Origin of the sequence: Endozoicomonas numazuensis (assembly GCF_000722635.1) — a bacterium.
Classification (GTDB): domain Bacteria; phylum Pseudomonadota; class Gammaproteobacteria; order Pseudomonadales; family Endozoicomonadaceae; genus Endozoicomonas_A; species Endozoicomonas_A numazuensis.
The window spans coordinates 540,093-597,763 of record NZ_JOKH01000003.1 but is presented as its reverse complement, the minus strand read 5'-3'; the positions used below and the strand labels follow the sequence as shown (position 1 = coordinate 597,763).

Annotated in this window: 42 protein-coding genes; 20 read left to right on the top strand and 22 right to left on the bottom strand. The window is 47.8% G+C overall.

Going from position 1 to position 57,671, the window contains the following annotated elements; all coding sequences use genetic code 11:
- Positions 1 to 92 precede the first annotated feature (92 nt).
- Positions 93 to 1,895 carry a long-chain-acyl-CoA synthetase gene (locus GZ78_RS15335; protein WP_034837692.1) on the bottom strand — a complete coding sequence of 601 codons (1,803 nt, stop codon included), beginning with the start codon at positions 1,893 to 1,895 and terminating at the stop codon, positions 93 to 95.
- A gap of 232 nt (positions 1,896 to 2,127) precedes the next feature.
- Here GZ78_RS15335 and GZ78_RS27575 point away from each other — a divergent pair, with 232 nt between their 5' ends.
- Both GZ78_RS27575 and GZ78_RS15325 read left to right on the top strand, forming a co-directional pair.
- Positions 2,128 to 3,156, top strand: a complete 1,029-nt coding sequence (locus GZ78_RS27575) for a helix-turn-helix domain-containing protein (RefSeq protein WP_161787402.1) — start codon at positions 2,128 to 2,130, stop codon at positions 3,154 to 3,156.
- Positions 3,080 to 5,083, top strand: a complete 2,004-nt coding sequence (locus GZ78_RS15325; protein ID WP_161787401.1) for a patatin-like phospholipase domain-containing protein — start codon at positions 3,080 to 3,082, stop codon at positions 5,081 to 5,083. Before GZ78_RS27575 ends, GZ78_RS15325 begins: the two co-directional genes overlap by 77 nt.
- On the opposite strand, the gene GZ78_RS15320 is transcribed toward GZ78_RS15325, so the two are convergent.
- The 5 genes from GZ78_RS15320 to fba (GZ78_RS15300) all read right to left on the bottom strand — a co-directional run bounded on the left by GZ78_RS15320 (position 5,080) and on the right by fba (GZ78_RS15300) (position 10,543).
- Positions 5,080 to 5,952: a hypothetical protein gene (locus GZ78_RS15320; RefSeq protein ID WP_152558761.1), complete on the bottom strand. Its 873-nt coding sequence runs from the start codon at positions 5,950 to 5,952 to the stop codon at positions 5,080 to 5,082. The genes GZ78_RS15325 and GZ78_RS15320 overlap by 4 nt on opposite strands.
- Before the next feature lie 385 nt (positions 5,953 to 6,337).
- A complete protein-coding gene (locus GZ78_RS15315; protein ID WP_034837685.1) occupies positions 6,338 to 7,243 on the bottom strand; it encodes an ROK family protein in 906 nt (301 codons plus the stop codon).
- Between the two features lie 225 nt (positions 7,244 to 7,468).
- A complete protein-coding gene (gene fba, locus GZ78_RS15310) occupies positions 7,469 to 8,533 on the bottom strand; it encodes a class II fructose-bisphosphate aldolase (protein WP_034837681.1) in 1,065 nt (354 codons plus the stop codon).
- Positions 8,534 to 8,592: 59 nt separating this feature from the next.
- Positions 8,593 to 9,474 carry a hypothetical protein gene (locus GZ78_RS15305; RefSeq protein WP_152558760.1) on the bottom strand — a complete coding sequence of 294 codons (882 nt, stop codon included), beginning with the start codon at positions 9,472 to 9,474 and terminating at the stop codon, positions 8,593 to 8,595.
- A gap of 211 nt (positions 9,475 to 9,685) precedes the next feature.
- Positions 9,686 to 10,543: a class II fructose-1,6-bisphosphate aldolase gene (fba, locus tag GZ78_RS15300; RefSeq protein ID WP_034837676.1), complete on the bottom strand. Its 858-nt coding sequence runs from the start codon at positions 10,541 to 10,543 to the stop codon at positions 9,686 to 9,688.
- Positions 10,544 to 11,438: 895 nt separating this feature from the next.
- Here fba (GZ78_RS15300) and ptsI point away from each other — a divergent pair.
- The 10 genes from ptsI to GZ78_RS15245 all read left to right on the top strand — a co-directional run bounded on the left by ptsI (position 11,439) and on the right by GZ78_RS15245 (position 25,687).
- A complete protein-coding gene (gene ptsI, locus GZ78_RS15295) occupies positions 11,439 to 13,148 on the top strand; it encodes a phosphoenolpyruvate-protein phosphotransferase PtsI (protein ID WP_034837673.1) in 1,710 nt (569 codons plus the stop codon).
- A gap of 183 nt (positions 13,149 to 13,331) precedes the next feature.
- Positions 13,332 to 15,950, top strand: coding sequence for a bifunctional acetaldehyde-CoA/alcohol dehydrogenase (gene adhE / locus GZ78_RS15290; protein ID WP_034837671.1), 2,619 nt, complete (start codon positions 13,332 to 13,334; stop codon positions 15,948 to 15,950).
- Between the two features lie 440 nt (positions 15,951 to 16,390).
- Positions 16,391 to 17,773 carry an N-acetylglucosamine-specific PTS transporter subunit IIBC gene (nagE, locus tag GZ78_RS15285; protein WP_169741423.1) on the top strand — a complete coding sequence of 461 codons (1,383 nt, stop codon included), beginning with the start codon at positions 16,391 to 16,393 and terminating at the stop codon, positions 17,771 to 17,773.
- A 358-nt stretch (positions 17,774 to 18,131) separates the two neighbouring features.
- Positions 18,132 to 18,389 (top strand): HPr family phosphocarrier protein, encoded by a 258-nt coding sequence (locus GZ78_RS15275; protein ID WP_034837665.1) that lies wholly within the window; start codon positions 18,132 to 18,134, stop codon positions 18,387 to 18,389.
- Between the two features lie 602 nt (positions 18,390 to 18,991).
- Entirely contained in the window at positions 18,992 to 19,999 is a 1,008-nt protein-coding gene (gene gap / locus GZ78_RS15270; protein ID WP_034837662.1) for a type I glyceraldehyde-3-phosphate dehydrogenase, read from the top strand.
- Positions 20,000 to 20,412: 413 nt separating this feature from the next.
- On the top strand, positions 20,413 to 21,849 hold the full coding sequence (gene pyk, locus GZ78_RS15265) for a pyruvate kinase (RefSeq protein WP_034837659.1): 1,437 nt from the start codon (positions 20,413 to 20,415) through the stop codon (positions 21,847 to 21,849).
- Positions 21,850 to 22,021: 172 nt separating this feature from the next.
- A complete protein-coding gene (gene pfkA, locus GZ78_RS15260) occupies positions 22,022 to 23,002 on the top strand; it encodes a 6-phosphofructokinase (RefSeq protein WP_034837656.1) in 981 nt (326 codons plus the stop codon).
- 134 nt (positions 23,003 to 23,136) lie between these two features.
- Positions 23,137 to 23,643 carry a PTS glucose transporter subunit IIA gene (crr, locus tag GZ78_RS15255; protein WP_034837653.1) on the top strand — a complete coding sequence of 169 codons (507 nt, stop codon included), beginning with the start codon at positions 23,137 to 23,139 and terminating at the stop codon, positions 23,641 to 23,643.
- A 301-nt stretch (positions 23,644 to 23,944) separates the two neighbouring features.
- A complete protein-coding gene (locus GZ78_RS15250; RefSeq protein WP_152558759.1) occupies positions 23,945 to 24,646 on the top strand; it encodes a hypothetical protein in 702 nt (233 codons plus the stop codon).
- A gap of 303 nt (positions 24,647 to 24,949) precedes the next feature.
- Positions 24,950 to 25,687, top strand: a complete 738-nt coding sequence (locus GZ78_RS15245) for a copper homeostasis protein CutC (RefSeq protein WP_051786220.1) — start codon at positions 24,950 to 24,952, stop codon at positions 25,685 to 25,687.
- A 173-nt stretch (positions 25,688 to 25,860) separates the two neighbouring features.
- Here GZ78_RS15245 and ptsG read toward each other — a convergent pair whose 3' ends face one another.
- Entirely contained in the window at positions 25,861 to 27,294 is a 1,434-nt protein-coding gene (gene ptsG / locus GZ78_RS15240; protein WP_034837647.1) for a PTS glucose transporter subunit IIBC, read from the bottom strand.
- Positions 27,295 to 27,916: 622 nt separating this feature from the next.
- Between ptsG and GZ78_RS15235 the strand changes: the two genes are divergently transcribed.
- Complete coding sequence (locus GZ78_RS15235) at positions 27,917 to 28,252, top strand: hypothetical protein (protein WP_034837644.1); 336 nt, start codon at positions 27,917 to 27,919, stop codon at positions 28,250 to 28,252.
- Positions 28,253 to 28,323: 71 nt separating this feature from the next.
- Here GZ78_RS15235 and GZ78_RS15230 read toward each other — a convergent pair whose 3' ends face one another.
- The 5 genes from GZ78_RS15230 to GZ78_RS15210 all read right to left on the bottom strand — a co-directional run bounded on the left by GZ78_RS15230 (position 28,324) and on the right by GZ78_RS15210 (position 34,179).
- On the bottom strand, positions 28,324 to 29,691 hold the full coding sequence (locus GZ78_RS15230) for an OprD family porin (RefSeq protein WP_034837642.1): 1,368 nt from the start codon (positions 29,689 to 29,691) through the stop codon (positions 28,324 to 28,326).
- 466 nt (positions 29,692 to 30,157) lie between these two features.
- Positions 30,158 to 30,916 (bottom strand): chitin disaccharide deacetylase, encoded by a 759-nt coding sequence (chbG, locus tag GZ78_RS15225; protein WP_034837640.1) that lies wholly within the window; start codon positions 30,914 to 30,916, stop codon positions 30,158 to 30,160.
- 106 nt (positions 30,917 to 31,022) lie between these two features.
- Positions 31,023 to 32,336, bottom strand: a complete 1,314-nt coding sequence (locus GZ78_RS15220; RefSeq protein ID WP_034838434.1) for a 6-phospho-beta-glucosidase — start codon at positions 32,334 to 32,336, stop codon at positions 31,023 to 31,025.
- A gap of 291 nt (positions 32,337 to 32,627) precedes the next feature.
- Entirely contained in the window at positions 32,628 to 33,632 is a 1,005-nt protein-coding gene (locus GZ78_RS15215) for a LacI family DNA-binding transcriptional regulator (RefSeq protein WP_034837638.1), read from the bottom strand.
- Between the two features lie 235 nt (positions 33,633 to 33,867).
- Positions 33,868 to 34,179: a PTS lactose/cellobiose transporter subunit IIA gene (locus tag GZ78_RS15210; protein WP_051786219.1), complete on the bottom strand. Its 312-nt coding sequence runs from the start codon at positions 34,177 to 34,179 to the stop codon at positions 33,868 to 33,870.
- An 898-nt stretch (positions 34,180 to 35,077) separates the two neighbouring features.
- Here GZ78_RS15210 and GZ78_RS15200 point away from each other — a divergent pair.
- The 5 genes from GZ78_RS15200 (at position 35,078) to GZ78_RS15180 (ending at position 40,336) form a co-directional block, all read left to right on the top strand.
- Positions 35,078 to 35,983, top strand: a complete 906-nt coding sequence (locus GZ78_RS15200; protein WP_034838431.1) for a TIGR01777 family oxidoreductase — start codon at positions 35,078 to 35,080, stop codon at positions 35,981 to 35,983.
- Positions 35,984 to 36,447: 464 nt separating this feature from the next.
- The gene (locus GZ78_RS15195) at positions 36,448 to 37,410 is read left to right on the top strand and encodes an ABC transporter ATP-binding protein (protein WP_051786275.1); all 963 of its coding nucleotides are present in this window, start codon (positions 36,448 to 36,450) and stop codon (positions 37,408 to 37,410) included.
- Positions 37,407 to 38,186 (top strand): ABC transporter permease, encoded by a 780-nt coding sequence (locus GZ78_RS15190; RefSeq protein ID WP_051786218.1) that lies wholly within the window; start codon positions 37,407 to 37,409, stop codon positions 38,184 to 38,186. The genes GZ78_RS15195 and GZ78_RS15190 overlap by 4 nt, the downstream gene beginning before the upstream one ends.
- Before the next feature lie 294 nt (positions 38,187 to 38,480).
- Positions 38,481 to 39,368, top strand: coding sequence for an NADPH-dependent 7-cyano-7-deazaguanine reductase QueF (gene queF, locus GZ78_RS15185; protein WP_330217614.1), 888 nt, complete (start codon positions 38,481 to 38,483; stop codon positions 39,366 to 39,368).
- 215 nt (positions 39,369 to 39,583) lie between these two features.
- Positions 39,584 to 40,336: a hypothetical protein gene (locus GZ78_RS15180; RefSeq protein ID WP_034837633.1), complete on the top strand. Its 753-nt coding sequence runs from the start codon at positions 39,584 to 39,586 to the stop codon at positions 40,334 to 40,336.
- Here the strand turns inward: GZ78_RS15180 and GZ78_RS15175 are convergent.
- Complete coding sequence (locus GZ78_RS15175; protein WP_051786274.1) at positions 40,286 to 41,680, bottom strand: adenylate/guanylate cyclase domain-containing protein; 1,395 nt, start codon at positions 41,678 to 41,680, stop codon at positions 40,286 to 40,288. The two genes, GZ78_RS15180 and GZ78_RS15175, sit on opposite strands and share 51 nt — an antisense overlap.
- A 417-nt stretch (positions 41,681 to 42,097) precedes the next feature.
- On the opposite strand from GZ78_RS15175, the gene GZ78_RS15170 reads away from it, so the two are divergent.
- A complete protein-coding gene (locus GZ78_RS15170) occupies positions 42,098 to 42,670 on the top strand; it encodes a nitroreductase family protein (RefSeq protein WP_034837631.1) in 573 nt (190 codons plus the stop codon).
- A 21-nt stretch (positions 42,671 to 42,691) separates the two neighbouring features.
- Here GZ78_RS15170 and GZ78_RS15165 read toward each other — a convergent pair whose 3' ends face one another.
- From GZ78_RS15165 to GZ78_RS15140, 6 genes are all read right to left on the bottom strand, one after another.
- Positions 42,692 to 43,141: a YcgN family cysteine cluster protein gene (locus tag GZ78_RS15165; protein ID WP_034837629.1), complete on the bottom strand. Its 450-nt coding sequence runs from the start codon at positions 43,139 to 43,141 to the stop codon at positions 42,692 to 42,694.
- Positions 43,138 to 43,434 (bottom strand): YcgL domain-containing protein, encoded by a 297-nt coding sequence (locus GZ78_RS15160; RefSeq protein ID WP_034837627.1) that lies wholly within the window; start codon positions 43,432 to 43,434, stop codon positions 43,138 to 43,140. The genes GZ78_RS15165 and GZ78_RS15160 overlap by 4 nt, the downstream gene beginning before the upstream one ends.
- A 60-nt stretch (positions 43,435 to 43,494) precedes the next feature.
- Complete coding sequence (gene rnd, locus GZ78_RS15155; protein WP_034837625.1) at positions 43,495 to 44,640, bottom strand: ribonuclease D; 1,146 nt, start codon at positions 44,638 to 44,640, stop codon at positions 43,495 to 43,497.
- A gap of 456 nt (positions 44,641 to 45,096) precedes the next feature.
- The gene (gene htpX, locus GZ78_RS15150) at positions 45,097 to 45,984 is read right to left on the bottom strand and encodes a protease HtpX (RefSeq protein ID WP_034837622.1); all 888 of its coding nucleotides are present in this window, start codon (positions 45,982 to 45,984) and stop codon (positions 45,097 to 45,099) included.
- 101 nt (positions 45,985 to 46,085) lie between these two features.
- Entirely contained in the window at positions 46,086 to 46,514 is a 429-nt protein-coding gene (locus GZ78_RS15145) for a hypothetical protein (protein WP_034837620.1), read from the bottom strand.
- A gap of 242 nt (positions 46,515 to 46,756) precedes the next feature.
- Positions 46,757 to 47,971 (bottom strand): pyridoxal phosphate-dependent aminotransferase, encoded by a 1,215-nt coding sequence (locus tag GZ78_RS15140; protein WP_034837617.1) that lies wholly within the window; start codon positions 47,969 to 47,971, stop codon positions 46,757 to 46,759.
- 480 nt (positions 47,972 to 48,451) lie between these two features.
- On the opposite strand from GZ78_RS15140, the gene msrB reads away from it, so the two are divergent.
- The gene (gene msrB / locus GZ78_RS15135) at positions 48,452 to 48,841 is read left to right on the top strand and encodes a peptide-methionine (R)-S-oxide reductase MsrB (RefSeq protein ID WP_034838419.1); all 390 of its coding nucleotides are present in this window, start codon (positions 48,452 to 48,454) and stop codon (positions 48,839 to 48,841) included.
- Between the two features lie 160 nt (positions 48,842 to 49,001).
- On the opposite strand, the gene GZ78_RS15130 is transcribed toward msrB, so the two are convergent.
- The 3 genes from GZ78_RS15130 to GZ78_RS15120 form a co-directional block, all read right to left on the bottom strand.
- Positions 49,002 to 51,332: a hybrid sensor histidine kinase/response regulator gene (locus tag GZ78_RS15130; protein ID WP_034837614.1), complete on the bottom strand. Its 2,331-nt coding sequence runs from the start codon at positions 51,330 to 51,332 to the stop codon at positions 49,002 to 49,004.
- Positions 51,333 to 51,704: 372 nt separating this feature from the next.
- Positions 51,705 to 52,085, bottom strand: coding sequence for a hypothetical protein (locus tag GZ78_RS15125; protein WP_034837612.1), 381 nt, complete (start codon positions 52,083 to 52,085; stop codon positions 51,705 to 51,707).
- A 543-nt stretch (positions 52,086 to 52,628) separates the two neighbouring features.
- Entirely contained in the window at positions 52,629 to 57,653 is a 5,025-nt protein-coding gene (locus tag GZ78_RS15120; RefSeq protein ID WP_152558758.1) for a hypothetical protein, read from the bottom strand.
- Between the last annotated feature and the right edge of the window lie 18 nt (positions 57,654 to 57,671).

The window sequence follows — 57,671 nt, the reverse complement described above, 5'->3', positions numbered from 1 at the left end:
AGTCCGTTGTGACTGGTTTTTTCGTTTCAGGGTATTTCATCTGTCTGATCGGGAGAGAAGAGCCGGCTTATTGAGCAGGCTTTCACTATTAATCAGGCTTTCTTCTCAAAAGGTTTGATGTTGATTTTCTGCAGTGCATCGGTGCTGTACTTCACATACGTCTTCTCTATAACGTCCTGGACATAAAGCTCATCTTTAAAAGAGTTCGGGCAATATCCCTGTTTCTGAAGATCCACCTTGCGCAGTTTGAATGTTGCGGTCAGGTCAGACTGCTCTGCAATTCTTATAAAAAGAGGCATCGCATAGTGGGGGAGGGCTCTCATGGCTTTGTGATAAAAAGCTTTACCATCGAACTGCTCTCCACTCTTAAGTTGAATGGCTGCCATACCGGCGCGTCCTTCGTGACCAGGTACGGCCACACCGTATATATTGATCAACTCGGCGGGGTCATAGGAAGACAGAGCGTCACTGACTTCGGTGGTGGAAACGTTCTCGCTTTTCCAGCGAAAGGTGTCTCCGATGCGATCGACAAAGTAGTAATAGTCTTCTTCGTCGCGACTCAGCAGGTCGCCTGAGCGGAACCAGGCATCTCCTTCGGTAAAAACGTTACGAAGTATCTTATTCTCAGTCGCTTCAGCGTTGGTGTAACCTTCAAACCGGCCGGCTGCGAGACCGGGTATATTAAGAATCATCCCCAAGGCTTCACCCACATCTCCGGCTTCTGCTTCTACGTGAAATCCGTTCTCATCTTTGACGTGACAGTCATTTTCAAGGTCATATTTAACCAAGCGCAGATTGGACTTATCCTTGAAGGGAATACGACCAACACTTCCTGGTTTGCAGTCCACATTAATGATGCCGCAGTTGGCTTCTGTGGCTCCCCAGCCCTCGTAAATCTCTACATCACCAAAACGTTCCAGAAAGCGCTGCCAGATTTCTGTGCTGACGCCTGCCCCTGTCATGCGTTTGAGAGTGTGCTCTTTATCGTTATCTTGTTCGGGCTGGTTCACAAGGTAGCGACAGATCTCACCAATATACTGCGTGGTAGTCACGTTGTGTTGACGAACATCTTCCCAGAAGCGGGAGGCAGAAAACTTTCTCTTAAGGACAATGCTGGCATTGGAGGACAGTGCATTTGATACCAGAGACATGCCTGCTGCACCGTGGAAAAGGGGGAGAATACAGTAGAAAACATCCTCGTCGGTCATGTGTAACAGTTTTCTCCAGCCATCACCCACGCCCAGCCAGCGCATATGACTGATAATGGCGGCTTTGGGTAAGCCGGTGGTGCCAGAGGTAAAGACATAGAATAAAGGCGTTTCGCCAATAATGTTTTTTCTCAGGCCTTCTGGCAGAACGTTTCTGCTGACTGTTTCCAGGGCGGGCTCTACGGGTTCGGCATTTGCTGGAATGTTCTGTGTTTCGCCGTCCGATACAGACCAGACTCTGATCTCGTTTATCGTATCGGCAACCGAGGTGTACAAGTCTGCACACTCTGCTCCCAGAAACAGGCATTTGGATGAGGTTTCCTGCAAGGCATGGGACAGTGCTGCTCCGCGTGCCTGGGTGTTTATCAGCGCTGCTGTTATGCCTGCTTTCGCCAGGCCCAGCCATGCATAGAAAAACTCGGGACGGTTCTCAATCATGACCGCACCGGTATCACCGGGCTTCAGGCCGCCAGCAAGAGCCAGTTTGCTGTACTGGCTGGCTTTTTTATTGAGTTGAGAAAAAGTAACCGTCTCGTTCTGGTAGATCAGGAAGGTTTTATCCGGATAAACTTCAGCCAGCTCTTCGAAGCGATCACTGACGGTGTAGCTTTGCTCCGGAGTGTGTCGTGTTGCACCTGCACCCTGCAGATTGAGTCGTGCCTGGGTTTCTTCTCTTGAAACAGTCATCGTTCTTGTTCTTCTGTGTTATCAGGGTTTATTGTCTTAACGTTATCTTATAAATAGTGGGTGAAGCTTCAATAGCCAAAAAGATCATGAAGGGTGTTCATATTTATCATTTTTGCTTTAATATGCCTACATTATGGGGCGGTTCTTATGGGGCGGTTCTTTTCCTTTTGGTCATCCTTGATAGCGTCAGTGAAGTAATAATAAGTATGAGTGGTCTATTATGCAGCGGCAGATGCCTTCACGATTTGCACAAACAATACTAAGACTGTTGCAAGATGATTCTCGTCGCATGCAGGCAATGGATCTGTCTGGCGTTAACACTGAAAAGATGGCGGCAGAATGTATTTCTTTGGAGGATTACTGTCGTTTATTTCATGAGGTGGTTTTCCAGATTCAGGCCGAGCTGCATGGTGATGAGGCTGAAAAGGTTCGACGTTTTAGCAGTTATCAGCTGCTTTTGGAGTCCATGACCCAGGCTGAATCACTGCAAGAGGCTTTGGACAAGGCTGACTGCTTCTTCAAGCGTATGAGCTTTGCCAAAGCGGGCATTTCTCTGGAAGATGATACTGACTCTGCACTGTTGACGTTTGAGTTTCCCCAGAGTGAAACCGGCCATTTAGAAGCTTCACATTTTTCTATGGATGGCCTCGGCTGGTTGCCCGGTTTGATAGGCCGTTCTACCGCATTATGGATCTGGTGGAATATTGCCGGTTGGTTGATTGGAGAGTCTATTCCACTTGAGAAGGTGTATTTTGAAGATCCATGGCCTGAGCCGTTAGAAAAGTATGAAGCACTGTTCGATGCCCCTGTCGCCTGTCTTTCCCCTTCTTCATCCTTGCGTTTTGATTCAGCCTATCTGTGTCGGCCAATTATTAAGGATCAAAGGGATGTCCGGCAGTTGATGTTGAACTTTCTTCAGGGGCTATTCGATGTGCGGTACAAGAATCGTTCGCTGGCTGTCAGAATCGAAGAGTATCTGGGAGTGAGTGGGGGTGAAATGCCCACCTTAAAATCGCTGGCAAGTGCATTTAATATGTCGGTGCCCACTTTGCACCGACACCTTCAGAAAGAAGATACCCGTTATCAGGTGCTCAAAAATCATCACCGGCGCAGGCGGGCTGAGCAGATGCTCGCCAAAGGACGTCTATCGATTGGTGAGATTGCAGTGCAGTCTGGTTTCTCTGATGCAGCAGCATTTCATCGCGCCTTCAAGAAATGGACGGGTGTTACCCCGAATCAGTTTCGTCTGGAGGCTGGCTGATGGATTAGGGCAGCCAAACGTTAGTGCTCATACATACTCTGCTCATCCTGAACTTATCGAAGGGTGTTGGTCATGCACTTCGACAGGCTCAGTGCGAACGGTATTGGGTATCACGCCATTGCACTATGGATTAGCATGCTGGCTTAGTCTGGTTTTTGGTCGCCAAAATTCCTTGATTCCTTTTCTGGCGGAAATGATTTTCTGCGTTTATGCCCGCTTTGGCTATATTGACTCTTCTCTTTACTATCAGAAAGAAGAAACTATGTATTGGAGAGCGCTGTTTGTTGTCGGGACTCTGGTCAGTGGTGGGCTGCAGGCCAGCGTGCTGGAGGTCTATTCTCAGCCGGATGCGGTGTTTAAAAGTAATGCTTCAGGGGAAGCTGATTCTGATCGTCTGGACAATGCCGCTTTTTCGAAGGAACTTAATCACCGTGGCAAGGGCAAGTTAGGGGTTTGTATCTCGGGCGGTGGTAGTCGCTCTATGGCTTTGGCCAGAGGGCAGATGGCAGTCATGAGGGAGTATGGCATTGAGGAGCAAATATCCGACTTGTCTCTGGTTTCCGGGGGAGCCTGGTTTGGTGTCAGCTATTACAGCAGTGATATAGAGGATTCACTGATTTTGGGGGAACGGGTCAGCAATCCAGAGGATTTGACTTTGGATTCTGCTGATAGCAAGTGCTCCAATGATGACAGCCGAGATTGTGATGAGGAGGACACTGTTTCTTTAAAAAAGAATCTCCATATCATGACTAATAACAGTTTGGGTCAGACTCATCAGCAGTTTTCCAGCCTTCCAGGCTTTATCGTTTCTTTTGTCGCAGGCACTTTGGCAAGGCGCCTTGATGGCTCTCATGTCTGGAGTGACTTTCTCAACCAGAGTTTAAATGGCCGGTTCAAAGTGCCACTGAGTCATGATTTCTTTATCCGCAAAAGAGTGGACATGAGCATCATTATCAATGCTCTGCTGAAAAATGGAGAGCAGTACTACCCCTTTGAGATATTGCCTGATGAAGTGCGGATTCGTTCTTTTGTCGATGGGTTCCAGGCTCGCTCTTTGAAGCTTTCTGAATTTGGGTTGGTGGGAGAGGATGTTAATGGAAGAGAAAAAATCTCTCCGATGAGGGTTCAGGATGCATTGGCGGCCAGTAGTGCCAACTATGCTAATTTTGTCTGGGAACCTCTCAATTATTTTGTACTTCCTATTTATAAGTTCGCCGAAGATTCCTCGATGCCGAATGGGTGGAAACCAGACTGCCAGCTGATTGACGGTGGTTTTCTGGATTACCTGGGTATCATGCCTCTGCTGGCTAGAAAATCAGAACGCATCATAGCTTTCATTAATACTGGCATTCCTATTCGTTCAAAAGTTCTGGTGAGCGGTGAAGACCTGGTTGGGATGGAGAAGGCATTACCAGCCCTCTTCGGAATTCAACCTGATGAGAGTCTGGAAGAAGACGCCTACCTGTTGCTGAAGAGCTCCAGCAAGAAAGATCGTTACAAAGCGCTGCAATTAAGTCAGGTCTTCGAGTCGACCCACTATGTCAGGCTTGCTGAGCAGTTATTGGCGAAGAAAAAAGCCGGTGATCCTGCGGTGGTTCTTCAGAGAGGCCTCAAGATTTTATCAAACGACTTTCATGGTATTCAGGGTGGTCATACGGTGGATGTGCTCTGGGTCTATAACGAGCTGCCAGAGAGGTGGTGGGCAAGATTGGATCAAAGCATCAAAGATTGTCTCAAGGGTAATCGATTCGGCAACTGGTTCAGAGGTTGTTACACGACAAACACTGAGTTTCCCCATTATAGCGCGGTTGTGGACCTTCATCTGCCAGCCCTTCAGGCCAACCTCCTGTTCTATCTTGCTTCATGGGTATTGGAGGAGGCTGAAAGGACTGATCATGTGTTGAGTCGATTTATGGACTCTTATTAATCATTATCTATAAGTACGAACATTTCTTCTACCTGCTTGGTGCAACTGGCGTTCTTGGGGGCAGAGGCCAGAGCAGGGCAATGTTCATGGTCATGTTCGCCAAAGAAGTAGGGAATCCAGGAGGTTGAGGTCGTGTAGGCGTTCATCCAGATCAGGCCGTAGAAGGCTATTTCTTTGGCTGCATGGAGCTTGTCTCCGAGTGTGGTAGGCCAGGAGCTGATGGCCTCAAGCACATCCGGTGTTTCTAGTTTCAATTCAATAATGGTGCTGACAGCATCTGCCGCAGTTTCTTTGGCGCTGAATTCGTGGTCATGATGAGTGTTACTGGTATGCAGGCCGTGTTTATAGATTTCCAGAGAATTCCAGCTCATACCCAGTGCCATCAATGGTAAAGCATAGAAGTTGTTGGACAGTTGATAGTTTTTCCAGATTTTCAGATAGATCATGCTATGAAAGAAGATCTCAACCAGGTTGCCACCGTTGTACAGAGCATAGGTCATAAGTTCTGATAAGGAATAATCAGGGTGCTGATAGATATCGTTATTGATAAGTACTATTGGGTAGCCTGGTATTTCGATGGCACGGCTACTGGAAGTGGCTTTTTTTGAAAGAGCTTTGCAGTCTGGAAAAGGTGTTTTTGCAGAGGCTTTCTGTGTGGTTTTCTGAGTAGCGTTGTCAGTGCTTTCTTCGGCAGTTGATCGGCATGTATATTCTAATGTGTTAGGGGGAACGAACACTGTCTTTTCGAGAAACGGACCTTCTTTGGTTTCCAGAATAGTTTTGCATTCCAGGTGTTTCGGGAAGTGATAGGGGTCGAAATGATGGCGATCCCGCATGGCCTCATGGCAGCTTTCATGGGCTTTACTCATCTGGATATCTTCATTAGCTTGTACTGACGTATGAAAATAAAAGCTGAGTAATGCAATAAATTGAATCCTGCGTAGGAGGGTGATTCTCACTGAGCGGCTGGCGTTTGAAGATTTTATGTAGCCCGGGTGTCCTGCAAGCCTCTGGGAAGGAATCATTAGTACCTCTTTCTTATTAGATGAAAATGATATGAAAGAAAGCGTAGACCCTTTTTAGATGTTGTAAAAAAGAATGGTTCTTATTTTTATTTTCTTAGAAAGAAAACACGCCTTTAATCGAGACTCTTTTTTAGAGGTCATTGAAGAGCGCTGTGATTTTGATGATTATTTGTTTAAGTTTAAGACGACATAGCTGGTTGATCTTTTCAGTTATATCGCCTTTTCAGGATTATGCGTTCAGCATGGCTGCTCCGCGTACACCACCGGCATCACCAAATTTCGCTTTACGAACTTCTGGCTGTTGTCCCATGTTCAGTGTGTACTTCTGAAGCAGTGGGGGAATCAGCTCATAGAGTTCATCAAAATTCGATAGACCGCCGCCCAAAACAATGACACCTGGGTCCAGAATGTTAATCATGGCGCCCAATCCGGATGCCAGTAATTCACAATATATTTCAACTGCGCGTTCTGCTTGAGTATCGTGGCGACGAAACAGCTGAACTATGTCCATACCTGACCGTACTTCGCCTGAAACATGTTTGTACGATAGCTCCAGACCTCTGCCTGACAGATAGTTGTCCAGGCAACCGTGCATGCCACAGCCACACTGAACAATCGGGAAATCTTCACCAGCCAGTTTGAATACATGGTAGGGCAGCGGGGTATGTCCCCATTCACCGGCCAGGTTGTTCCTGCCATCATGGAGTCTGTTGTTAATGTAAAGGCCGCCACCACAGCCGGTACCAAGAATGACGCCGAAAACGGTAGGAATTTTATCGCCTGCTCCGCCAATGGCTTCTGACAATGTAAAGCAGTTGGCATCGTTTTCAATGTTGATGGGGCGATCTAATAACAGTTCAAGGTCAACCTGAAGGTTCTGGCCATTGGCGCAGGGGACATTGGCACACTGAGCCTTACCGGTGTCGGGATTAACAAACCCCGGAATACCAATACCAACGCTCCCCCGGGTGTTTAACTCACGATCGGTTTCGATAACCAGTTCCCGGATGGCATTTTTAAATGCATCGTAGGAGTCGGTCGGTGTGGGAACGCGTTTGCTGGCGAGTTTGTTGTGCTCATGATCAAAAATCGCCAGCTCCATCTTGGTGCCACCGATATCTAAACCATACAGCATGGCTCACTCCTGAATCTGTTGAAATGTCTGCGATAAAAACAAGCCTGCACAGGTTTTGCAGAGTAATAGAGTGCGGCTCGAATGCGAGAGCAGTATCGCGATAAAAAGGGTGCGGTGTTTTATAACATTATTTATCAGTTGAGTTTAATGATTTAAGGCAGTTTGAGTGTAAAAAAAGCCAACCTCAAAAGAGGTTGGCTTATAGAAGTATATTAAGCTGGAGGTTTAGCGAATTTTCGGGTTCAGTTCGCCTTTACCGTAGCGAATGAACATACCTTCCAGGCTGGTGGTGCTGATTTTTGAGCCCTGACCAGCGGCGCCAAAAGCTTCATAGCGCTGGATGCAGATATCTTTCATGGCTTTAGTGGCCACTGCAAAGTATTTACGAGGATCAAATTCAGAAGGGTTTTCGGTCAGGAAGCGACGAATAGCGCCGGTAGATGCCAGTCGCAGATCGGTATCAATGTTTACCTTGCGGACACCATGACGAATACCTTCCTGAATCTGTTCAACCGGTACGCCGTAGGTTTCAGGGATTTCACCGCCGTTGTCGTTGATGACTTTCAGCCATTCCTGAGGAACGGACGAAGAGCCATGCATAACGAGGTGTGTGTTGGGGATTCGCTGGTGGATCTCGCGAATGCGATCAATCGCCAGAATGTCGCCTGTCGGTGGGCGAGTGAATTTATAAGCACCATGGCTGGTACCACAGGCAATAGCCAGAGCATCAACGTGAGTGGCTTTTACAAATTCTGCAGCTTCATCCGGGTCAGTGAGTAGTTGATCGTGTGACAGGGTACCTTCAGCGCCAACGCCATCTTCTTCACCGGCTTGTCCGGTTTCCAGAGAGCCCAGACAACCCAGTTCGCCTTCTACAGAAACGCCACAGGCATGGGCCATTTCTACGGTGCGGCGAGTCACATCAACGTTGTACTCATAGGTGGAAGGCGTTTTACCATCGTCTTTGAGGGAGCCGTCCATCATTACAGAGCTGAAACCAAGCTGGATAGAGCGCTGGCAAACAGCCGGGCTGGTACCATGATCCTGATGCATAACCACTGGAATGTGAGGGAACTCCTCTGTGGCTGCCAGGATCAGATGCCTTAGAAACGGGGCTCCTGCGTATTTTCGGGCGCCGGCAGAAGCCTGAACGATGACAGGGGAATCTGTCTCGTCGGCAGCTTCCATAATTGCGCGCATCTGTTCAAGGTTGTTGACATTAAATGCGGGAACGCCGTAGTGGTTCTCTGCGGCGTGGTCGAGCATTTCACGCAAGCTGATCAGGGCCATTGCCTGCTCCTGCTAATCAAAAAGGGGGGGTGGTTGAATTCGGACGCTATTATCCCTGTTTATTGTAAGTGGTGCAAAAACTTGTGATGGTTTGAGAGGTTTGGTATGGCACTCGATACGAATAGAGTGAGCAACAGCTGAACGGCTCTTAGTGCCCCGTGGGTATTTGAGAAACTGTATTGGCTGGTGTTCCGCTTCTTTGAGGGTGGGTTTTGATGAACAGGAGATTCAGTAGGTGTTTGAAAACCCTGCTCACCTTCATCTCTGATGACAGTGGCAACCGGTTTTTTCTCTTCCTGGGGCGGCTGATCGTCAACTCTTTGCAGAGTGTATGAGATCTTGCTTGAATCAATGTCGAAGACTATTTTGTCGATCTGTGTACCATCGTCAGATAGATGAATGTTAACGCTGATGTAAGTTGTGCTGGAGCCTGATTTGTGGAAGCGAGCAGAATACACAGGCTGTCTGAAGCCTCTGTCCAGGAAGGCTGAGGTGACGTGATAGGTAAATTGTCTGGTATGAACGGTTTTTGTTGTTTTTTCTCCCAGTGTTTTTACTTCTTCATAAATGATGCGCAGTACCCAGCTCAGCATATTTAAAAAGTTAAACTGTTTGTTTCCACTCCCTGATTGGTTCTGTTGTAATATGAGGTCGCTGCCTCTTTGGGTGAATTGGGTGGTTGAATGATAAGCCGGTGGGGAGGCCGAGGCTTGAGGCTCAGTAACAGTCAGCACCAGCTGCTCGGAAGATGGTTGATGAGCCGTGACTGCTACCACTTGATCAAGCTGAATGTCGTAGGTTGATGATGAGTTTTTCTTGAGTTTCTTTCCGGTGACCTGATAGGTGCCAGAGAGTGCTTTATCATAGTTGGCCTGTACTACTCTCGTTTCAAGAACTGACATCACTAATAAACATGCAGAAATGGCAATACCCTTGAGCATGAGGCTCTCCATGAATGGTTTGGACTAATTGAATACTTGTTCAGATTAGAAAGGGATAAGCAAACTACAAGTTTTAGGTTGTCAGCAGTTTTTTTAATAAGAGTCGTTAGTCTTATAGTTTGTTTTTAAACCGGAGTGGGGCAGTCGGTGAGGGGGGCGGGTGGCTATTGCAGATAAGCAGCCCGGCAGGTTGAACTACCGGGCCAAAAAATCAGGCTTTGCCTTCAGAACCGAACTCACGGATTTTACCCATGACGGTTTCAACAATAGCTTCTTTGCCTGGGCCGATGACTTTACGTGGGTCGTAAACTTCAGCGTCGCTGGCCAGAACCTTGCGAACCATGTTAGTCCAGGCGATCTGGTTTTCTGTGTTCACGTTGATCTTGGCGGTGCCACGGCTGATGGCATTCTGAATATCCGCAGTAGGTATGCCTGTGCCACCGTGCAGAACCAGAGGAACCGCGGTGAGTTCTTTAACCTGCAGCATTTCTTCAAAGCCCAGGTTTGGCAGGCCTTTATAAGGACCGTGTACAGAGCCTAAAGCGGGTGCGAGGCAGTCAACACCCGTGCGCTCAACTAGCTCTTTACATTCCTGCGGGTCTGCATAGATGCAGTTGTCTGCAACTACGTCGTCTTCCTGACCGCCAACAACACCCAGCTCAGCTTCTACAGAAACACCACGAGCATGAGCGTATTCAACAACGGTTTTGGTCATGGCAACATTCTCTTCGAATGGGCCGTGAGAACCGTCGATCATTACGGAAGAGAAGCCTGCTTCGATGGCTTCTTTACACTTTTCAATGCTGGAGCCATGATCCAGGTGGATAGCAACAGGAACAGTGATCTCCATGCTCTCGATGAGGGCGTTGACCATGGCAGTAATGACCTTGAAGCCACTCATGTAACGAGCAGCACCCTCAGACACGCCGAGAATAACAGGAGACTGGGTTTTCTGGGCGGCGGTCAGAATAGCCTGAGTCCATTCCAGGTTATTGATGTTGAACTGGCCAACTGCGTACTTACCTTCCAGGGCTTTCTTCAGCATTTCAGTCATGGGTACCAGTGCCATAAAGGTTTCCTCGATCAGTGGTAGGGGGCTGACTCTGAATCAGATGATGCGTTATTCAGATATTTAACTGGATAACACTTTCTGTTCCGGATCTTACAAACTGAGTTGTTTATACCGTGTCGCAGGTTAATTCAGAGACTAGAAACTTGGCTTGCCTGAAGTCTAACAAAAAAACTTTATCTTTCTCCAGTTATAAAAAAAGACAGTTTTAAGAATTGTTTCAATTTACTGACGACTTAGACATATTCAAGAAGCTTGTCGAAGCAAGAGCCGGGTTCTCTATTCATTAAAATAAGTTTGTCGCCTAATGAAAAGAGGTTTATTAAAAACGGTGATAGCCATCTTTATATTTATTGACGTATGTCGTGCAAAACGCTCATTAATTCCCAGTTTGCAAGGCCTTAGGTAGTAATGCGTATGTTGGCTGGAAGTCAATCCTATTAAGGTGTGAAGCAATTTTTCGTAAGAGTGTAGATGGTTTTTGGTGTTTCCTGAAAGAATGTGTCAAGCATTCTAATTGGGATAGGTGTGCTAATTACGATCACACTTTCTGAAGCAAGCATTGATATTAATGATTGAACTCGTTTGTTAATGAAAAAACATTATATAACAATTGATTTCATATGACGTGAAAGCTTTTGAAAAAGATTGTTGATAATGGTTATTTGAATGGGATTAATTCATTAAACGGCAGGCGGTTAATTAGATGATGCACTATCTTGGAATTGATCTGGTTATAATTGGTGACGCTTTCCATGAACTCCATATTTAAGTGCGCATCATGAAATGATTCGTCGGTCTTTGTCAGAATTTGTGCGATTGATTGCCGGTCGTATCAGGTGGGTTAATAGACTGATGCATCGGCAGCTGAATAACTCTATGAGTGGGTAGGATCATGTTTTCAGGCATCATTGCGTCTTCAGGCGTGGCCATAGGTAACGCCTTTGTACTGAAAGAGGTCGAAATACAGATCAGCGATGGCGTTCTGGATAACTCTGAGGTTGAAGCGGATATTACTCGCTTCAAGCATGCCAGGGATCGCACCGTTGAACAGCTGGAAGCCATTCGCGACAAAACAGCAGGCAAGCTGGGTGAGGAAGAGGCTGAAGTCTTTGAGGGCCATATTCTGGTAGCTACTGACGAAGAGCTGGAAGAAGAGGTTGTTTCTGCTATTCGCGCCTTGAAGCCTGCAGATGCGGCACTGAATGAAGCGATCCAGGCCAATGTTAGCATGTTGGAAGAACTGGACGATCCTTATCTGCGCGAGCGCGTGGCGGATATCAAGGACGTAGGTCGTCGAATGCTGAAAAATCTACTGGGTATTCCCGTGACTTCTCTGGAAGAAGTTGATGAGGGGTCCATAGTGATCGCAGATGATCTGACACCTTCTGATACCTCGCAGATCGACCTCGACAGAGTCTGGGGTTTTGTGACTAATGTTGGGGGGCGTACTTCTCACTCTGCCATCATGGCCCGTTCTCTTGAGTTGCCTGCTATTGTCGGAGCCAAAGTGGCAACGGACAGAATACAGAATGGTGACCGGGTCGTACTGGACGCCATTAATAATAAGGTGCTGATCAACCCTGACGCTTCAGCCCTTGATTATTACAGAACGCTCCAGAAACAGCTGGATGAAGAGCGCAGAGAACTGGCGAAGCTGAAAGATCTCAGCTGCGAAACGCTGGACGGTAAAGCGTTTGAAGTCTGTGCCAACATTGGTACGGTCAAAGATGTTGAGGGTGCAGACCGTCATGGTGCTGAAGGGGTAGGTCTCTATAGAACTGAATTCCTGTTCATGGATCGCACCCATATGCCTACAGAAGAAGAACAATTTGAGGCATACAGGGCTGTGGCTGAAGCCGTGAATGGCAACCCGGTGATTATCCGTACGCTGGATATAGGTGGTGATAAAGAGCTGCCCTATCTGGATTTGCCTCAGGAGTTAAACCCTTTCCTCGGCTGGCGTGCTATTCGCATGTGTTTTGACAAGCCCGAAATTCTTAACACTCAGCTGCGAGCTATTTTCAGAGCGAGTGCCTTTGGTAAGCTGAAAATTATGTTTCCGATGGTGATTTCCGTGGAAGAAGCTCGTCGTCTGAAGGCGATGGTAGGTGCGGTTAAAGCCGAGCTCAGCGGTGAAGGCGTAAGCTTTGATGACAATGTTGAAGTCGGGATTATGGTTGAAACCCCTGCTGCAGTGATGATAGCGGATCTGCTGATTGAAGAAGTGGATTTCTTCAGTATCGGAACTAATGACCTGACCCAGTATGTGCTGGCAGTGGATCGTGGCAATGAAATGATTGCAGATCTCTATGACCCAATGGCTCCAGCCGTTCTGCGTTCTATCAAACGAGTCATTGATTGCTCTCATAAAGCCGGAAAGTGGACCGGCATGTGTGGCGAAATGGCGGGTGATGAGCGTGCGGCGCTTATTCTGGCAGGTTTTGGGTTGGATGAATTCAGCATGAGTGCGACGTCTATTCCCAAGGTCAAAAAAGTGCTCAGAGAGCAACGCTATACAGATCTTCAGGGGCTGGCTGATCAAGTGTTGAGCCAGCTTACTACAGAGGATGTTCAAGCGACTCTGGATGCATTTATCGGATAACAAAAGGGAGCCATTGGCTCCCTTTTGTTTTTTATGCACAAAGCAAGAATGAACAGGTAAGAATGAACAGAATAGACGGGTAAAGCAAAGATCCCGCAAACCCGAAGATTCGGACACAGGGCCGAAGGGTGAAAAGTTTCGAACGAATAATGTTTCAATAAACGACAGTGTGAGGTAATTCTCATGGCAAGTGATAAACCGGTAGCGAAGGCTCAGGAGAAAAAGCAGGGAGGTGTATCCGATGTGGACATGCAGCTCGATACTCTGCTGAAGAGGGCGAAGGGAGCCAGGGACAAGTTTCTGAAGCTAAATCAGGAAGATGTGGACAGAATAACCCGGGCTATGGCTCTGGCAGGTCAGTCTGCTCATATGGAGCTGGCCAGAATGGCCGTTGAGGAGACCGGAAGAGGAATTCTTGAAGATAAGGTGACAAAGAACATCTTTGCCACTGAATATATCTATCACTCTATAAAATACGATAAAACCGTAGGAGTGATCGAGGATAATGAAGAAGAGGATTATATGCTGGTGGCTGAGCCAGTGGGTGTAGTCTGTGGTATCACACCTGTGACCAATCCCACTTCAACCACCATGTTCAAGTCCATCATTTCTGCGAAGACACGAAATCCGATTGTCTTTGCTTTTCATCCTTCTGCTCAACAGTGTTCTAAAGAAGCCGCAAGAATTGTCCGTGATGCTGCCATTGAAGCCGGGGCTCCTGAGGATTGTGTGCTCTGGGTAGAACATCCATCGCTGGAAGCGACTCAGAAACTGATGACTCATCCTGAGATCTCGGTGATTCTTGCAACTGGGGGATCCGGCATGGTGCGTGCCGCTTACTCTTCAGGTAAACCAGCTCTGGGTGTAGGGCCGGGTAATGTACCTTGTGTCATCGACAGGACAGCCAATATCAAGCAGGCAGCTAATGATTTGGTGCTGTCCAAGAGTTTTGACAATGGCATGATTTGCGCTTCTGAGCAGGCCGCTATTGTACACGACGAAGTTTATGCTTCTTTCAAGGAAGAAATGAAGAAGCTTAATGTCTATTTTACATCGCCACAGGAAACCAGCCATCTTGCTGAAGTGGTGATTATTGATGGTCATGTAAACAGTAAAATTGTTGGGATGAAGCCGTCAGACATTGCTGAGATGGCTGGGATCAAAGTGCCGGAACAAACACGGGTTCTGGCAGCTGAAATAGAAGGGGTTGGACCAGATTTTCCCTTATCACGGGAGAAGCTCTCTCCTGTCCTGGGTATTCTTAAAGCCCGAAATACTCAGCATGCTATTGAGCTGGCCGACCAGATGTTGAATTTTGGCGGCTTGGGGCATTCTGCCGTTTTACACTCTCAAAGTGATGAAGTGGTCGATCAGTTTTCTCTGGCTATGAAAGCGGGGCGAATCATTATTAACTCCCCTAGTACTCATGGCGCTATCGGAGATATCTATAACACCAACATGCCTTCCTTGACACTGGGTTGTGGTACTTATGGTGGCAATAGTACGACCTCTAATGTTTCAGCGGTCAACCTGATCAATGTTAAGCGTGTAGCCAAACGCCGAGTGAATATGCAGTGGTTCAAACTACCCAGAAAAATTTACTTCGAAGCGAATTCTTTGCAATACCTTGAGAAAATGCAGGACATCTCTCGTGTGTTTATTGTGACTGACGAAGTGATCCAGAGTCTGGGGTATGTTGAGAAGGTTCGGTATCATCTTGGAAAACGTCAGGTGCCGGTTCAGGTTCGGGTGTTTAACCAGGTTGAGGCTGATCCCAGTCTGGCCACTATTCGGGCTGGAGCGGAGGATATGGCGCGCTTTAATCCGGATGTGGTGATTGCTCTGGGTGGCGGTTCACCGATCGATGCAGCCAAGGGTATGTGGCTGTTCTATGAGCAGCCAGAAGCTGACTTTGCCGGTCTGGCTCAAAAGTTCTTTGATATTCGCAAGCGGGTCTACAAGTTTCCCAAGCTGGGTAAGAAGGCCAAAATGGTGGCTATTCCTACGACCTCTGGAACAGGCTCCGAAGTGACTTCCTTTGCGGTTATCACCGATAAGGAAAAAGGGGTTAAATATCCTCTGGCGGATTATGAGTTGACACCTGATGTGGCGATTCTGGATCCGAACCTGGTGTTGACGGTGCCCAGGAAAGTGACCGCAGATACCGGGTTGGATGTGTTGACCCATGCTTTGGAAGCCTATGTTTCTGTTATGGCGTCAGACTATACCGACGCTCTGGCAATGAAAGCGACTCAGATGGTTTTTGAGTATCTGCCACAGTCCTATGAAGAGGCCGATAAGCGAGCCAGAGAAAAAATGCATAATGCCTCCTGTATTGCGGGAATGGCGTTCGCCAATGCTTTTCTGGGTATAAATCATTCTATGGCGCACAAGTTAGGGCATGAGTTTCATGTTCCCCATGGATTGGCCAACGCCTTGTTGTTGCCTCATGTTATCGAGTACAACGGGTGCCCTAATCCATCCAAGGTGGCTTCTTTTCCCAAATATGATCATTACATAGCTCATGAGAAATACGCAGAGGTGGCCAAGGCGTTAGGGTTACCTTGTGGCACTATTGCAGAAGGGGTGAGCTCCCTTGCTGATGCGGTGCGCCAATTAATGACGCGTGTGGGAATGCCTCTCTCCCTGAAGGAGTTGGGCATTTCTGAAAAAGAGTTCATGGAAAAGGTGAAAATGCTGGCCGATCATGCTTTTGAAGATCAGTGCACAACGGCTAACCCAAGAATGCCTCTGGTTTCCGAACTGGAAGAGCTGTTGAAGAAGGCTTATTACGGTAAGTAACTCTTAGATCCGCTAATAAAATGCGCTGGCAGACCTTGTGTTGTCAGCGCATTTTTGATTTGAAGGTACTGCAGTTTGCCTGCTTGCCTGAGGGTAGCTACTTTTTATTGGGGCAGGATTATTTCTGAGCTGCCTATAGGGAGGTGCATGTGCTCAGTTATAGAGGGCTGGCAGCTTTGTCTATTGGTAGTGGTTGTAATTGCAGAATGGTTGTCAGCTCTGTGTTGTCTTATGAGTGGTTCTGTTTACTTTTTTGCTCTGGGTCAATAACTGATTAATCTCTTTACGAAATCTTCACAATGTGGTTGAACGGGTAACTTGCAACCGGTTACATTCCCACCCAAACCATACACTGCCCATGGAGAGTCTGACGAGCTTAAGTTCGGTAGCTTCTTGATTGCGGTTTGTGGAATGACGTTGATATTAAAGGGGTGACTACTTTGAACATTCTTGGCTATATGCAGAGACTGGGTAAGGCATTGATGCTGCCCATTGCTACTCTGCCTATCGCAGCGTTATTGCTGCGTCTGGGTCAGCCTGACCTGCTCGGTATTCCGTTTGTTGCGGAGGCGGGTAATGCCATTTTCAGCAACTTGCCTCTGCTGTTTGCCATGGGTATTGCAGCAGGTTTGTCTAAAGACGATGCCGGCGCGGCCGTTCTGGCCGGTGCGGTAGGTTATTTTGTCCTGACTGCCGGGGCCAAGACCATTAATGCCGACATTGATATGTCGTTCTTTGGTGGCATTATCGCCGGTATTATTGCCGGACACAGCTATAACCGTTTTCATACGGTGGCTCTGCCTCCTTATCTGGCGTTCTTTGGTGGTAAGCGACTGGTTCCGATCATGACAGGCCTGATTGCTTTGGCGATTTCTGTCGTGGCGGGTTATGTATGGCCTGCTATCCAGTCCGGTATCGATGCGTTTGCAGTGGGTGTCTCTGAATCGGGTCCCATTGGTCAGTTTGCCTATGGTGTTCTTAACCGTGGTTTGATCCCTGTGGGTCTGCACCATGTTGTGAACTCTGTATTCTGGTTTGGTTATGGTGAATTCACTAACGCTGCTGGTGAGATTGTAACCGGTGATCTGCCTCGCTTCTTCGCGGGTGATCCTACTGCTGGTACTTTCATGGCCGGCTTCTTCCCGGTGATGATGTTTGGTCTTCCTGCCGCTGCCTTTGCCATGTATCTGGCCGCGCCCAAGGAAAATCGTGCTCGTGTGGGAGGTGTCCTGCTGTCTGTCGGTGCAACAGCCTTTCTGACGGGCGTTACTGAACCACTGGAGTTCATGTTTGTATTCCTGGCGCCGGGTCTTTATGCGGTTCACGCAGTGCTGGCGGGTCTTTCTCTGGTGGTGACCAATATGTTTGGTGTGCTGCATGGGTTTGGCTTCTCTGCCGGTGCTCTGGATATGGTCCTTAACTGGGGACTGGCGACCAAGCCACTGACCCTGGTGTTCATTGGTCTGGCATTCTCTGTTATCTATTTTTGTGTATTCTACTTCTCCATCAAGGCCTTCAACCTGAAGACGCCAGGTCGTGAAGATGAAGAGCCTGAGCAGATTGAGTCTGCAGCTGATGCCAAAGGGTCTGAGCGTGCAGCCCGTTATATTGAACTGCTGGGCGGCGAAGAAAATCTGACATCTGTTGAGGCATGCATTACCCGTTTGCGTCTGACTCTGGCCAATCGTGATCTGATCGATGAGGCTGGTTTAAAGGCGATGGGCGCTAAAGGTGTCGTAAGGCTGGGTGATAATAACCTTCAGGTTATTCTTGGACCTCAGGCTGAAATTATTGCCGGTGAAATAAACGCTAAAATGGCCTGAGAGCCTCAGATGTCTGACTGAGCTCAACGCTGGGTCAGACGTCAGGTATTTTGCTCTGGCTCAATGAAGGTTCTGATTTTCTTTCTATATGAAGCGTTTTAGTGGAAAGTGCGGATACCTTTTTGGTCAGGGCTGTCAGATTCTTGAGCTATAGCGTGGAGGCTACTTACAGTGGGCTCTACAGACCGAATGACTGAGTAAGTCAGTATTTCCTGCCGGCCTCTGTACTGGAATTCAGGCAGAGCTTCTGAGTGAAAGTGGCCAGATAGTGTATCTTTACTCTGGTGCATTTGTTTCAGAGTCAGGTCATTAAGCTTCCCGATGCCTGGCAGGTGCTCATGTTACAGAGAGAGCGAAAATGTTTAAGAAAGATGTTGTGATCACTGCTGAGAATGGCCTTCATACTCGTCCGGCTGCTCAGTTCGTAAAAGAAGCCAAGACGTTTGAGTGTGACATTAAGCTGGAAGCGAGTGGCAAGCAAGCCAGTGCCAAAAGTTTGTTTAAACTGCAGACTCTGGGCCTGACACAAGGCTCAACAGTGACCATCATTGGTGAAGGTGATGGCGCTGAAAAGGCAGTTCAGCATCTGGCTGAGTTCATCGTGACATTGAAATAATTTCGCGGTAAAAAATGCCTGTAATAGTCAAGCTGTTACGGGTATTCTCTAAGAAGTATTACGTACTGATCGCAGACAATGGGTCAGGGCGCCGTCATCCAGACCGAGACGTGTTTTCAGGTATAGTTAATGGATGGCGGGTAGGTAGCGCAACACTGAGTCAAAGTGTTAGGTGTTGTTACCTGTTGAAATACGTGGGGAGTCTCCATCAGATTGCCGTCTGAATGAAGAAATCCCGCTATTTGTGTACTTTTAGATGTGTGCACAACGATCTACCAGGAAGAGATTCGCTGGATAATGATGTTTTCGAGTGTGCGATTTTGTGTGTCTTGTTGAGCATATTTGTAACGTCGTTCCAATCCCGTGTCAACCCCTGGCAGTTCGATAGGGATAACTTTTGTTGTATTCCCTGAATAAAAGTGTCCTTTGGTGTGACTGTTTGTTGGGCGGGATGATTAATTCTGTCGATTGTTGAATGTGCCTGTAAACCCTTGTGTAGCAAGGTGTCTAGGTATTTTCACGAAGCTGAATTCACACTGAAAATCCTATTTACTAATGAGGTAGCGGGCTACCCCGCTGTGACTAAGGGTATTGGAGACGTCATGATCAAAATCGCAATCAATGGCTATGGTCGTATCGGTCGCAACGTTCTGCGTGCACTCTACGAAGCAGGTCGTCGTGAAGAATTCCAGATTGTTGCTATCAACGACCTGGGGGATGCGAAAATCAATACTCACCTGACCAAGTACGACACTGTACATGGTCGTTTCGACGCTCAGGTTGAAGAAGGTGAGGGTGCACTGTTCGTCAATGGCGACGAAATCAAGACTTTCTCTGAGCGTGATCCATCTAATCTGCCGTGGGCTGCTCTGGGTGTAGACGTTGTTTTTGAATGCACCGGTGTGTTCCGTTCCAAGGAAGCTTGCAAGCCGCACCTGGATGCTGGCGCCAAGAAAGTCATCATCTCTGCCCCGGGCAAAGAAGTAGACGCTACCATCGTTTACGGTGTTAACCATGACACACTGACTTCTGACATGACCGTTATTTCTAACGCTTCATGCACCACCAACTGCCTGGCCCCCATCGCCAAGCCTCTGAACGATGCTCTGGTTATTGAAAAGGGTCTGATGACCACTATTCACGCCTACACCAATGACCAGCGTCTGAGCGATGTTTACCACACTGACCTGTATCGTGCCCGTGCTGCTGCACAGAACATGATCCCAACCGCTACCGGTGCAGCTGCAGCAGTAGGTCTGGTTGTTCCTGAGCTGAAGGGTAAGTTTGACGGTATGGCGGTTCGTGTACCTACCATCAACGTATCCCTGGTTGACCTGAACTTTGTAGCCAGTCGTGAAACTTCTGTTGAAGAAGTTAACGAAATCATCGCCACAGCTTCCAAGTCTTCCGAAGCAATGGGCAAGGTTCTGCATGTGAATTATGAGCCTCTGGTTTCCATGGACTTCAACCACTGTCCATTCTCTTCCAGCTTTGATGCGACCCAGACTCGTGTACAGGGTAACCTTGTGAAGGTTATGTCCTGGTATGACAACGAGTGGGGCTTCTCCAACCGTATGTTGGATACAGCCAAAGCTCTGCTGAGCGCCTGAACTCAGGTCCTTGAAAAGCCTCACGGATGTGAGGCTTTTCAGATGGGGACTGGTACTCTGAAAAGAGGGTGCTGGCAAGCAGCAAAAAGAAGAAGGTGTATGAGTGGTTAGCCGAGAATGTACAGATTCGGTGAATCTCCGGGATGTCGAGAAATAGCATGCCAACTATACTGGATCCAGATTGGCATGCTGGTTTCTTAGGGTGCACATTCTTCTTTTTGCTGCTTTATCAAGATCGAACAGATGTAGGAACTACGGCAGGCGTTTACCTTAATGAGGTTGGCACACGTCGATCGTTTCTCACTTAAAAACTGTTGTCACACTGCCGTATGGCATTTATGCCTCGGTCGACTCTCCATTCAAGTAGTTTCATCGTGCTGGGTCGATTCGTGGCGAATTCGCGAGAGGATATCATGCTCAGACGCACAAAAATCGTTGCCACACTCGGACCTGCCACAGAATCCGAAGAACAGCTCACCAAGCTGATTGAAGCCGGTGTCAACGTTGTTCGACTGAACTTCTCCCATGGTGATGCCGATGATCACCGCATCCGCGCAGAGCGCATTCGCAGTATTGCTGCTCGTCTGGGGCGCAGTGTTGCGATTCTAGGGGATCTGCAGGGACCCAAAATCCGTATCGGTCGCTTCCAGAATGGCAAGATTATTCTGCCAGATGGTGCAGACTTCATTCTGGATGCTGAGTTACCTATTGATGCGGGTGATGAGACTCAGGTTGGCCTGGCTTACAAAAACCTGCCGAATGACTGCAAGGTAGGTGACGTGCTGCTGCTTGACGATGGTCGTCTGAGTTTGCAGGTAAAAGCTATTGAAGGTTCCCGTATCGTAACCACAACGCTTGATGGTGGCGAACTGTCCAATAACAAGGGGATCAACCTGGCCGGTGGTGGTCTCTCTGCTGATGCTCTGACTGAAAAGGATAAGGAAGACATCAAGCTGGCTGCTTCTCTGGGTGTTGATTTCCTGGCCGTTTCCTTTGTGCGCAGTGCCGCTGACGTTGAGCTGGCGCGCAAACTGTTGGGTGAGGCGGGTGGTAGTGCTGCCATTCTCTCCAAGATTGAACGCGCTGAAGTAGTACAAAGCCACGAACTGCTGGAAGAAGTTATCAAGGCTTCTGACGCGGTAATGGTGGCTCGCGGTGATCTGGGCGTTGAAATCGGTGATGCTGAACTGATCGGCGTCCAGAAACAAATGATCAATGTTGCCCGTCGTCTGAACCGTCCTGTCATTACGGCTACTCAGATGATGGAATCCATGATCCACAATACTCAGCCAACCCGTGCTGAAGTGTTTGATGTGGCCAATGCGGTTCTGGACGGTACTGATGCAGTGATGCTGTCTGGAGAGACGGCGACAGGCAAGCGTCCACACGAAGTTGTTAAGGCTATGGCCCGTATCTGTCAGGGTGCTGAAAAATACCCTGAAATGATTTCAGGCAGCAGCCTGGACAAGGCTTATGCGGGTGAAACCGATGCCGCCATTGCTCTGGCGGCCATGCATGCTGCCAACAGTCTGGAAGGCGTCAAGGCTATTGTCTGCCTGACCAAGACCGGCGCTACACCATTGTGGATGTCTCGCGTTAATACAAGCCTGCCCATTTTTGCACTGACTCGTTACAAAACCACTGAGCGTCGCGTTGCTCTGTTCCGTGGTGTTGAGTCTGTGGCTTTTGACAGTGGCAGCAAGTATGGCTCTGAAGTGAACGATCGAGCCATTGCAGAACTGAAAGAACGTGGCCTGCTGGAATCCGGTGACCGTATTATCCTGACCAAGGGTGAGTCAGGTGAAGTCGAAGGCGGCACTAACACCATGCAGATTGTTACTGTTAAATAGCCATGAGCGTTTAAATAGCCATGAGCGTTTAAATAGCCATGAGCGTTTAATAACGGTTTATCATTTATGGGATAAACCGTTATTTATGGTAAAGAATTCAGTCAATACAGGCGTGTTGTTTGAGCGGCATGCCTGATGCTTCCCCTGATGGGATTTAGGAGACGAGCAGATCATGGCAGAACTGAAAAAAGTCGGTGTGCTTACTTCAGGTGGCGATGCTCCGGGCATGAATGCAGCCATTCGTTCCGTAGTTCGCAGCTGTATCTTTTACGGCATTGAGCCGGTCGCCATTCATGAAGGGTACAAAGGCCTGATTGATAACGACCTGGAAATAATGAATGCGCGCTCAGTGGCCAATATAATCAATCAGGGGGGGACTTTCCTGAAGTCTGCCCGCTGTCAGGAATTTCGTACTCCGGAAGGTCGGGCCGCTGCTTATGAAAATGCCAAAGCGGCAGGGCTGGATGGTCTGGTGGTCATTGGTGGTGATGGTTCTTTCACCGGAGCCATGCTACTAGAGAAAGAACATGGGCTTCCGTGTATTGGTGTTCCTGGCACTATCGATAACGATATCTTCGGAACCGACTTCACCATCGGCTATGACACCGCACTGAATACGGTTGTAGAAGCTATTGATAAGATTCGTGATACGGCGACTTCTCATAATCGCCTTTTCTTGATTGAGGTCATGGGTCGAGATGCTGGGTTTATTGCCTTAAATGCAGGTATTGCAGCAGGTGCAGAAGAGATTCTGATTCCTGAAGATCAGAAGCCTATTGATCAGTTGATGGACTCCCTGGAAAACAGTGGCAGGGCGGGAAAGACGTCCAGTATTGTTGTGGTATCAGAGGGTGACAAGTCTGGAGGCGTGTTTGAGCTGTCTCGGGCGGTGGAGGAAAACTTCCCGGCCTATGAAGTCAAAGTGACGGTACTGGGTCATATTCAGCGTGGTGGTAAGCCAAGTTGCTATGACCGTGTTCTGGCCAGTCGACTGGGAGTAGCTTCTGTTGAAGCCTTGCGTGATGGCATTAGTGGTGTAATGGTCGGTGTTCGTGATCAAAAGATTGTTCAGACGCCACTGGAAGAAGCGATCAGTAAGCATAATGCGATTGACAGTAATCTGTTGAAAGTGGCGGATATTGTTACCGTATAAAGGATACACAGCCACTGAAGTTTAAACGCTTCAGTGGCTAATCCGGAAAGGAATCGGGAGTTTCAATCAGGTCGACTGGCCTGATTTTCAAAGGGCTCCTAAAATCAATGCGTTCGAAGTAAAAGGTGAAAGCGATGGGCCTTTTTGACTCTCTCAAGAAAAGTATGGGGTTGTCTGCTGATCAGGGAACTGTGATCAAAGCGCCACTGACCGGTGAAGTCGTACCCATTGAAGAGGTGCCCGATCCCGTATTTGCCGACAAAGTAGTGGGTGATGGCATTGCCATTAATCCTACCGGTAAGGTGATGGTTGCACCCTGTGATGGTGAGATTGGCAAGATCTTTGAAACCAATCATGCTTTCAGTATGGAGACTCCTAGTGGGGTTGAGCTGTTTGTTCACTTTGGCATTGATACGGTTGAACTTAAGGGCGAGGGGTTCAAACGTATCGCTAGCGAAGGTCAGCAGGTCAAAGCTGGCGATCCGGTGATTGAAGTGGACCTGGACTTACTGAAAGAAAAAGCCAAGAGCATCATTACTCCGGTTGTTATCTCTAATATGGATGACGTGGCTTCTCTGGAAAAGGCTTCGGGTTCAGTGATTCAGGGCAGTGATGATTTACTGATTGTTAAAATGAAGTAATGTTCTGACTGGTTCAGATGGACTGTTATTTTCGAAAATAAAGTCTGTCTGGATCTTGAAGCCGGTGCTCTGCCGGCTTTCAATATTCCCGCTTTCCCGCTTTCCCGCTTTCCCGCTTTCCCGCTTTCCCGCTTTCCCGCTTTCCCGCTTTCCTGTTACTTCTAATGGTTAGAGTTTCGCCCTAACCGCTCTGTTAGTGATGTTTTTCTTTCCTTCTTCTAAGCTGTCGGCGATTGAATCGTCTAGGAAGGCCATGGTCTTACTTTGTGAAGGTCAAGAGGTTCAGACTGAAGGAGATGTTATGAAAGGAATTTTAATACTTATTGCGCTAGTGATTACCGGCTTCCTGCTGTTGATTTATTCATTCAAGGTGTTCTCACTGTCCCAGGAGGATAAGAAAGAGACAGAGAAATTACAGGTAGTCATTGAACAGCTTGATTCTGTTCGAAGAGAGGCGGTTTACAAGTATCTGGATGGCGGCCCTTTGCTACAAGGGAACAGTTATCGCTCTTATGATCAGTCACGGCGAGCTCGCCTTAACCAGATGTCCCATCAGGAGCTGGTGGCAACACTCAAGCAGTTGGAATCAAAGCAAATTGAGCAGGCAGCCCGGTTGGCTGGTATTGCTATCAAGCCAGATGAAAAGAAAGATCAGACAAGAGAAAGTACAGGTTTTGATGCAACTGTAAGAAGAGGCTCAGATTCCGGGAAAACGGGAGCTAAAACAGCCTGTTCTTCCTATATGGCGTCTTATTGTGAGGATCTCCTTAAGCATCAACCGGCGGGGCAACGCTTCGATGATATGCCACACTCTGTGCCTGATTTTGTTGATCCAAGCCATGAAGAATATACCGTTACAATACCTCCTGTTATCACAGGCGGCCAGCCAAAAAATGTGAAGGTCAGAGTCAGTCCGGGAAAGATGGAGTTGCTTAAACAGAAGCAGAGACTGGATAAGATTCTGATCGATGACGTACTTCGCATGACAGGTAAGCTTCCTTGATCCTGTTGCTGTAAACATGGCTACAGGGTCTGATAGAGCTGCCTTTTCATAGTCAACAAGTGCAGCTCTGATTCAGAGTTGTCAGCATCTCATTAACTCCCCAAGAATCTCTATATCTATTGATTAGTTTTGTGCGCCCTCCTTTGTAAAGAGTATGTTTTTCTGTGCTATCTGTGAGAATCTGTTTATCGTTGTCAGAGTTCTCCTGTCTATGACTTCAGTCACAAAGAGAAGCAGGACAGGCTTCTATAATAGGTTCTTAGTGTCGTTTTTATTTCGCTATGGGCATCCAGGAGTTATACCTTGCCAATCCCTGTTGAGATTTGCGTCAACAGTCTGAATCCAGACTATGTTTATCGCTCTGTTGCAGCGGCCTACGAAGGAGGAGCATCACGAATAGAGTTGTGTGGTGACATGTCGGTCGGAGGTACTACACCCGCTATGGCGCACCTGGAAGCGGCCAGAAAGGCATTTCAGGATCGTTGTGGATTGCTCTGCATGATTCGCCCCCGTGGTGGTGACTTCTCTTTTGGAACCGAAGAAGTTGAGCTAATGGAGCAGCAGATTTCCGATGCGGCTTTGGCTGGAGCAGATGGTGTTGTTATTGGTGCACTTCAACTCCCCGGGAATACCATTAATCGAGATGTGTTGGGCCAGCTGGTAGACACTGCAAAAACACGTAATCTGTCAGTGACGTTCCATCGTGCACTGGATGCTACGCCCAATATGTTTGAGAGCCTGGATGTCCTGATTCAATACGGCGTTGATCGTATATTAAGTAGTGGAACAGCCTGGGGGTCTGCAGATGGCGCTTTTGAAGGGGTTAGAATGCTTGAGCAGCTGATGCTCAGGGCTAAAAACCGGCTGGAGCTGGTGATAGGAGGGGGAGTAGGCCCTGAAAATATCAGTAAGATTCTTCAGCAGTTATCCGTAGAAGATCATTCAACCAGTGTTCACGCATACAGCAGTGTTCTGGAAGAGGGAGAGGTGTCTGTGGAGAGAGTCCGTTCCCTCTGCGCAGCGGTAGAATCTTATCAATGATTCTGACTGGATTTATACCAATCGTGCTTTCTAACTACCGTAATGAGCATGGCAAGCTGGACGGCAGAACAAGGCGGAACGACGAGTAATAGCTAGCTATTGCGAGGAGTTCCAACGCAGGGCTGGTGTTCAGATTGCCAGCGCAATAGCGTAGTTAGAAAGTACGATTGGTATTACATGGCCTTAATGGCTTCTTCCATCTCAGTCCGAATGTTATCGGACTGAGTACCAAAAATAGCCTGCATATTCTGGCCTACCACCACTACGGCGGTAGCTCCCAGTTGTTTAATCGCATCCTGGTCAACATCGTCAGGGTTGTTGACCGTGACTCTCAAGCGAGTGATACAGGCATCCAGGTTCTTGATATTTCCCTTGCCTCCAAAGGCCAGAATAAGGTTTCTGGCCAGGTCGCTGGAAGCGACCACTTTGGCTACAAGTTCAGTTTCGTCTTCACGTCCCGGTGTTTTTAGATCCATCAAGGTGATCATAACTCTGAAGATGACATAGTAGACCACCGCGTAGATCAGCCCAAGGCCAATTATCCAGGAAGGTTTAGTCGCTATACCGTAGTAGAGGGCATAGTCGATCAGGCCATTGGAGAATGACATGGCCATTTTGATTTCAAGATAATTGGTAATGGCGTATGCCAGTCCAGCCAGGAGCGCGTGAATGACATACAGTACCGGAGCCACGAATAGAAACGAGAACTCTATGGGTTCTGTGATGCCTGTCAGTAATGAGGTCAGTGCTGCTGAGATCATCAGACCAGCAGCCTTATGTTTGTTTGCCGGCTTGGCACAATGCCAGATGGCAATGGCGGCGGCGGGCAAACCGAACATTTTGAAAAGATAGCCGCCTGCGAGGAATCCTGCTGTAGGGTCACCTGCGAAGAAGCGAGCTATATCGCCGGTATAAACATTACCTGATGGATCAATAAATTCGCCCATTTCCATCTGAAAAGGTACGTTCCAGATGTGGTGCAGGCCAAATGGAATCAGGCCGCGTTCAATCACACCATAGACAAAGCCTGCCATAACCGGATTTTCAGTCACAGACCATTGTGAGAAGGCATCAATACCATCCTGAATAGGAGGCCAGATATAGCTCAGGATAATCCCCAGAAAGATAGCCCCGATGGCTGTGATGATAGGGACAAACCGCTTTCCGGCAAAGAAGCCGAGATAATCCGGTAGTTTGATCTTGTAAAAGCGGTTAAAGAATGAGGCCGCCATGATGCCAACAATAATCCCGCCGAAAACCCCCGTCTCAATTGTGTCAATGCCCATAATCGAACTGGGTTCTACCTCCAGTTCTGCGGCCATGACGCCCATCGTGCCAAGCATGACCACATAGCCAACGGTGGCTGCAACGGATGAGACTCCGTCGTTATCGGTGAGACCGATGGCGGTGCCGATGGCAAAGATGATAGGCAGGTTTCCGAATACCATGCCTCCGGCCTGAGCCATGATGCTTGAGACCAGGTCTGGAATAAAATCGAAGCCGGCACTGCCTACACCCAGCAGTATCCCTGCAACAGGTAGTACGGCTACAGGCAGCATGAGTGCCCGACCTATCTGCTGAAGTGTGCCGAATGCAGATTTGAACATTGGGGAGACTCCGGGGAGAAGATTCTAAACAGAGAGCAAATTGATGGTTTATGAATTCATGGAATAATAGACCAAACCACCGTGAGCGTAGGAAAACATTTGTCTGATTAAGGTCTGTTGAGATTTTGTTTGCGACTGGGCTCGAAAGCAAAACCTCAACAGCTACCAGAAGAAAAGGCATGTCAATGGATTGAAAATCACGGGAATGATTGAGTCTGGTTCGTGATATTGTTAGTGGGCCTGATTTATCAAGGTATTAAAGACTTGGCGGATGGAAGAAGTCGTCAACGATTCTGATGTCAAATGATCACGCTTCAACAGATAAAATCATTCAATAAGTGTCATATTTTCGCGCTTTTTATTTGTTATAACTAACTGAATTATAAGAGTTTTATTGAATTTTTCTGAGGATGGCTTTTTATTTGTGATCTCTGACTTGAGTAGGGATCTTAAAATAGAGCTGCCAGCATTGTTTCTTAGAGCATTAAGTAATGAGCAAGATCGGAAACTCTATTTCGAGCTATGTAGGATCTAATGGCTTTGTCGCACAGACACCTAATATGAGTTTTATACAGCCACTGGTTGGGCTGTGCGTCTGAATACTTATTTCAAGGAGATAAACATGCTGAAGAAAACCATCAAAATGAGTGCTGCTGCAGCCCTGACAGTGTTTGCAATGGCTGCCTCTGCTGCTGACCTGGATGTATCTGGCAGTATGTTTGGCAACATGGCTAATGTGAATGTTATGAGCCAGGGTCAGCCTGTATCAGTTGGACAGGTTATGGTGATGGACATTAATGGTAATGTTGTTGGTCAGGGGGATGTTGACGAGACAGGCCGAGCCCATGTCATTCTGCCTTTCAGCAGTGGCATAGGAACCTGGAAAGTAGTGGCGGTGAGTGGTGGTTTGGAGCAGAGCGGCATGATTGTCAATCCAGGTCGGGTTGGACACAGATAAACAAATTCTTCCTGACGGGATAAAAAAACGGAGCCAATCGGCTCCGTTTTTTTATCCCGGGTTGCTCCTGATTATTCTTTGATGCTGAACGGCATGCTCAAGATCAGTTTGAAGTCGGTTTCATCCTGGAAGAGGTTGGTATAACCATTCCAGGCAGGGGCATCTGTGTCGTTAAAGTACTGAGTAAAGTGCAGTCCAATGGTGGCACCTTTAAGGGCTCCATTCTGGATAGAGTAGTTTGCAAACAAACTGTAGGCATATTCTTTGAGATCATCATACCCGGTTGCCTTGGAGCCAAAGCCGTATGCGCCGCTGATGCCGGCACTGAAGCCAGGGGCATCGATATCTGAAAAATCACGACTGGCAGAAAGAAAGAATGCCAGCTCTTCATCGTGGTTAAAATCAGAGCGGTTATTCCACCAGATGTCGTAAGCACCATTCGACCCGCCAAATTGTTTAGTGAGTCGATAGGTGAAGTTTTCTGACACGCCTTTTACTTTTGATTCCGCAGATGTGTAGGTTGCTTCAGCTCTATAAGAGTATTGACCTGAAGACATGCTTGTCAGCAGAGCAAGCTGGAAGGCAGTGGAGTCATACTGTTCATCATCACGGGTAACGTAAAGCTGAGGCGACCAGTTCAGTCCGCCAGCAGATTCGCCCTTTAGTTTGATATGGGCATTTTTCCTGTCGCCATCGGTCAGCGCACCATAGCCGACATCAATGGCAAGACCATTTTCCAGTGTGTAGCGTGCACCTGTTGAATAAACCTCGCCCGCATCTTTGTTAAGCGTGGTTCTGAACTCGTAGTCGTCTTTATACCAGGGAGCCTTGTATTGGTCCGCTACTACCAGACCGAGTGAGAGTCCGCTGATCGAGGTGCCAATTTCACCACCGCGATAGGTTCCTGGTGCAAAAGACCAGTTAACACCCAGTGTACTGGGTACCGATGGCTGGAAATAACCCAGTTTAGCAGTGCTGCTCTCTCCCAGTTGGAATTTCAGAGCTGCAGTTCCAAGGGAAACTCCGTTTGCATTACAGTCAGTCCAGATATTTGTACATTTGTCATCTTCCGGCTTCTTGTCATAGGGGTTATCAATATTCCAGAAGTTCATTTCATGGTCAGCGCTTGCGTCTTGCCACATGTCATAGGTCGCATACACCATGGCGTCCAGGCCAACAAAATTATTGATGTAACCAGACTGAAAGCTGAGGTTGGCAAAAGCAGAGCCGTGATCAAGGTTGCTTGTTTTAGAGGTGTCTTTGCCGTTTGCATCGGTGCCTGCACGATCCCGGTCACGCAGAAAAAAGTTTACACTGCCGCTAATGGATGAGTCTGAGAAGAAAGGCGAGGCTTCATCTGCAGATGCGGCTGATGATGCAGAAAAAGCAACAACTGTACTGACGGCTGCACTCAGCAGTGACCTGGTCAAGATTTTCATTATTGTTGTGTCCCTGTGTATGTCTTATTGGTGTGAGTTTCTCTCAGGGGCCTGTTTGCAGAATTGCTACTGGGGCAGTTTGATTGAATTCACTTTGTTATTGGACGGCATACCTGTACGACTGAATCAGAGAATGAAACCGGTTACATGTGATTATTATTGTGCTCTATTTTCAGATCTTTGCTGTGACAGGGTTCACAAAAATGTCATCTCCATGAAATAAAAAGGAACTTTTCAAGAGGCGTTATCCACAAGACTGGAGAGACAGATTTATGCTGGTTGCAGGGCGAAGTGCTTTCGCTGAAAATGCAGAGAAAGTCTGGATTAGACGGCATTTGATGTGTTTGTCTGGCTCCTGGTGCAGCCAAACGTTATACCTGATACCGTTTGTACTGAAGCCTGTCGAAGTGCATCATCAGCATCCTTCGACAGGTTCTGGATTTTAGGCTGGACTGTCTGTTCCCGGTCAGCCTGCTAGCTGTGTAACGAAATCGTAGTCCGTCAGTTCCACTCCGCGCTCTGCCAAGGCTCGCTTAACCGAGTCAGAATTGAGAATCTCAGTTTCTCTGACACGTTGAATGCAGTACGAACTCATTTGATACAGAGCGGGGTCAATGTAAGCGGGATGACACATGACTTCCAGAATGCAGTTTTGACCCTGCCTGGCAATTTCCCTGTCCACGATATCCAATAACATGGATTCGCTGACATCACCGTAAAACTCATCGCTGAAACGATAGCTAAACTCACCGATTCTGGAGACTTCTTTTGAGTCCACAGTTCGTAGAGGAATAGCCAGTTCTTTGGCAATCTTTTGTACTACCGTGTAGGCAGCGGGATGTCCATAGCAATGATGATGACTGTCAAGATGGGTTGGCTTTAAACCCAGTGACAGGAAGCGATCAATTTGCGCGCGGAACTCTCTTTCAACTTCTTCAGGACAGATGTTTTCATTGCCATAAAAATCAGTCTGATTGTTGAATTGCCCAGCCTCATTCGTCAGTGTTTTCAGACCTGAGCACAGCGATTGACCAGCAGTGAGTCGAAGGTGAATACCGATTTTCAGGCCTGGGTTGACTCTGGCAAGTTCAACAGCATGGGTTTCCCCTGGCATGCCTACCATCATGGTGGTAGAGCGAACAATGCCGTTCTGATAAGCGTCAATGATGCCGTAATTGACCCCTTCGCTCAGGCCGTAATCATCAGCGTTGGCAATCAGTTTCATGACTTCTCCTGTGATAGCAGATCGGCGATCACATGTTCTTCTCTAGAAAACAGTTGTGACTTCCCGGTGAGTGTACCGGGAAGTGTGCTTCAGTTTGCAACCTGAATTATTTTTTCAGGTCAAACTGTGGCAGGTAGTCAGCGTTCTGTTCCAGAATGTCATCCAGAATAGACTTGGCAATCTTGGCACTGGGGATCAGAGGGTTAGCGGTCAACGCTTGCAATGCCTTGCTGTAGTCACCATGAACAGCCGCTTCAACTGCAAGGGATTCATAGGATTTGACTGCACGGGCGAGACCAATCTGATTGTCTGCCAACGCGCCCATTGAAATCGGGTGGGCACCACCGCTGTCGATAACAGAGCTGATTTCTACAACGCAGTCGTTGGGCATGTTGCTGATGGCACCGTTGTTAACGGTATTGACAACATTGATCATACCGGTGTCATTGTGCAAGGAATCAACCAGATTCAGGGAAACGTCGGAGTAATAAGCCCCTCCGCGCTTTTCCAGCTGCGGGGGTTTGATGTCCAGATCAGGGTCGCGGTAGAGCTCAAACAGTTCTTCTTCGGTTTTCATAACCTGCTCTGCGCGAGTCCCTTTTGACTTGGCGGCTTCCTGTTCTTCTGCCAGCATCTCGTCCTGCATATAGAAGTAACGGTGGTAAGGGCAGGGGATGACGCCCAGGCCGCGCAGGAAGTCAGGATCCCAGGGAGATTCATGAATATTGTTCATATTCATATGGGCGCCGTCGCACAGTTTTTCAATCAGGTCGCCGGTAATGTCTTTGCCATCGAGGCGAACGTCGCTCATCCATACCAGGTGGTTCAAGCCAGCAAAGGTGGTTTTGATGCGGTCAAAATCAACATTGAACGCTTTTGCAACATCGTGATGCATGTGAATTGGGACATTACACAGGCCAAGAGCTTTGACTTTGGTGTATTTGCTGATGGCCTCAGTCACCATGCCTGCGGGGTTGGTGAAGTTAATCAGCCAGGCTTCCGGAGCCAGCTCTTCAATGTCGCGACAAATATCGAGAAGTACTGGGATGGTTCTGAGTGCTTTAGCCAGTCCGCCAGGGCCGGTAGTTTCCTGGCCAATGACATTGTATTGGAGAGGGATGCGTTCATCGCGTGCGCGTGCAGCCAGGCCGCCAACGCGCAGCTGGGTCATGATAAAGCTGGCATCTTTGATGGCTTCACGACGATCCAGAGTGGCGCGTACAGTAATATCCAGTCCGGCCTTGGAAACCATACGCTGAGCCAGGCGTGTAACAATTTCAAGCTTTTCGCGGCCGGCGTCAATATCCACCAGATCAATCTGGGCTACAGGCAGGCGATCGGCTCTCTTGATCACCCCTTCAATCAGTTCTGGTGTATAACTGCTGCCACCACCAATGACGGCGAGTTTCAGTTTTTTCATCTGTATACCTTCACTTCCGACTGCTGCCACTCTCTGCCTGCATAATGATGAATCGGCAGGGGCTATGGCTGCAGAATGTCTTTGCTATGAAAATGCAGCCATATCCGGATTGCAGCTATTTCTAATCATTCATGATGAGGCTGCATTTTCGGCTCATGGCTGAATTTCGGCTCATGGTTGTATTTAGGCTCATGGCTGTTGGTTTCGGACAGCAGTCGCTTCAGGCTTTGCAAAGCTCTTGTTGTGAGCCAGCAGACACAGACTACGGGCAGAAGACTGTCTGACCGAAAACTATTTGAGTTTCCTTACTGAATGTCTCAGGCGCAGTTCACCGTCAAAATGCGTGTGCTCTGGCCTGCTAAAACCTTCCTCCCTGAGTCGGTTCATTAAAAGTGTGCCCGCTACGCTGGCCATCTCAGTTACCGGGAAATGCAGTGCGGAAACATGTGGAGTCAGAAAAGTACACAGATCCACACTGTCATAACTGATCAGGGAAACGTCTTCGGGTACACGAATGTTGCTTTCACGAAAGGCGTCCATACAGCCTGCTGCCATTTCTTCACTGCAGGCATAGACGGCGGTAAACGGTTTACCGGTTAGCAGCAGTTGCTTGGCTCCGTCATATCCGGCCTCCCTCGTATAATTGCCTTCTGTTACAAGGTCCATGTCTAAAGCAATATCGTGACGGGTCAGGGCATTGGCGTATCCCTGAAAACGTTCTTTTGCCTTGGATTTGGTCAGTTTCCCTGCCAGGCAGGCAATACCGGTGTGACCGTTTTTCAATAGAACTTCTACAGCGCTGTCGCTGGCCTTGATGTGATCGAAGGTAATGCAGCGATCGGACAGCGCATCGACATAGCGATCCAGAAGTACAAAGGGAGGCGCCGTTTCAGCAATGGTAATCAGTTCCTCATCGCTCAGGTATCGCACATGAAGTAGCAGTCCATCGACTCTCATGTTGATCAGATAGTCGATTGCGGCTCGCTCACTTTCTGCGCTGTGTTTGCCCTGGGTGACAATCATTACTTTACCGGCAGAATCCACAACCTGTTGAACTTCAGCCATCAGGTCACCAAAAAAACCCCCTCGGAAAGATGAGATCATCAAGCCTATGGTGTTGGTGGTGTTGCTGGCCAGAGACTGAGCGACAGGGTTGGGACGGTATTTCATTTCGTCCATAGCGGCTTTCACCCGCAGGCGAGTTGACTCGGTAACCTGTCCGGTGTTGTTCAGTACTCTCGAGACCGTAGCCCGGGAAACTTTTGCTCGCTCAGCGACGTCTTTTATTGTTGCCATTAGTCCAATCCTGCGTGAAAAGCTGCCTGACCCTTCTCTTCACGACTTTCTTGCGCTACGGGCATGCGAAGTCCGGATCATTGTGTGTTGCAGCCTGAATGTCTTTGTCTGCAGCTATGCGTGAGAGAATCTCGATGCCTGGAAGTGAAAGCTTTTTCCACGGGCTCATGGTGATCGATGAAACACCATGAGAAAAAGGCAAATTCTCTACAAAAATGCTGTGATCCGGCCATTATTACTTCTGATCGACTTTTTTGTGAAGTGTTATCAACTCCTGAACCATTTCCTGAGCCAGCATGGACGTCATTAAATGATCCTGAGCATGAACCATGACCAGGGTCATTGAGGTCTTGCCTTCGCCCTGATCTTCCTCAATCAGCTGGGTCTGAACCCGGTGTGCCCCTTTGGCAGCTTCTTGAGCGTGAGCCATCATTTCTTCGGCTCCTTCGTAGTCTCCGGCTTTTGCCTTAGACAAAGCTTCGTAAGCGCAGCTGCGAGCCTGGCCAGAGTTAATGATAATCTCCATTACAGCGGACTCTAGATCCATGGTGATACTCCTGTCTGGTAAACGGTTAGCCGGAGAGCATCCGGTGACTTTACTGAAATAGCCTTAAAGGCGTCTGAAAAATAACGTTCAGCATTCAATAAAATAGTGATGAAACTCAGTCTACATTGTGTTGTTTCTAGATGAAACCGGTTACTGAAACCGGTTTCATTATGGTTGACATAAATCAAAAAACCAAGCTAAGGACTCCGTTACTGAGAAACCTGTCACAAACAAACCCATGTCTGGTATTCAGGGCTGCGTATAGTGTCAGTGAACGTCTAGAACAATAGTCAATGGTATGTACCCATCACCATTGAAGATGTGAGGTTGTTGGCTGCGCTCCCTCACCTCAATCAATCAATCACCTACTACCCGTAGGCTCATGGGGCTTCGCGAGCTTGCCGCCTACTCACATCTCTAATGGTAACGGGTACAGGTGTCGCACATTGCCTCAGTGGGAAGCGAGAGTTTTGATGAGCTTGCTCGTACAGAAAGTGATCGCAACTCGTTCAGGCTCAGAGAGCCTGAAAGAATTGAGTTTATGTCATTGAAAAAGCGGTACTGCCTGTCAGTTCAGATAAGGGTAAACCGAGGTTTGTTGATCTGGATCAAAATAGCCGTATCGGAAAATACGTATTATGAGGTCACTTAGGCAAATTAATAAAAACAGCGCCAGGGAATTCAAGGATATAAAAAAGAGAAGCGGGAACCAGTGATAAGCCAGCCAGTCAAATACCCGGGTCTGAGGGGACCCAGGGTATTTTTTTTATGTGAAAAATTGTTTCAGACACTCATGGCTGTTTATTATGAGGTATTGGCTTTTCTTTTCATAAAGCTGACGAGGTATTCCCACTCTTTTCAAGGCAACTTTCAATGCAACTTTCAGGGCTTGTATACCATGCAGATACTGATTACCGGGGGAACAGGGTTTATTGGCCGGCGGCTGGTAGCGAAACTCCTGTCAAAAGGTCATCGGATGACAGTATTGAGCAGGCAGGATGCAAAAGAAGTTCGTCGTCTTCTCACTAGTGAAGTGAAACCGGTAAAGTCGTTGTCGGCAGTCAATCCTTCTATTGCCTACGATGCGGTGATCAATCTGGCAGGGGAGGGTGTTATGGATGAGCGATGGACGCCCTCCAGAAAAAGACAGCTGTTGGAGAGCAGGGTTACTCTGACTTCTGAGCTGGTTGATCTGATCGAGCGAATGGAGAATCGCCCGCGTTGTCTGATCAGTGGTTCAGCCATTGGGTTTTATGGCGGCAGGGATGATGCTACCCGATTAGATGAGTCTTCTGATCCTGGAGACGATTTTGCGGCCGGGCTTTGTGTTCGGTGGGAACAGGCGGCAAAGCGTGCAGAAGGTTTGGACGTCAAGGTGTGTCTGGTCAGAACCAGTGTGGTTTTGCATCCTGAAGGCGGCGCCATGCATGAAATGCTACCACCTTTTCGGTTGGGAATAGGTGGCCCGCTAGGTTCTGGTAAACAGATGATGTCGTGGATTCACATGGACGATATGGTCAATGCGCTGTTGTTTTTACTTGAAAAAGAGTCAGTACAAGGCATTTTTAACGCTACCGCTCCAAAAGCCGTCAGTAATAAAGAGTATTCAAAGGCTCTTGCCGCCTCCCTCAATCGTCCTGCCTTTCTAACCATGCCAGCCATGATTCTGAAATTACTTTTGGGGGAATCTTCCGAGATGGTACTGAAAGGTCAGAATGTCTATCCAGAGCGTCTGTTGGCAGAAGGTTTTCAGTTTACCTACCCACAATTACAACCTGCACTCACCCAGTTGATCGATGCCTGACAAGAAAAAAATGATCTAAAAATGCCGTTTAATTGTTCATTTTATAATAGAATGATTCTCTTTTTCATTTTGGGAGGGGGTTGAGCATTCAGTTCAATCTTCTTTCAACCATCCTTCTGTTGGGTATACCACTTCGTTCAAGAGAGTGAAGCCCGCTATGTCGCAAAGAGGGTGTTAAGACCCCCTCAATGTAAGTACTGACAGCCATGAGCAGCAGGATGTCTTTCTATTCCCTGATGATGGAAAAACGGTCACAGTTACAGTGTTGACTGGACGCCTCTCTTTCTCTCAACGGGGTATGCAAAGAGAGAAAAGAAAGCAGCCATGAGTGAAGAGAATCATTTCGTCACCTTTGGGTGATGAAATGATTTTCACTATTAATGATTTTCACTATTAAAGTACGAGTGAAACTGTGCAGCATCACTGCAGGAATGGAGATACTGCATACTACGGATAATGAAAGCATGACCCAGGCACTGGAAATACAGGATTTACGAAAACAATACGACAATGGTTTTCAAGCCCTGAAAGGGATTGATCTCTCTGTTGCAGAAGGGGATTTTTATGCCCTGCTGGGGCCTAATGGTGCCGGTAAATCGACCTCTATAGGCATTATCTCTTCTCTTGTTCGCAAGAGTTCTGGAAAGGTTTCAGTATTTGAGCATGATATTGATACAGACCTTGTTAAGGCTAAACGGATGCTGGGCGTCGTTCCCCAGGAATTTAACTTTAATCAGTTTGAAAAAGTTGAAGATATCATTGTAACGCAAGCCGGTTACTACGGCATTCCTGCGAAAGAAGCACGTAAGCGTGCTGAGAAATACCTGAAACAACTGGGTCTTTGGGACAAGCGACATAACATCTCAAGAATGTTGTCCGGTGGTATGAAACGCCGCCTGATGATTGTCAGGGCTCTGATTCATCAACCCAAACTGCTCATACTGGATGAACCGACTGCGGGTGTTGATATTGAGTTGCGACGTTCTCTCTGGGATTTTTTGAGAGAAATTAACGAGCAGGGCACCACGATTATTTTAACTACCCATTATCTGGAAGAAGCCGAACAGCTCTGTCGTAATATCGGTATTATTGATAACGGTGAGATTGTTGAAAATACCAGCACCAAGGCGCTGCTGAGTAAACTTCAGCAGGAGAGTTTTGTTTTGGATCTTAATGAGCCCATTAACGATCTTCCGACTTTTGTCGGTTATTCTGTCAAGAAAATAGACAGCTACAGCATAGAGGTTGAAGTTGGAAAAGATCAGGGCGTTAATGACCTGTTCCAGCAGCTGAGTGAATGCCGTATAGAAGTGGCCAGTATGAGGAACAAGTCCAATCGACTGGAGGAGCTGTTTGTCAGTCTGACTTCTGACAGTCCGGCAACAACCAGCAGCAGTGCAGCCGAGAAGGGGAGAAGCGCACAGTGAGTGAATGGAAGTATAATCTGGTTGCGTTTAACACCATTTTCAGCAAAGAAATTCGTCGTTTCATGCGTATCTGGCCACAGACGTTGTTGCCGCCGGCTATCACAATGTCTCTGTATTTCGTTATTTTTGGTGCTGTGATTGGCTCCAGAGTAGGTGAAATGGGAGGCTTTGATTACATGACTTTTGTCGTACCAGGACTGGTTATGATGGCGGTTATTACCAACAGTTTCAGTAATGTGGCTTCCAGTTTCTTCAGCAACAAGTTTCAGAAGAGTATTGAAGAACTGCTGGTGTCGCCAGTACCAAACTGGATTATTCTGGCTGGATACACCATGGGTGGTGTTGTCAGGGGATTATATGTAGGTGTCCTGGTGATGCTGCTGGGGGCGTTCTTTGTGGAGCTTCAGGTGCATCATATTCTGATTACTTTACTGGCAGTGTTTCTGACCGCTACTCTGTTTGCACTGTGTGGCTTCATTAATGCCGTGTTTGCCAGAAAATTTGATGATGTAGCCATCATTCCAACGTTTGTATTGACTCCGCTCACCTATCTGGGCGGTGTATTCTACTCTGTGGATGTTCTTCCTGAACCCTTCCGGTCTGTATCTCTGCTGAACCCGATTCTTTATCAGGTGAATGCTTTTCGTTACGGCATTCTGGGGCAGGACAGTGGCATCAGTATTGGCTGGGCTTTTGTTGTTATGACTGTAGCTATTGTCATAATGGCGACCTGGGCTCTGCACTTGTTGAGAGTGGGTAAAGGCCTGAGAAACTAAGCAAGTCATTGAGCCTGTCGAAGTGCATTACCAGCACCCTTCGACAGGCCCGGGGTGAACGGGGGGTAGGGTAATTATTGCCTGACCGCATGGGTTCATTTTTGTAAAAGTCCGGATTCCTCCTGACTCTATGTTCTCTTCTATCTTTTCTGGACGCGAGAGTATTCTTCTGCATCCATGAGCGCTTTCCGCTCTGGCAGCTTTTGCCTGATCTGCGTATGATTCCACGATTTTTCGATCTACTCTTCAGGGTGCAAACGTAGTCAAAGTTGCCTTGAGGTGCTGCTTTCTGACATGTTCTGGATTGAATGGGTTATCAACTCATGGCGTCAGGCAGAGTTTTATCAGAGTGAAAATATGAGCGAATTAGTGAATGCTTCCCCATTGGGGAAAAACAGTGAGTACCCGTCTGAGTATAATCCGGAGCTCTTGTTCCCTATTCCCCGAAAGGAGAAGCAGCTGGAACTGGGTCTGGACCCGGAAAATCTACCTTTTGTAGGCAGTGACGTCTGGTATGGCTATGAACTGTCCTGGCTGGACAGTAAGGGCAAGCCGTTGGCCATGATAGGCCGCTTCGAGTTGCCTTGTAACTCTCCCAGTCTGGTTGAATCCAAGTCGTTCAAACTCTATTTGAATTCATTCAATCAGTCTCAGTTTGAATCGGTTGCTCATGTTCAGGCCGTTATGGAAAAGGACCTGAGTCAGGCGGCAGGCGCACCGGTCAGAGTGAAGTTGATGACCGTTGCTGAGATGGAGGCTTTTGGATTCAAGCCAGCACCCGGTACGGGGGTTGATGAGCTGGATGTGACGATTGATTGTTATGACTATTCTCCCGATCTGTTGCAAAGAACGGAAGGTGATAGAGAAGAGACCATTCACTCTCACCTGTTAAAGTCCAACTGTCCGGTGACCGGGCAGCCAGATTGGGGCACAGTGGTTGTTCAATACAAAGGTGAAGCCATCAGTCATGAGTCGTTCCTGAGATTCATCTGTTCATTCAGAGGGCACCAGGAGTTTCATGAGCAGTGTGTAGAAAGGGTGTTCACAGAGATTCAGGCACGGTTCAAGATGGAATCACTGACGGTTTATGCCCGTTATGTTCGCCGGGGAGGTCTGGATATTAATCCATGGCGCAGCACTCATCAGGCAGAACAGGATGACTTGCGTCTGATCAGACAGTAAACGGGCCTATTAAACGCCGGGAATAGTCTATTATTTTACCTGTGTAAAAAAATGGTTTATGCCCGGTGCCGTTCTCCTGCAGACAGTTTGGTTTTGCTCTTACACTTCTTGCTCTGTTGTGTTGTTTTCCTGCGTCGGCTACAAAGACCTATACAACGCACTTATCCAATCTGGCTATCACCCGAACCTTTACTGTGGAATGGCAGAATCAATGCATGGCAATGGATCGTCGGGGTATGAGAGATGCCAGTCCTTCCCAGGTGCTTTCCACAGTGTTACTCCAGCGACAAGGATGGGCTCGTCAGGGTAACTATGGAGCGCTCACTGGTTTGGAATATTTCACGGGCCAGATGATGCAGTATGATCAGACATATCGCTTTCAGGTTGATGCGTTTAATCAGGCGAGTGTTACTGGCAGCAGTGCATTATGGTTGTCTCAACATTTTATTTCAGGAGGCGCAATCAATACTCAGCAAACAAACCTGTTGTTTGTACCTGAATTGTTTGGCCAGTTATTACTTCAGTTTCATCAGGTTCATGTTATAAGTGATCAGCAAAATCAACCCGTTTGGCTGGTGCATGTCCATCTCCCTGAATCTGCCAGCACTACAATTCCTGTTACTTTGAAAGTGTTTCATAACGCTGATGGGAATGTTCAGATAAGTGCCTATGACGGTTTTTTAACGTCCGCTTCAGATAGTTTGCCTGCCGTTTACACCGTGTTTGAAGAAATGAGTCATGAGGATCTGGCTGAGCAGGAAGGTCAAACGGTACAACTGCAGGATGAGGCCTCTGGATTAGCCGACGGTATAGGTACTCTGCAAATTCATGACGAGGAGAAGAAAAGTGATGAAGGTAAACCACCATGGATGTCAGAAGACTATACGCCATTAAAAAGAAATATGTGGGTGTGTTGCTTAGCTGTTGTCTTCTGTCATAATTTCTCGCTCAAGTTTCTGAGCCGCTAACTTCAGGTTTCGTATGATCTCTTTTCTATCTTTATGATCTATCGTGTCCCCATCTACATAAATTGAAAACCCTTTGGCTTCGTAATCCATATAACTTTGTTTCTGGCCTAGATTACGACGGAAATCCAGAACCCGGTAACAGGGAACAGAACGACTGAATCCTTTTACTCTGAGTACGCCGACTGACTGACAAAGTATCACTTCCTTGACCAGCGACCATGTTTCATGAGAGATCAGGACCTGATTGGCATCGGCCTGACTTTCCAGGCGACTGGCCAGATTCACTTCCTTGCCGATCAGGGTGTAATCCATTCGGTTCTCGGCACCAAAATTTCCTACTGTGCAATAGCCTGTATTGATCCCCATGCGAATTTCCAGTGGTCGTTCAATCCCCTGCTTACGCCATTGATGACGTAGAACCTTCATGTGGCGTCGCATGGCGATCGCCATTGAAACTGCCGCCAGAGCATCTTTTTTGGGACCTCGGGTGCGGGGGTCACCGAAGAAAATCATAATGCTGTCGCCTACAAATTTGTCGATAGTTCCGCCGTACTTAAGCGCTATTTTCGACATCTCGGTCAGATACTGATTCAGCATATCCGTCAGGGCTTCTGGCTCGAGTTCTTCAGACAGTTCCGTAAATCCCTTGATATCGGAGAAGAAAACAGTCAGTTTTTTTCTCTGGCTTTCCAGTTTTGCACTTTTTCGTCCGACAAAAATCGAGTGCCAGACTTGAGGAGAAAGGTATTTGGTCAAGCTGCTGGCCAGAATGGTGTATCGACGCTGTTGGGCTTTTGCCTTGTCTCTGAGGTCCACAAAAACCTTGTGTTTTTGTCGTATGATCCAGGCAAGGTAGAGCATATAAATCATGACAGAGAGCGCAGACACAAGGGTGAAAGTAACAGGCATAGGCCTCATCAGAGGCTGGGGAAGAAGGAAGTAAGTGACACCTCCGGACGCCAGCATCAGAACGGGAATCACGGCCAGAGAAATCAGACCATAGCGAATGATGCCACTGCACATCAAAATCATACTGAATAGCATGGACTCTACAGGAGGCAGGCCTGCTGCAATCAGAAAGATGCCTGCATTCATGGAGTCGACCACCAGAGAGGCTGGCTTATGCTTTTTGGGGTAAAGCTGATTCAGGAAAAAAAACAGTAGAGTGGCAATATGTGGGTAGACAGCAGCATAGACCCCAAAGAAAATCATATGGCTGGGGAGCGTGTCCTTGTAAATCCCGAAACCGATGCTCAGGGCGACCAGAGTATAAGCCAGAACCCTGGCCTGATAATCTCTACCGACAGGACTGTGTAAACTGCTGAAGATTGCTTGCTTCGCCATTGCACCCCTGGCACTTATTTTCCCATGGAAACGTTCGGAGTCACTCACATTGGCGCACTTCTCGCTCATGGATGTTTTCTTATTGTCATGCCTTAAAATACAGTTCAGGCGGGTTAATTCATCATACCCGTGTTTCAGGATGTCTGGAATTTCCTGTCGTCCCGGACAGGTCTTTGCCAGAGGCATTGACTATAACACTATCATTCTTTGCTGGAAAATAGGCTGAATGAAGGTGGCAGTAATAGCGGGTCGTATCCGCTCTAGCAGTATCCGCTCTAGCAGTATCAGTCATTTGCTCAGCTCAATGGGTAAAAACGCTGGCAAGATAGGATAGCCCAGTAATACCATTGTCTATCAAACTATCACAATGCAGTCGCAGTTTTCCCGTTCGAGCCCTATTTTAAGGATTAATGGTTCATGGACAATCAATCTATGATTATGGAGTCGCTGACTCAACGAGTTTCGCGTCCTGTTCTGACTGACCCCGGCCCTGACGCTGAACAGTTAAGAATGATATTTAAAGCGGCGCTGAGAGCACCTGATCATGGCAGACTCAGACCTTGGCGCTTTTTAACCATTACAGGAGGTGCCAGGCTCAAACTGGGTGAACTGTTTGCACGCTCTGCTGTGGCAGAGCAGCCTGACCTTTCTCCTGACGCGGTAGAGCGATTGAAAGGCCTGCCATTGCGTGCACCGGTTCTGATTGCATTGATCTGTAATTTACAGGAACACCCGAAAGTTCCAGAGCTGGAACAATATCTTTCTGCCGGTGCCGCCGCCCAGAATATTCTGCATGCAGCTTTTGCCCAGGGGGTGGGGGCTATGTGGCGAACGGGTGCTGTCTCATATTACTCTGGCACCGCAAAAGGTTTGGGTCTTTCAGACAATGAACGACTGTTAGGGTTTATTTACCTGGGGACGCCCACAGGACCCACAAAGAAAGTGGATGAGCTCAATCCAGCAGACTTTGTTGCTCCCTGGAAAGGATAAAGTTAACCGTTATCTGTGAGCTCACGGGTCAATATTTTGAAGGGGGATAATGTAATCCTCCCAGTCTTCTTCTGGCACTGTTGTTTCTGATTGTGCGAAAGCCCTGACTGAAATACCAGCATGGTGAATACTGTCAGTCTCGCCTGATACCAGAGGGTGCCAATCGAAGAGTGGTTTGCCTTCGGCCAGCAGGCGATAGGCGCAGGTATCTGGCAGCCAGTGGAAATGGGGAATATCGCTCACGGTTAGCTTTAGACACTCGGGCACCTTTTCTTTGCGGTGTGCGTAGTCTGAGCACTGGCAACTGGCGATATCCAGCAGCTGGCAGGCCAGAGAAGTGTTGTGAACCTCCCCTGTGTCCTCATCTTCCAACTTTTGCAGGCAGCAGCGACCGCAGCCATCGCAGAGACTTTCCCACTCTTCGGGGGTCATCTGATTAAGGGATTTGGTCAGCCAGAAAGGAGTCGTCATACCGGGTCGTTAAAGCTCAGCAATTCTTCAGGAAGGTGCTGAATATAGTCTTCTTCGGCAGGAGGCATCTGTAAGTAAAAGCCCTTCTCTTCAATCTCTGAGATCACCTGTTCAACGTCAGCTCTGGCCAGTTTACGTTCCGGTGTTAACAGTACATCCATCACATGGGTCGCTTTACCGAAGGCCTGGTGAAGTGCTTCAGGGACTTTTTCCAGTTGATCGCGTTTTTCGACGTAGAGATACATCTCATTGCGCTTACTGCTTTTGAAAATGGAGGCAATCAATTTAGACATAATAATAATCGTTTCTTTAAAATTGCTATGAAACAGAGGAAAAGTGGACTTGAGTCACGATTATCTCTGGTCAGTTTTGTGTTCTTTCAGTGCAAGAATCAAAGGTTTGGCAATTTCCCGCTGACGCCATCCCTTAATGCTTTCAGGGATGGAGAATTGGCCGTTGTTCTGCCACTGACGTAAAAGCGCATTGGACATCTTGCCAGGAAAGAGCAGCTCTACAGGAATATTCAGTTCCGCAGATTTCTCTTGTACCCAGGCTTTGATCAGTTTGCCGTAGTCTCTCGCCGCTTTAGGGAGAGGGGCTGGAAGTTGATCTGGATACTCCGTTTCGGGAATATCTTTAGCCTGCTCGACCAGGTCCAGAATAATCTCACCATATTTGCGAAGGGTCTTGGGCTTCATGTCCTGAATGGAAGAAAGTGAACGTATATTGTCAGGCATGTCGCGGGCGATAGGCCAAAGGCTGCCCTTGGGAATGACCCGGTTTCTTGGTGTATTGCTTTTGCGGGCTTCCAACTCCCGGTACTCACAAATCTTCCGCAGTACTGCCAGCTGCTGGGGGCGCAGTTGCCATGCCCGCTTGACGTCTTTCCAGATTTCGCTGGGGTCCGGGAATAAAGGAGAGGACAGCAGAGCATCACAGTCTTCTTGAACCCATTGTAACTGGGGTTTGTCCTGCAATTGTTTCAGCAATAACTGGTAGGCTTCCAACAGGTGGACGACATCAAGTGTTGCATAGCTGACTTGAGCTTCTGTCAGTGGACGTTGCAGCCAGTCTGAACGGGTAGCATCCTTGGGCAGATCCACTTCAAGCAGGGTCTTCAGCAGGTTCTGGTAACTTAAGGAGTGCCCGAGCCCTGCATAAGCAGCAGCCAGCTGCGTATCCAGTAATGCAACGGGTCGGCAACCGGTCAAGATATTGAACACTTCCAGGTCTTCGCCGCAGGCATGAAGTACCTTGACGACAGACTTGGACTGAAGAACCCTGGCAAATGGGCCCCAGTCCTGAACACTGAGCGGGTCTAACAGGAAAACCTCTTCACCCGTACCCACTTGGATCAGCCCGGGAATGGGATAAAAGGTGTCTGTGCGGATAAATTCTGTATCCAGTGCTATAGCATCCAGCTCAAGCCACTGCTGGCAGTAATGGTTAAGGCTTTCACTGTCGAGGACCCAGATAGGATCAGGATGTTCAATAGGCATATAAGCAGCTGGATTAGAAATAAAAGCTTATTATAAAGAGCTTGTCACTGAAGCCAAAACAATATTCTTCTGTCTCTGTCATGGAATAGGAAGTATCTGGCTCCATAGTTTGAAAATTACAGCTTGAATCTGTTGAAAAGACGAAGGGTTATATGCCCCCGAAATGGGGCATATAGACAGCCCGGCCTAAAATCCAGAAAGAACGGCCATCTTTTCCACTGAATTTGCTTAAATAGGTCAACTATTCGCACAAATTCAGTGAAAAAGCTGACTCGTTCTACTGAATTTTATGCTCGGACGCTATTCTCGGTCAGCCTCCTAGAAGAGTGCATCTTGTCGGAAGCGGTGTTTCGTATAAGAAACGGAGGCTGTTTCTGGAGTGACGAGATTGCTCAAAGCTTTCGCCAGAAATGAAAAAGGCCCGCATGGGCGAGCCTTTGCAGATAGAGCTTAAGATCAACGGTGAGCTTGCAGTGCCTGAATACGATCTTCCAGAGCTGGGTGGCTGGAGAACAGGGCCGCTAGCCCGCCCTGGCCATTCTTGCGAATACCAAATGCGGTCATTGTGGCCGGCATTACACTGGGAGCGTCGTATTCAGCTCTCAGTCTTTCCAAAGCAGCAATCATGTCACCACGGCCTGCCAGTTCGGCACCCGCCTCATCAGCACGGAACTCGCGCTTACGGGAGAACCACATAACAATGGAGCTGGCAGCAATACCCAGAATGATCTCGGCAATAAAACTGACAACATAGAAGCCAATGCCGGGACCGCTGCTTTCTTCATCACGGCGAAGGAAGCTGTCTACGGCATACCCAATAATGCGGGCAAAGAACATGACAAACGTGTTCACGACACCCTGAATCAGAGCCAGCGTTACCATGTCACCATTGGCTACATGACCAATTTCGTGACCGATAACCGCTCTTGCTTCTTTAGGACTGAAACGATCCAGAAGACCCTGACTCACAGCGACCAGTGAGGCATTTTTATTCCAGCCAGTAGCAAACGCATTGGATTCAGGAGAAGGGAAAATACCCACTTCAGGCATGCCAATGCCTGCTTTTTCAGACAGCTCTTGCACAGTGTCGATCAACCAGCGTTCCTGAGCCGTACGGGGCTGGTCAATAATCTGGGTACCGGTACCCATTTTAGCCATCATTTTGGAGAGGAACAGAGAGACAAAGGAACCGGCAAAACCGAAGACTGCACAGAAAACCAGCAGTGAACTCATATTGAGTCCCTGGGCTGTGATATAGCTACCCACGCCAAGGATGTTCAGAGTGATACTGGCTACTGCGATGACAGCAAGGTTAGTGGCCAGAAATAGCAGAATTCTTTTCATTACCGGAATGGTTACCTTAATTAGTCGGATACTGGGAATATGGAGACGCTGAGTCAGGATTTCAATCCTTACTCAGGCATTTTACAGTTGTTTACAGTCTGTTAGCTTTTTATTGTAAAAAAGTGTTGGCAAAGCTGGTTTAGCTGGTGGGTTGTGCCTGACCTCAAGGCTGCTCGAAACTGCCAGCCCAGTGTTCCACGCTTTTGAGCGATATGCTCGGGCTGTTCGTCGAGGTCAACATTCAGGCTGGGTAAACTCAGTCTGAGAAAACTTTTCTCAGTGAGTACTACCTGGTCCAGACCTTCCAGTCGGACTCTTTGCTCGTAGTGGATATAGCCTTCTCTGGCCAGCCACAGAAAACTGTCAAAACAGGCCTGATGTCGTCTGCTGGGTAAGCCAAACTCATCCACAGGTTCTGGGATTATAATGTCATCGACATACAGTGAAGTCAGTCTTGGAAAGGTATTGTAGAGATGTACCAGGGTCTTGGCACAGTCATGAAAAAAATCGTCTATGTGGATGTCTGCCATTTCTTTTAGTTTTCAGTTAACAGTCTTCAGCTAAGGAATCGTCCGTCAATAACTGCCTTATTTAACCAGTCCCCGTTCGGACTGAGCCTGTCGAAGCCCAGAGCCACCACCCTTCAACAAGCTCAGGGTGAACGGAGTTCATGTTTTAATCGGGAAGTTATTTCAAGACAAATCCTAAGAGTATTAAGCTGGCAGTGTTTAGTATAGAACTGCCAGCGTTTAACGTTTAAGTGTTAGCCAATTTATTGTTTATAACGGCTCAGGAATCGCTCAAGTTTTTCTCCTACCATTTCCAGGTCTTCGACCCGGGGCAAGGTGATAATTCTTAGATGATCGGGATCAGGCCAGTTGAAGGCACGACCCTGCACCAGCAGAATTTTCTCCTGAGTCAACAGATCCAGAACCAGCTGTTCGTCGTCGTGAATAGGATACTTCTTAGGATCCAGTCTAGGGAATACATAAAGGGCTCCCTTGGGTTTTACACAGCTGACACCGGGTATCTGATTTAATCGCTCATAGAGCACATCTCTCTGGGCCAGAAGCCTGCCACCGGGTAATACCAGGTCATTGATACTCTGATAACCACCCAGTGCCGTTTGAATAGCATGCTGGGCAGGCACATTAGAGCACAGGCGCATGGATGCCAGCATTTCCAACCCTTCGAGATAATCTTTAGCTCTATGCTTGGGGCCGCTGGCAACCATCCAGCCTGAACGAAAACCGGCTGCACGATAGGATTTGGAGAGGCCATTGAAAGAAATCATAAACACATCATCAGCCAGTGATGCCATAGCGGTGTGCTCTGTGCCATCGTAAAGAATCTTGTCGTAGATCTCGTCAGCAAAAACAATAAGGCTGTGTTGTCGGGCGATCTCAATGATTTCTAACAACAGCTCAGGAGGGTAAACGGCACCCGTTGGATTATTAGGGTTGATGACAACAATGCCCCGGGTTTTAGCCGTAATCTTGCTTCGAATATCATCCAGGTCTGGATACCAGTCAGAGTGTTCATCGCAGAGGTAGTGGACAGCCCGGCCACCTGACAAGTTGGCGGCTGCAGTCCAGAGAGGGTAATCCGGAGCCGGTATCAGAATTTCGTCACCGTTATTCAGTAACCCCTGCATGGTCATGACGACCAGCTCGCTGACACCGTTGCCAATGAATATGTCTTCCAACTCTACGCCAGGAAAACCTTTTTGCTGGCAGTAGTGCATAACCGCTTTACGAGCAGAGAACAGACCCTTGGAGTCCGTATAACCTTGAGAGTTGGGGAGGTTGAGAATGACGTCCTGAATAATCTCCTCAGGTGCATCAAAGCCGAAAGGCGCAGGGTTGCCTGTGTTCAATTTCAGAACACGCTGGCCTTCCTCCTCCAATCTTCTGGCTTCACGCAATACCGGACCACGTATTTCATAGCAGACGTTTTCCAGTTTCAGGGACTTCTCAATATCCTTCATGGGTACTTTTCCAGTGTTGACTCTGGGAGCCAGTCGCACTTATGGCTCCGGGGTCAATTGTGTTTTTGTATGTTGTCATTACTCATGGCTGGGCAGCCATAGAAGGCTGATTGTTTTGGTTCAGCCTCCTGGGAGGCTGACCGAGAGTAGCGTCCGAGCATAAAATTCAGTAGAACGAGTCAGCTTTTTCACTGAATTTGTGCGAATAGTGGACCTATTTAAGCAAATTCAGTGGAAAAGATGGCCGTTCTTTCTGGATTTTAGGCCGGGCTGTCTATTCTCGGACAGCCTCCTAGTGTCCTTGATCAGCAGGGATCAAGGCACCAGATTCCTCAGAACACACGCTGTCTGACTATAAATAGACAAGACTTGGTAAAAAATGTTCTATCTGGAAGGAAATCAGGCGATCATTATGATCGCTTTAAGGCAGCAGTGCACGAGCTAAACCCGGATATTTCAGCTAAAGATGCTGGAGGTGGTATGACTGTAGAAAAAACCGATGCCCAGTGGCAGGAAGAGTTGACTGATGATCAGTATCAGGTTTGTCGGAAGAAGGGGACAGAGAGGCCTTTTTCCGGTGAATACGTTCATTTTGATGGCAATGGCTGCTATAGCTGTGTCTGTTGTGATCAGGTCCTGTTTGAATCGACGACCAAATTTGATGCAGGCTGTGGCTGGCCGAGCTTCTGGGAAGTCGTGGATAAAGAAGCTGTGAAATATATCGAGGATAAAAGCCTGGGGATGGACCGCATTGAAGTCGTTTGCTCCGCGTGTAATGCGCATTTGGGGCATGTATTTCCAGACGGCCCGGAGCCTACAGGGATGAGGTACTGCATGAACTCGGTGGCACTTCAGTTCAAAGAAAGTTAAGTATTGAGTTGTCAGGGTTTAGTTGAAAGTACAGGTATTAAGAAACTGCCTGAAGCTGACTTCTCTGTTCAACCCTCTCAAAACCCGTTCGGGCTGAGCCTGTCGAAGCCTGGTAGCACAACCCTTCGACAGCTCAGGGTGAACAGCGTCCCCATGTTTATCAGGCTGCAAGCCACTTGGACAAAGTGCTTTCAAGCTGTTCCTTGTTGAAGGGTTTTGCCAGATGGTCGTTCATGCCTGCTTCAAGGCACTGTTTTCGGTGTTCATTGAGAGCATTGGCTGTCAAAGCAACTATGGGCGTTTCCCGGGTTTCTATCTGGTCACGCAGTCTTCGAGTGGTGGTAAACCCATCCATGACCGGCATATTGCAGTCCATTAAAATCAGGTCGTAGTTCTTGTGCTGGCATGCTTCGAGGCAGCTCTTGCCGTTATGGGCCAGCTCCACGTTGAAGCCTAATTGCTCAAGCATGCCTTCTGCCACCATTCGGTTGATGGGGTTATCTTCGACCACCAGAACAGAGTAATGGCTGCTTTTTTTATGCTGAGTATTCAGAGTGGCAGGTAACGGCTGTGAAACCTCGTAGCTAATGGTTTGGGTTTTTTCCAACGCCTGGATGAGTAGCGTCCGGGTCAGGGGGAGTGGAAGCCAAACCAACGTATCTGGACTGTTTTCCAGAGGGGTGTGAGCCGCATAAATGACTTTCAGAGACGGGTTATCCAGAACAGCGCTTTTGGCCTGCTCTTTATGGTCAGTAATCAGAATATCTGCCCAATCACCAGGTTGGATCCCGGTTTCACTGTTACTCGCTTGTCGATGGGTAATGTCCCAGTGTGTCAGAAGGTGAGAACAACAGCTCTGCAAAGCTTCTGAGCAGTCAAGCACCAGTTGTCTTTCTCTGGCATCAGAAGGTACAGGCACTTTTTCCTCGGCTGACTCATAGTGGAAAGGTAGCTGCACAGAAAAGGTACTGCCTTCTCCGGGTTCTGAGATGACAGACAGTTGTCCACCCATATTAGTGACAATAGATTGAGTCAGAGGCAAGCCCATACCCGAACCTCCGAAGCGACGGCTGGTATCACTGCTGGCCTGGGCAAAAGGTTTAAAGATTTCATCCAGAGCTGACTCCGGAACACCGATACCGGTGTCACTGATATTCAGCATGATCACCAGACTGTTCTCTGATGTTTTCTGGCAATCAAGCCAGAGGCGAATTTCGCCCTCATCCGTAAATTTTGCGGCATTGCTGACGAGATTGGTGATGACCTGATGGAAGCGGGTAGGGTCTCCCACAACCTCTTCGGGCAATGTAGGATCAATATCACAAAAGATGGGCACCCCTTTAGTGAAGGTTGATTGCCCGGTGAGAACGACCACGTCTTCCAGTGAGCTTCTGAGATCAAAAGGAATCTCTTCGAGAATCATTTTGCCTGATTCAAGCCGGGAGAGATCCAGAATATCATTGAGTAGTCGTATCAGGTGTGTGCCAGAATCCCGGGCAATAGTTAACCGCTGGTGTTGTACTTCAGTCAGTTCTTCGTCGAGAGCAATACTCAACATGCCCAGAAGTGCATTGAGTGGTGTTCTGATTTCATGACTCAGACTGGATAACTGCTTGGCTCGCTGGCTGGCGGTTTCCATAGCTTGACTGCGTGCTTTCTCAAGCTGGCGGTTGGTTTTTTCCAATGTCTCGTTGTTTTTACGAATTTCCCGGGTACGCCGGGCAATAATGGTTTCGAGCTCCGCCAGGTGTTCTCGTAACTGTTCTTCAGCCCGTCGTCGATGATGCAGATGGTGATGGATATTGTTCAGGTAGTGATTGATGGTGCGTGCCAGCAGACCAATTTCATCATTCTCATGCCCCTTGGGTTCCGGTAACTGAATTTTGTTACTGTCTTCCGGATGCTCGACCATTCGGTCAGTAAGGTTGAGCAAAGGTTTGGTTAACATCAAGTAGAGCATGATGAACAGCACCAGAGACAGTAAGAATGTTCTGACCAGCCCTGTGACCATTGTCACAATTGAGCGGTCAAAAAACTGAATACTGATAGGGCGAGTGTCCGCTACGATTTTTAACCAGCCAAGCTTTTCATCTTCATCAAAGGGTACCTTCAGTTCTCGGATATAGGTTCGGCTGGCGCCAAACAACATATCAGTAAAAGGCCGGGCCTTATCTTGCTGTGGCTCTTTGCTGACAGCAGCCAATGCGGCACCTGAAGGATCAACGATTTCTGCCCTGACGATGGTAGGTGATTCGATCAGTCCCAGCACCAGCTCATTGGCCAGCTCTTTATCAATGTTATAGGCAATCCGGGCGGCGGGTGTACGGGTAATGGCGATATAGGTTTCTATGGTGGCATCAATTTGCCGGTCCTGGGACTGGTAGTCGGTGATGACCTGAAACAGACTCAGGAATAGCCCCAGTATGAAGGCTATGACAACGGTGTTACGTGCCTGTTTGAATGACAGTCGATCCCTGAAACGGATTGGCATGAGAGTCGCTTTATCTTAATTATTGCTCTGCCGCTCTTTTTTACCTGCATTTGCCTGCTAACGCAATAAGGAAGTCTGGATATCTCAGCAAGTGTCGAGTGTATTGCTTGTAATTCTATACCTGATTATTGGTGTATCGGATTTATGTTTAGATCGGAAACTTCATAAAGTTGCAAAGACTATAAAAGCACTGTCGTGTTCATTTTTTGCTGGACGTGAACGTTAACACATCCAGATTGTCATCTTTTTGCCGAAGCTTTATCGTCATGACAGTATTTTGTGGTCTGGTTCATGCAATAAAAATGAGTATGACGACAAAACACTTCATGAAATTTCCGGGTTAGGCAATGATGCCTTATGCACAAGCTGAACTTATTGCTCTGCTTCTTCTGGGTAGTATCCTTCCAGTTCTCCCTGGTCTTCCATTTCATCGAGGTCAGCTTCATCAGGAACTGGATAAGGAGAGCCGGAATCATCCTGTTCATTGATGAACTGTTCAACGACTGACCGCTCTTCATCATCTTCTGTTTCATTCCAGTCTGCATTGCACACAGTCACTGGCCCCAAAGTCAGTATCAGAGTCAGAGATGTGGCTGCGCAAACTGAAAAAAGGGAAGTAATACCGAACAATGATTCTGTAGGTTTAAAAGGGTAGGGGTCGACTATAGAGTCATGCTTCCGTTCAAGCATTTCGTTAATTGAATTTGCTTGAGCATTATTCATTTGAGTTGTTTTTTCAGAAAAGGAAAACATGCACTAATACCTTCTCGTAGAGGGTTAATCGAAGCTTGACCAGGCTGTTCATCATTGCACTTTTAGAGGCTTATCCAGCGATTCCTGTGAATCTATATCGGGTATTCATGTTGAATACAGAAGTCATTAACAGACTATTGCATCACTCCTGAAGCCAGATTTTTTGATACAGAACTGTTTCAGATAGAGCCTTTAATCAGTTTTCTGTCTTTATAGTAAAGCAACAGGTTAGGAGTAGTCCCAAAATAACTTCCTTATTCAAATCTGCTCAAAATCCGTTCGGGCTGAGCTTGTCGAAGCCCAATGCCATAACCCTTCGACAGGCTCAGGGCGAACGGAATCCGGGTGAAAATCGGGAAGTTATTTTGGGACAAATCCTTAATCGTATTATTCATCGTATTGCTTTCAATTTTTTAAAGGTGTGTGACTTGTCCTGTAAACGATTAATGGGCTGCCTTTTAATAGGAAGAAGCCAGTATGTATCCTTCATACTGGCTTCGTTTGATAACCCTTAGAGGGTTATGCGTGGGTTGCTGATATTAATCAGAACTCGTCGTGTCCAGTATCCCAGTCTTCATTATCCCAATCATCATCCAGATTGAAGTCGTCAAGGTTAATCTCTGAAGTGGGTTGTTTGAGTACTGGGGTTTCCTTAGGTGCAGTACTTGTAGTGGTTGAGGTAGTAGTGGTTGAGGTAGTAGTAGCCGGTGTTATCGGCACTGCTGTCGTCGTTGTAGTGACCGGAGCTGCTGTGGTTGTGACTTCCCAATCTTCTTCTTTATCCAAATCTACGGGAGGGGTTGCTGGTGTTTCAACAGGCTCCATGGATGCAGTCGTTGTCTGGACGACGCTGGATGAGCTAGGTTCAGACACTGGTTCACTGCTAACCGAAGTATCGACTGTGGTCGATGTGGTCACAGGCGCTTCGGTAGTCGTTGTTACAGTTTCCCAATCTTCATCTTCATCCAGATCTACGAGAGGGACTGCTGGTGTTTTAACCGGAACGGTTTCAGAGATTGCTTGTGTGACAACAGGTGTTGAAGTCACAGAAGAAGCCTTAGTTGATTTTATTGGAGGTTTGCCAATAATATCGATCTTTTCATCCTTATCATCAACCTTTTGCCATTCATAGAAGGCACCCAGAGTATAAGAATAAGGAATACTTTCTGCATGCGAGAATGACCACTTGGGCACATTTTCCTTGAAGTACTTTTCCCAACCCTGGTCATAGAGTTTCATGGTTTGATCACGACGTTCACGGAAATGCAGATAGTTGCTCTCATTACGTGTCCAGCCATGCATCATGTTACTCTTTTTAACACGCTGGGCATAAGCCTGATCAGTTTCGTTATGGCGTTGTGGATTAGCAACAGCAGTACGTCTTATGTACTCTGCTTCACTTTCGCCAGTGCCTCTCCAACGGTTGATCGAGTCAATACCCCTACCCACTGGGCCACTTAGCCACTGAGTGAGCATTTTGTTGTCGTTCATGAAGAAGTCATAAGAAACACCCGCGGCCATAGATGCCAAGACAACTTGAGGCGTGGTAAATCCAGACATCAGGCCGTAGACATAGGATCCAGCGGTGGTCACTGGACCAAGCACTACACCGGCTGTAACTGAGGCCAGCATTTTCACTTTTTGCGGTGTTACTCTATGCAGCAACGGTACCTGTATTCCTTGTCTGGAGCCCATGGATTTCACCATTTGAGGCACCAGGCGGAGAAAGCTGCGATACATATGTGGGTTGGCATGGTACTGTCTGGCAAACAGCATCTTACCCGTGTTCAACATGATGCCCATTGATGCGGCCTTGCCAAATGGCATCAGCAGACCACCGACTTCAGTAATTCTTTCTAAATCACTATGGAAGGCATACTGACCGGTTCGGTCCTGATCAATTTCATAGCGTTCCAGCCAGTTCTGGAAAGGCGTTGGTATTCTGTGCAGATAATCCCCTCGGTTAGTCAGGTCCAGGAGGTAAAGGTACCCCATGTTAGAGAGTGCAAGTTTGCTTGCCTGCCAGGCAGTACTGGTGGCCAGTAGTGGTTTGTAACTGTTGAAATACCAGGTCACGGCCTGTACCAGATAGGCCGAAGGTTTTACCCAGAAATCAAATACCTGGTGTTCAACAGCCGATGCGTGAAGCTGTGAAAGAGTGCTGGTGATAACCTTGATCAAGTCGGACTCTGCCACGCCGAGGGCATAGGCATAAGGTGTCAAAGTCTCTTGAATATTGGCAAGAAAAGCTCCTGTTTGAATGCCGTTATTCAAGGCTATATCGTCCAGAATAATGTTAGCGATGATTGAAGCTGCATATTCCGTCATGCCAGTGACAGACTCTTTCATCCCTGTTGGACCGGTGGCGGTCACGGCGACAGATTTAAAGGCGCTATCTATAAAATTATCTATTCCGTCGTCGGACAGCATTGTAATAATTTTCTTGAACGGAGCCACCTCAACGCCGTGTTTGTAGCTAAGGAAATGTTCTAGCTCTTGATACTGCTCTGCGAATGCTTCTTCTAATGCTAAAAGCTGGGCTGTTTGATCTACAGTAGGCTTTTGAATCTGCTGCGCTTGACCAAGAGTCCTGGCTGCCCTCATGTAACTTCCAAGTTCAGCATGGTTGACCAGACCGTCACGCAGCAGAACAATGACCATGTTACCGTTTTCTGACTGTTCAGCAAAGTAATCTGAAAAGGCCTTCAGGTAACGAGGGTCGTGCTCTTCATAGTTTATGGCGCTCGATCCCAGACCATTAATTACGTCATCGAAGTGCTGAGGGCCGGTTTGTATCTGAGCCCTTGCCTGATCAGCCAGATCCAGAGCTCTCTGGAATGCTGTTACAGGTTCGCCATCATCTATTGCTTGAGCGGTTGGGAAAGTCTCCTTCAGTTTTCTGAAGACTTCAACAATGCGACTGGACTGTTCAAGAGTCAATTCATCGCCGACCAGTGCCTGCAAGCGAATGGAAGCAAACTCATCGTCGAAGTCGAAAGCGACAAGGTTGATATCTGGCTTATTAGCTTTTTTCGCTGCGTTAGCCAGACCAATAGCTGCTCTCAGGGCTTTATCTTTGAAGATGTTATCGTTCGAATAAGCTTGTATCGCTAACTCGACTTTTGCCTGTTTCGGCGTGTACTGGTAAGGGCCACCTTCATTCTCTACGGCTTCTTCTGCTGCCATCACTACTGCGTTTTTTGTCTCAAGTTCTTGCTGCATAGCTTCAAGTTCAGCTGCCAGTTGGAGCTGTTGTTGAGTCAGCTGCTCGATCTTGCCTCCATTACCATCATCACCACCCAGTTGTGCCTGTTTGTCTCTCAAGGCATTAACCCGGGCATCATGCTCATCGGTAGGGGCGGGCTTAAGGCCCATACTTTCTTCAGTAGTTTTAAGAAGGGCTTCATGATCATCCAGATCTTTCTGCGCGACAGGAACAGCTGCTGTTTTCTGCTTCAGTAGCAGATCCAGCTGATCCTTTTCGTTTCTAAGCCTTGTCTTCGCTGCCTGGTCATCGCCCACTAAATCGGCAATCTCTTGCTTCTTACGATCCAGATCCTGTTGTGCATTCCTTTGTTCCTGCTCAGCATTGGCCACAGCCAGACGTTTCTGCTCATGATCCTGAAGGAAGGTAGTGACCTGATCGTATTTTTTTCTTGTTTCAGGCAGTTTACCTACCACTTCTTCAACTTCATCCTGACCATGAGTAGCTGTATAGGCTGTGATGGCATCGAAGTAATCACCTTCTTCCAGTACTCCGGGGTCACCCTCTACAGGAACCTTCAGATCTGTAGTGACAGCTCTCAGTTTCTCAGCGGCTTCACCTCTTTTTCCGGCACCATCTCCCTGAAGGTGTTGCCTGATGGCATCGACACGATCATCGGTGTTCTGCTCGTCAGGAGCATCCAGACCTAAATCGGTCTGAATCTGCTTCATTTTCTGGTTGAGAACAGTGGCTTCTTCATCCGTGATGGGGTGAACACCTTCACGACCCGTAATCTCCAAATGCTTGCCACGAACCGCTTCCAGTTCACTTTCAGTTTCCGCCAGAGCTCGCTTGGACCAGGCTACCTCACGATCAAGCACGTATCGTGGTTTGGGGCTGAGGCGAGCTACTTGTTTATCGAGCACGGCATCAATATCCGCAATACGATCTTTAACGGTTAGCTGACCAGCGCTGTCTATCTGACTATCCAGTTGATGGAGTTTTCTCTGAAGTACTTCATTCTGGTTGTCAATAGGAGCCGCTTCATCAAAGTCCTCAATGCCGAGCAGCTGGGCTATCTCATTGTTCCGGTTTCTTCTTGTCCCTTCATTTGCATAGGCTTCGTCGACTTCGTCATTTAACACCTGAACCTTGGCTTTAAGGGCTTCCTTTCTGTCATTCAGACCAGGATTGTCGTCATCGTACTCAACATCCAGTTGTTTTGCTAACTCATCACTGAAAGCCTTACCTCTTTCATCCGCGTTTTTATCAGCGTTGATATCCAGGTTCTTTTCAGCAGCTTCAAGCAGTGCGGTCTGTCTTTCCCCGGCTCTCTCATCCACTTCTTCAACTTCGTTGGTAAGACGATCACGAAGCCTCTGGAGCTTGTCATCTCTGTTGCCCTGAGGAGCTTCTTCCTCGTCATCATCTTGAAGGGCAATCTCTATATCGTTCAGAATCTCTTCTGTGACGTCATCGGTGCCCAGTTTTTCATGAACTCTGGCCAGTCTTTTGGCCCTGTCGTCGTTTTCATCAACTTCGAGCTCGAGCTTATCTTCCAGAACTTCGAGTACGTCAATGGCTTCTTCTTCTGAACGCTCCCTGGCTTGAGTGATGTATTTCTTCATCTCCTCGGAAATGGCCCAACGACGAAGATACTCATCATCCTCTTCATCCGGGTCAGCCATCTCCAGAGCTCTTTCCAATTTACCCAGTGTTTCTTTTACTTCAGGCTTAGCTTTGGGATGTCCGGGCGTTCTGATGTCTTCCAGTTCTTCGACGAGCTTGTCGACTGTGCCCTGCATGGCTTCTTCAAGCTTTGTATTTCGGTCGTCGAGGGTACCGGCATCATCCAGTTCAATGCCAAGAACGGCGGCTAAAGCGGCCTGTTGGGCTTTGACGTCAGCATCGTTTCCAGGGCCTGCAACAGCGTTTAACTCCTGGATTCTCTGCAGCAGAACCGCTCGCTGGTTGTCAAGATCAGCATCGCCATCAAAACCCTGAATGTTCAGTTGTGCGGCGATGTCTTGATAGCGGGCCTTGACCTGAATTTTATTCTGCTGATCGAGCTCCGCCTGGATGGCAGCATGCATCTTCGCCCGGATGGCAGCGTTTTGCTGATCCAGGGCTGCGTCATCATCAAAGTCAACAATACCCAGCTGTTGAGCCAGCTGTGCATTGCGTTGCTTGGCAAGGGCATCGGGCTGCTGGTTTAGCTCTTGGAGTTTGGCTTCAATGGCTTCATTTTGTTCAACCAGAGTGGTTTTTTCGGCGAAAGGATCCATACCCAGGGTCTGGGCCAGAGCAGCATTACGGGCTTTGACCTGAGCTTCAGGCTGCTGACCGAGCTCACGCAGTTTCACCTGGATGACATCGTTTTG

Excerpts from the sequence above, each read along its gene's own strand:
- GZ78_RS15335 (WP_034837692.1), bottom strand. The coding sequence starts at position 1,895 with ATGACTGTTTCAAGAGAAGAAACCCAGGCACGACTCAATCTGCAGGGT.
- GZ78_RS27575 (WP_161787402.1), top strand. The coding sequence starts at position 2,128 with ATGCCTTCACGATTTGCACAAACAATACTAAGACTGTTGCAAGATGAT.
- GZ78_RS15325 (WP_161787401.1), top strand. The coding sequence starts at position 3,080 with ATGCAGCAGCATTTCATCGCGCCTTCAAGAAATGGACGGGTGTTACCC.
- GZ78_RS15320 (WP_152558761.1), bottom strand. The coding sequence starts at position 5,952 with ATGAGTAAAGCCCATGAAAGCTGCCATGAGGCCATGCGGGATCGCCAT.
- GZ78_RS15315 (WP_034837685.1), bottom strand. The coding sequence starts at position 7,243 with ATGCTGTATGGTTTAGATATCGGTGGCACCAAGATGGAGCTGGCGATT.
- fba (WP_034837681.1), bottom strand. The coding sequence starts at position 8,533 with ATGGCCCTGATCAGCTTGCGTGAAATGCTCGACCACGCCGCAGAGAAC.
- GZ78_RS15305 (WP_152558760.1), bottom strand. The coding sequence starts at position 9,474 with ATGCTCAAGGGTATTGCCATTTCTGCATGTTTATTAGTGATGTCAGTT.
- fba (WP_034837676.1), bottom strand. The coding sequence starts at position 10,543 with ATGGCACTGGTACCCATGACTGAAATGCTGAAGAAAGCCCTGGAAGGT.
- ptsI (WP_034837673.1), top strand. The coding sequence starts at position 11,439 with ATGTTTTCAGGCATCATTGCGTCTTCAGGCGTGGCCATAGGTAACGCC.
- adhE (WP_034837671.1), top strand. The coding sequence starts at position 13,332 with ATGGCAAGTGATAAACCGGTAGCGAAGGCTCAGGAGAAAAAGCAGGGA.
- GZ78_RS15275 (WP_034837665.1), top strand. The coding sequence starts at position 18,132 with ATGTTTAAGAAAGATGTTGTGATCACTGCTGAGAATGGCCTTCATACT.
- gap (WP_034837662.1), top strand. The coding sequence starts at position 18,992 with ATGATCAAAATCGCAATCAATGGCTATGGTCGTATCGGTCGCAACGTT.
- pyk (WP_034837659.1), top strand. The coding sequence starts at position 20,413 with ATGCTCAGACGCACAAAAATCGTTGCCACACTCGGACCTGCCACAGAA.
- pfkA (WP_034837656.1), top strand. The coding sequence starts at position 22,022 with ATGGCAGAACTGAAAAAAGTCGGTGTGCTTACTTCAGGTGGCGATGCT.
- crr (WP_034837653.1), top strand. The coding sequence starts at position 23,137 with ATGGGCCTTTTTGACTCTCTCAAGAAAAGTATGGGGTTGTCTGCTGAT.
- GZ78_RS15250 (WP_152558759.1), top strand. The coding sequence starts at position 23,945 with ATGAAAGGAATTTTAATACTTATTGCGCTAGTGATTACCGGCTTCCTG.
- ptsG (WP_034837647.1), bottom strand. The coding sequence starts at position 27,294 with ATGTTCAAATCTGCATTCGGCACACTTCAGCAGATAGGTCGGGCACTC.
- GZ78_RS15235 (WP_034837644.1), top strand. The coding sequence starts at position 27,917 with ATGCTGAAGAAAACCATCAAAATGAGTGCTGCTGCAGCCCTGACAGTG.
- GZ78_RS15230 (WP_034837642.1), bottom strand. The coding sequence starts at position 29,691 with ATGAAAATCTTGACCAGGTCACTGCTGAGTGCAGCCGTCAGTACAGTT.
- chbG (WP_034837640.1), bottom strand. The coding sequence starts at position 30,916 with ATGAAACTGATTGCCAACGCTGATGATTACGGCCTGAGCGAAGGGGTC.
- GZ78_RS15220 (WP_034838434.1), bottom strand. The coding sequence starts at position 32,336 with ATGAAAAAACTGAAACTCGCCGTCATTGGTGGTGGCAGCAGTTATACA.
- GZ78_RS15215 (WP_034837638.1), bottom strand. The coding sequence starts at position 33,632 with ATGGCAACAATAAAAGACGTCGCTGAGCGAGCAAAAGTTTCCCGGGCT.
- GZ78_RS15210 (WP_051786219.1), bottom strand. The coding sequence starts at position 34,179 with ATGGATCTAGAGTCCGCTGTAATGGAGATTATCATTAACTCTGGCCAG.
- GZ78_RS15200 (WP_034838431.1), top strand. The coding sequence starts at position 35,078 with ATGCAGATACTGATTACCGGGGGAACAGGGTTTATTGGCCGGCGGCTG.
- GZ78_RS15195 (WP_051786275.1), top strand. The coding sequence starts at position 36,448 with ATGACCCAGGCACTGGAAATACAGGATTTACGAAAACAATACGACAAT.
- queF (WP_330217614.1), top strand. The coding sequence starts at position 38,481 with ATGTTCTGGATTGAATGGGTTATCAACTCATGGCGTCAGGCAGAGTTT.
- GZ78_RS15180 (WP_034837633.1), top strand. The coding sequence starts at position 39,584 with ATGGCAATGGATCGTCGGGGTATGAGAGATGCCAGTCCTTCCCAGGTG.
- GZ78_RS15175 (WP_051786274.1), bottom strand. The coding sequence starts at position 41,680 with ATGGCGAAGCAAGCAATCTTCAGCAGTTTACACAGTCCTGTCGGTAGA.
- GZ78_RS15170 (WP_034837631.1), top strand. The coding sequence starts at position 42,098 with ATGGACAATCAATCTATGATTATGGAGTCGCTGACTCAACGAGTTTCG.
- GZ78_RS15165 (WP_034837629.1), bottom strand. The coding sequence starts at position 43,141 with ATGACGACTCCTTTCTGGCTGACCAAATCCCTTAATCAGATGACCCCC.
- GZ78_RS15160 (WP_034837627.1), bottom strand. The coding sequence starts at position 43,434 with ATGTCTAAATTGATTGCCTCCATTTTCAAAAGCAGTAAGCGCAATGAG.
- rnd (WP_034837625.1), bottom strand. The coding sequence starts at position 44,640 with ATGCCTATTGAACATCCTGATCCTATCTGGGTCCTCGACAGTGAAAGC.
- htpX (WP_034837622.1), bottom strand. The coding sequence starts at position 45,984 with ATGAAAAGAATTCTGCTATTTCTGGCCACTAACCTTGCTGTCATCGCA.
- GZ78_RS15145 (WP_034837620.1), bottom strand. The coding sequence starts at position 46,514 with ATGGCAGACATCCACATAGACGATTTTTTTCATGACTGTGCCAAGACC.
- GZ78_RS15140 (WP_034837617.1), bottom strand. The coding sequence starts at position 47,971 with ATGAAGGATATTGAGAAGTCCCTGAAACTGGAAAACGTCTGCTATGAA.
- msrB (WP_034838419.1), top strand. The coding sequence starts at position 48,452 with ATGACTGTAGAAAAAACCGATGCCCAGTGGCAGGAAGAGTTGACTGAT.
- GZ78_RS15130 (WP_034837614.1), bottom strand. The coding sequence starts at position 51,332 with ATGCCAATCCGTTTCAGGGATCGACTGTCATTCAAACAGGCACGTAAC.
- GZ78_RS15125 (WP_034837612.1), bottom strand. The coding sequence starts at position 52,085 with ATGTTTTCCTTTTCTGAAAAAACAACTCAAATGAATAATGCTCAAGCA.